Annotated in this window: 52 protein-coding genes and 9 pseudogenes (1 of these 61 cut by a window edge); 35 read left to right on the forward strand and 26 right to left on the reverse strand. The window is 49.0% G+C overall.

What is annotated here, in order from left to right; genetic code table 11:
- The 7 genes from BM191_RS16830 to phoU all read left to right on the forward strand — a co-directional run.
- On the forward strand, positions 1–264 hold a 264-nt coding region (locus BM191_RS16830), incomplete at its 5' end, for a hypothetical protein (RefSeq protein ID WP_177203340.1).
- Positions 264–1,004, forward strand: a complete 741-nt coding sequence (locus BM191_RS13135; RefSeq protein ID WP_092878913.1) for an FCD domain-containing protein — start codon at positions 264–266, stop codon at positions 1,002–1,004. The genes BM191_RS16830 and BM191_RS13135, both read left to right, overlap by 1 nt.
- A gap of 614 nt (positions 1,005–1,618) precedes the next feature.
- Entirely contained in the window at positions 1,619–2,641 is a 1,023-nt protein-coding gene (gene pstS, locus BM191_RS13140) for a phosphate ABC transporter substrate-binding protein PstS (protein WP_092878915.1), read from the forward strand.
- Positions 2,642–2,769: 128 nt separating this feature from the next.
- The gene (pstC, locus tag BM191_RS13145) at positions 2,770–3,732 is read left to right on the forward strand and encodes a phosphate ABC transporter permease PstC (RefSeq protein WP_092878917.1); all 963 of its coding nucleotides are present in this window, start codon (positions 2,770–2,772) and stop codon (positions 3,730–3,732) included.
- Positions 3,729–4,616 (forward strand): phosphate ABC transporter permease PstA, encoded by an 888-nt coding sequence (gene pstA / locus BM191_RS13150; RefSeq protein ID WP_092878919.1) that lies wholly within the window; start codon positions 3,729–3,731, stop codon positions 4,614–4,616. The genes pstC and pstA overlap by 4 nt, the downstream gene beginning before the upstream one ends.
- 44 nt (positions 4,617–4,660) lie before the next feature.
- The gene (gene pstB, locus BM191_RS13155; protein WP_092878921.1) at positions 4,661–5,428 is read left to right on the forward strand and encodes a phosphate ABC transporter ATP-binding protein PstB; all 768 of its coding nucleotides are present in this window, start codon (positions 4,661–4,663) and stop codon (positions 5,426–5,428) included.
- An 83-nt stretch (positions 5,429–5,511) separates the two neighbouring features.
- Positions 5,512–6,243, forward strand: a complete 732-nt coding sequence (gene phoU / locus BM191_RS13160) for a phosphate signaling complex protein PhoU (RefSeq protein ID WP_092879050.1) — start codon at positions 5,512–5,514, stop codon at positions 6,241–6,243.
- A 208-nt stretch (positions 6,244–6,451) separates the two neighbouring features.
- On the opposite strand, the gene BM191_RS17415 is transcribed toward phoU, so the two are convergent.
- Both BM191_RS17415 and BM191_RS13165 read right to left on the reverse strand, forming a co-directional pair.
- The gene (locus tag BM191_RS17415; protein ID WP_269017641.1) at positions 6,452–6,574 is read right to left on the reverse strand and encodes a hypothetical protein; all 123 of its coding nucleotides are present in this window, start codon (positions 6,572–6,574) and stop codon (positions 6,452–6,454) included.
- 31 nt (positions 6,575–6,605) lie between these two features.
- On the reverse strand, positions 6,606–7,199 hold the full coding sequence (locus BM191_RS13165) for a M91 family zinc metallopeptidase (RefSeq protein WP_329957250.1): 594 nt from the start codon (positions 7,197–7,199) through the stop codon (positions 6,606–6,608).
- A gap of 788 nt (positions 7,200–7,987) precedes the next feature.
- On the opposite strand from BM191_RS13165, the gene BM191_RS13170 reads away from it, so the two are divergent.
- From BM191_RS13170 to BM191_RS13200, 7 genes are all read left to right on the forward strand, one after another.
- Positions 7,988–8,557: a fimbrial protein gene (locus BM191_RS13170; protein WP_092878925.1), complete on the forward strand. Its 570-nt coding sequence runs from the start codon at positions 7,988–7,990 to the stop codon at positions 8,555–8,557.
- A gap of 215 nt (positions 8,558–8,772) precedes the next feature.
- Positions 8,773–11,256, forward strand: a complete 2,484-nt coding sequence (locus BM191_RS13175; RefSeq protein ID WP_407927882.1) for a fimbria/pilus outer membrane usher protein — start codon at positions 8,773–8,775, stop codon at positions 11,254–11,256.
- Between the two features lie 26 nt (positions 11,257–11,282).
- Entirely contained in the window at positions 11,283–12,023 is a 741-nt protein-coding gene (locus BM191_RS13180) for a fimbria/pilus periplasmic chaperone (protein ID WP_092878927.1), read from the forward strand.
- 77 nt (positions 12,024–12,100) lie between these two features.
- Positions 12,101–12,619: a fimbrial protein gene (locus tag BM191_RS13185; RefSeq protein ID WP_092878929.1), complete on the forward strand. Its 519-nt coding sequence runs from the start codon at positions 12,101–12,103 to the stop codon at positions 12,617–12,619.
- 8 nt (positions 12,620–12,627) lie between these two features.
- On the forward strand, positions 12,628–13,167 hold the full coding sequence (locus BM191_RS13190; protein WP_092878931.1) for a fimbrial protein: 540 nt from the start codon (positions 12,628–12,630) through the stop codon (positions 13,165–13,167).
- Positions 13,168–13,174: 7 nt separating this feature from the next.
- Positions 13,175–13,708, forward strand: coding sequence for a fimbrial protein (locus tag BM191_RS13195; protein WP_092878933.1), 534 nt, complete (start codon positions 13,175–13,177; stop codon positions 13,706–13,708).
- Between the two features lie 50 nt (positions 13,709–13,758).
- A complete protein-coding gene (locus BM191_RS13200) occupies positions 13,759–14,649 on the forward strand; it encodes an MrpH family fimbial adhesin (RefSeq protein ID WP_092878935.1) in 891 nt (296 codons plus the stop codon).
- A gap of 135 nt (positions 14,650–14,784) precedes the next feature.
- Here the strand turns inward: BM191_RS13200 and yieH are convergent, their stop codons facing one another.
- Positions 14,785–15,450: a 6-phosphogluconate phosphatase gene (gene yieH / locus BM191_RS13205; RefSeq protein ID WP_092878937.1), complete on the reverse strand. Its 666-nt coding sequence runs from the start codon at positions 15,448–15,450 to the stop codon at positions 14,785–14,787.
- A 153-nt stretch (positions 15,451–15,603) separates the two neighbouring features.
- Between yieH and BM191_RS13210 the strand changes: the two genes are divergently transcribed.
- Positions 15,604–16,911, forward strand: coding sequence for an NCS2 family permease (locus BM191_RS13210; RefSeq protein WP_092878939.1), 1,308 nt, complete (start codon positions 15,604–15,606; stop codon positions 16,909–16,911).
- A gap of 9 nt (positions 16,912–16,920) precedes the next feature.
- On the opposite strand, the gene BM191_RS13215 is transcribed toward BM191_RS13210, so the two are convergent.
- From BM191_RS13215 to rpmH, 6 genes are all read right to left on the reverse strand, one after another.
- Complete coding sequence (locus tag BM191_RS13215; protein ID WP_092878941.1) at positions 16,921–17,661, reverse strand: 4'-phosphopantetheinyl transferase family protein; 741 nt, start codon at positions 17,659–17,661, stop codon at positions 16,921–16,923.
- A 213-nt stretch (positions 17,662–17,874) separates the two neighbouring features.
- Positions 17,875–19,239, reverse strand: a complete 1,365-nt coding sequence (gene mnmE / locus BM191_RS13220; protein WP_092878943.1) for a tRNA uridine-5-carboxymethylaminomethyl(34) synthesis GTPase MnmE — start codon at positions 19,237–19,239, stop codon at positions 17,875–17,877.
- A 76-nt stretch (positions 19,240–19,315) separates the two neighbouring features.
- Entirely contained in the window at positions 19,316–20,962 is a 1,647-nt protein-coding gene (gene yidC / locus BM191_RS13225) for a membrane protein insertase YidC (protein WP_092878945.1), read from the reverse strand.
- Positions 20,963–20,964: 2 nt separating this feature from the next.
- A complete protein-coding gene (yidD, locus tag BM191_RS13230) occupies positions 20,965–21,222 on the reverse strand; it encodes a membrane protein insertion efficiency factor YidD (RefSeq protein WP_092878947.1) in 258 nt (85 codons plus the stop codon).
- Positions 21,186–21,545 (reverse strand): ribonuclease P protein component, encoded by a 360-nt coding sequence (gene rnpA / locus BM191_RS13235; protein WP_078002558.1) that lies wholly within the window; start codon positions 21,543–21,545, stop codon positions 21,186–21,188. The genes yidD and rnpA overlap by 37 nt, the downstream gene beginning before the upstream one ends.
- A gap of 17 nt (positions 21,546–21,562) precedes the next feature.
- A complete protein-coding gene (rpmH, locus tag BM191_RS13240; protein WP_000831330.1) occupies positions 21,563–21,703 on the reverse strand; it encodes a 50S ribosomal protein L34 in 141 nt (46 codons plus the stop codon).
- A gap of 534 nt (positions 21,704–22,237) precedes the next feature.
- Here rpmH and dnaA point away from each other — a divergent pair.
- The 5 genes and pseudogenes from dnaA to BM191_RS16600 all read left to right on the forward strand — a co-directional run.
- On the forward strand, positions 22,238–23,623 hold the full coding sequence (gene dnaA / locus BM191_RS13245) for a chromosomal replication initiator protein DnaA (protein WP_177203342.1): 1,386 nt from the start codon (positions 22,238–22,240) through the stop codon (positions 23,621–23,623).
- 4 nt (positions 23,624–23,627) lie between these two features.
- The gene (gene dnaN, locus BM191_RS13250) at positions 23,628–24,728 is read left to right on the forward strand and encodes a DNA polymerase III subunit beta (protein ID WP_092878951.1); all 1,101 of its coding nucleotides are present in this window, start codon (positions 23,628–23,630) and stop codon (positions 24,726–24,728) included.
- 120 nt (positions 24,729–24,848) lie between these two features.
- Entirely contained in the window at positions 24,849–25,934 is a 1,086-nt protein-coding gene (gene recF, locus BM191_RS13255; RefSeq protein ID WP_092878953.1) for a DNA replication/repair protein RecF, read from the forward strand.
- Positions 25,935–25,951: 17 nt separating this feature from the next.
- The gene (gene gyrB, locus BM191_RS13260) at positions 25,952–28,360 is read left to right on the forward strand and encodes a DNA topoisomerase (ATP-hydrolyzing) subunit B (RefSeq protein WP_092878955.1); all 2,409 of its coding nucleotides are present in this window, start codon (positions 25,952–25,954) and stop codon (positions 28,358–28,360) included.
- A 271-nt stretch (positions 28,361–28,631) separates the two neighbouring features.
- Positions 28,632–28,738, forward strand: a pseudogene (locus tag BM191_RS16600) (IS6 family transposase); the annotation flags it as partial.
- A 115-nt stretch (positions 28,739–28,853) separates the two neighbouring features.
- Here BM191_RS16600 and BM191_RS13265 read toward each other — a convergent pair.
- Positions 28,854–29,384, reverse strand: a complete 531-nt coding sequence (locus tag BM191_RS13265) for a hypothetical protein (protein ID WP_177203343.1) — start codon at positions 29,382–29,384, stop codon at positions 28,854–28,856.
- 835 nt (positions 29,385–30,219) lie between these two features.
- A pseudogene (locus BM191_RS13270) lies at positions 30,220–30,507 on the reverse strand (IS6 family transposase); the annotation flags it as partial.
- A gap of 418 nt (positions 30,508–30,925) precedes the next feature.
- Here BM191_RS13270 and BM191_RS13275 point away from each other — a divergent pair.
- Together BM191_RS13275 and BM191_RS17230 are read left to right on the forward strand one after the other, a co-directional pair.
- Positions 30,926–33,673: a leucine-rich repeat domain-containing protein gene (locus BM191_RS13275; RefSeq protein WP_092878959.1), complete on the forward strand. Its 2,748-nt coding sequence runs from the start codon at positions 30,926–30,928 to the stop codon at positions 33,671–33,673.
- A 104-nt stretch (positions 33,674–33,777) separates the two neighbouring features.
- A pseudogene (locus tag BM191_RS17230) lies at positions 33,778–33,885 on the forward strand (transposase); the annotation flags it as partial.
- A 319-nt stretch (positions 33,886–34,204) separates the two neighbouring features.
- Here the strand turns inward: BM191_RS17230 and BM191_RS17580 are convergent.
- Positions 34,205–34,396: pseudogene (locus BM191_RS17580) on the reverse strand (transposase); the annotation flags it as partial.
- 66 nt (positions 34,397–34,462) lie between these two features.
- On the opposite strand from BM191_RS17580, the gene BM191_RS13285 reads away from it, so the two are divergent.
- A protein-coding gene (locus BM191_RS13285; RefSeq protein WP_092878963.1) for an IS1 family transposase occupies positions 34,463–35,169 on the forward strand; the annotation gives its coding sequence in 2 pieces (ribosomal slippage) (positions 34,463–34,721 and positions 34,721–35,169; 708 coding nt in all).
- A 244-nt stretch (positions 35,170–35,413) separates the two neighbouring features.
- Here the strand turns inward: BM191_RS13285 and BM191_RS13295 are convergent.
- From BM191_RS13295 to BM191_RS13305, 3 genes and pseudogenes are all read right to left on the reverse strand, one after another.
- A pseudogene (locus tag BM191_RS13295) lies at positions 35,414–35,967 on the reverse strand (hypothetical protein); the annotation flags it as partial.
- Positions 35,954–36,154: pseudogene (locus tag BM191_RS13300) on the reverse strand (recombinase family protein); the annotation flags it as partial. The pseudogenes BM191_RS13295 and BM191_RS13300, both read right to left, overlap by 14 nt.
- A 366-nt stretch (positions 36,155–36,520) precedes the next feature.
- Entirely contained in the window at positions 36,521–37,687 is a 1,167-nt protein-coding gene (locus tag BM191_RS13305; protein ID WP_092878965.1) for a cytotoxic necrotizing factor Rho-activating domain-containing protein, read from the reverse strand.
- 66 nt (positions 37,688–37,753) lie between these two features.
- Between BM191_RS13305 and BM191_RS17660 the strand changes: the two genes are divergently transcribed.
- The gene (locus BM191_RS17660; protein WP_456236154.1) at positions 37,754–37,894 is read left to right on the forward strand and encodes a DUF7706 family protein; all 141 of its coding nucleotides are present in this window, start codon (positions 37,754–37,756) and stop codon (positions 37,892–37,894) included.
- A pseudogene (locus BM191_RS13310) lies at positions 37,876–38,325 on the forward strand (Rpn family recombination-promoting nuclease/putative transposase); the annotation flags it as partial. The gene BM191_RS17660 and the pseudogene BM191_RS13310, both read left to right, overlap by 19 nt.
- Before the next feature lie 179 nt (positions 38,326–38,504).
- On the opposite strand, the pseudogene BM191_RS13315 reads toward BM191_RS13310, so the two are convergent.
- The 3 genes and pseudogenes from BM191_RS13315 to BM191_RS13320 all read right to left on the reverse strand — a co-directional run bounded on the left by BM191_RS13315 (position 38,505) and on the right by BM191_RS13320 (position 40,833).
- Positions 38,505–39,449: pseudogene (locus tag BM191_RS13315) on the reverse strand (T3SS effector OspC family protein).
- Positions 39,358–40,056: a hypothetical protein gene (locus BM191_RS17235; RefSeq protein ID WP_230479593.1), complete on the reverse strand. Its 699-nt coding sequence runs from the start codon at positions 40,054–40,056 to the stop codon at positions 39,358–39,360. The pseudogene BM191_RS13315 and the gene BM191_RS17235 overlap by 92 nt, the downstream one beginning before the upstream one ends.
- 72 nt (positions 40,057–40,128) lie before the next feature.
- On the reverse strand, positions 40,129–40,833 hold the full coding sequence (locus tag BM191_RS13320) for an IS6 family transposase (RefSeq protein ID WP_092878967.1): 705 nt from the start codon (positions 40,831–40,833) through the stop codon (positions 40,129–40,131).
- Positions 40,834–40,996: 163 nt separating this feature from the next.
- Here BM191_RS13320 and yidA point away from each other — a divergent pair, with 163 nt between their 5' ends.
- On the forward strand, positions 40,997–41,806 hold the full coding sequence (gene yidA / locus BM191_RS13325; RefSeq protein ID WP_092878969.1) for a sugar-phosphatase: 810 nt from the start codon (positions 40,997–40,999) through the stop codon (positions 41,804–41,806).
- Positions 41,807–41,985: 179 nt separating this feature from the next.
- On the opposite strand, the gene BM191_RS13330 is transcribed toward yidA, so the two are convergent.
- From BM191_RS13330 to dtnK, 3 genes are read right to left on the reverse strand one after another with little or no spacing between them, the layout of a single operon-like run.
- Entirely contained in the window at positions 41,986–42,762 is a 777-nt protein-coding gene (locus BM191_RS13330; protein WP_092878971.1) for a DeoR/GlpR family DNA-binding transcription regulator, read from the reverse strand.
- Between the two features lies 1 nt (position 42,763).
- The gene (locus BM191_RS13335) at positions 42,764–43,750 is read right to left on the reverse strand and encodes a D-threonate 4-phosphate dehydrogenase (RefSeq protein ID WP_092878973.1); all 987 of its coding nucleotides are present in this window, start codon (positions 43,748–43,750) and stop codon (positions 42,764–42,766) included.
- On the reverse strand, positions 43,743–44,960 hold the full coding sequence (dtnK, locus tag BM191_RS13340) for a D-threonate kinase (protein ID WP_092878975.1): 1,218 nt from the start codon (positions 44,958–44,960) through the stop codon (positions 43,743–43,745). Before dtnK ends, BM191_RS13335 begins: the two co-directional genes overlap by 8 nt.
- 171 nt (positions 44,961–45,131) lie before the next feature.
- On the opposite strand from dtnK, the gene BM191_RS13345 reads away from it, so the two are divergent.
- The 8 genes and pseudogenes from BM191_RS13345 (at position 45,132) to BM191_RS13380 (ending at position 52,927) form a co-directional block, all read left to right on the forward strand.
- The gene (locus BM191_RS13345) at positions 45,132–46,301 is read left to right on the forward strand and encodes an iron-containing alcohol dehydrogenase (RefSeq protein WP_092878977.1); all 1,170 of its coding nucleotides are present in this window, start codon (positions 45,132–45,134) and stop codon (positions 46,299–46,301) included.
- Positions 46,294–47,178 (forward strand): dihydrodipicolinate synthase family protein, encoded by an 885-nt coding sequence (locus BM191_RS13350; RefSeq protein WP_092878979.1) that lies wholly within the window; start codon positions 46,294–46,296, stop codon positions 47,176–47,178. The genes BM191_RS13345 and BM191_RS13350 overlap by 8 nt, the downstream gene beginning before the upstream one ends.
- Before the next feature lie 79 nt (positions 47,179–47,257).
- Positions 47,258–48,670, forward strand: a complete 1,413-nt coding sequence (locus BM191_RS13355) for a sodium:solute symporter family protein (RefSeq protein ID WP_092878981.1) — start codon at positions 47,258–47,260, stop codon at positions 48,668–48,670.
- A gap of 1 nt (position 48,671) precedes the next feature.
- Positions 48,672–49,838, forward strand: a complete 1,167-nt coding sequence (locus BM191_RS13360; RefSeq protein ID WP_092878983.1) for a sialidase family protein — start codon at positions 48,672–48,674, stop codon at positions 49,836–49,838.
- On the forward strand, positions 49,835–50,305 hold the full coding sequence (locus BM191_RS13365) for a YhcH/YjgK/YiaL family protein (protein WP_092878985.1): 471 nt from the start codon (positions 49,835–49,837) through the stop codon (positions 50,303–50,305). Before BM191_RS13360 ends, BM191_RS13365 begins: the two co-directional genes overlap by 4 nt.
- Before the next feature lies 1 nt (position 50,306).
- Complete coding sequence (locus tag BM191_RS13370; RefSeq protein WP_092878987.1) at positions 50,307–50,984, forward strand: SDR family NAD(P)-dependent oxidoreductase; 678 nt, start codon at positions 50,307–50,309, stop codon at positions 50,982–50,984.
- A 116-nt stretch (positions 50,985–51,100) separates the two neighbouring features.
- Positions 51,101–51,502 (forward strand): annotated as a pseudogene (locus BM191_RS13375) (DDE-type integrase/transposase/recombinase); the annotation flags it as partial.
- A 162-nt stretch (positions 51,503–51,664) separates the two neighbouring features.
- Positions 51,665–52,927 (forward strand): DUF3748 domain-containing protein, encoded by a 1,263-nt coding sequence (locus tag BM191_RS13380; protein ID WP_092878989.1) that lies wholly within the window; start codon positions 51,665–51,667, stop codon positions 52,925–52,927.
- On the opposite strand, the gene BM191_RS13385 is transcribed toward BM191_RS13380, so the two are convergent.
- Complete coding sequence (locus BM191_RS13385; protein WP_092878991.1) at positions 52,911–53,273, reverse strand: YceK/YidQ family lipoprotein; 363 nt, start codon at positions 53,271–53,273, stop codon at positions 52,911–52,913. The genes BM191_RS13380 and BM191_RS13385 overlap by 17 nt on opposite strands.
- 290 nt (positions 53,274–53,563) lie before the next feature.
- Between BM191_RS13385 and ibpA the strand changes: the two genes are divergently transcribed.
- On the forward strand, positions 53,564–53,980 hold the full coding sequence (gene ibpA / locus BM191_RS13390; protein ID WP_092879054.1) for a small heat shock chaperone IbpA: 417 nt from the start codon (positions 53,564–53,566) through the stop codon (positions 53,978–53,980).
- A 319-nt stretch (positions 53,981–54,299) separates the two neighbouring features.
- Here ibpA and ghrB read toward each other — a convergent pair whose 3' ends face one another.
- The 4 genes from ghrB to BM191_RS13410 form a co-directional block, all read right to left on the reverse strand.
- Positions 54,300–55,277 carry a glyoxylate/hydroxypyruvate reductase GhrB gene (gene ghrB / locus BM191_RS13395; protein ID WP_092878993.1) on the reverse strand — a complete coding sequence of 326 codons (978 nt, stop codon included), beginning with the start codon at positions 55,275–55,277 and terminating at the stop codon, positions 54,300–54,302.
- A 250-nt stretch (positions 55,278–55,527) separates the two neighbouring features.
- Complete coding sequence (locus BM191_RS13400) at positions 55,528–56,091, reverse strand: DNA-3-methyladenine glycosylase I (RefSeq protein WP_092878995.1); 564 nt, start codon at positions 56,089–56,091, stop codon at positions 55,528–55,530.
- A 377-nt stretch (positions 56,092–56,468) separates the two neighbouring features.
- Positions 56,469–57,125 carry a helix-turn-helix domain-containing protein gene (locus BM191_RS17585; protein ID WP_092878997.1) on the reverse strand — a complete coding sequence of 219 codons (657 nt, stop codon included), beginning with the start codon at positions 57,123–57,125 and terminating at the stop codon, positions 56,469–56,471.
- A 145-nt stretch (positions 57,126–57,270) separates the two neighbouring features.
- Positions 57,271–57,671 carry the 3' portion of a DcrB-related protein gene (locus BM191_RS13410; protein ID WP_092878999.1) on the reverse strand. 70 nt of this gene lie beyond the right edge of the window, so 401 of the gene's 471 nt are visible here — the last part of the coding sequence; its start codon lies beyond the right edge, outside the window — the gene reads right to left on this strand; its stop codon occupies positions 57,271–57,273.

A 57,671-nucleotide genomic window follows, 5' to 3' on the forward strand; every position in this document is an offset into this window, starting at 1 on the left:
CCAGCCGTCATCGATGTTGAAGAGGAGTTTGGCGGAATGGGGGATATGCATGGTGCAGAGTATAAAGCGGAGCTCAGGTCATGCAAACACCCGAATCTGCGCAGCAGCGCCGCTCACGCGACAGGCGTGCTACGTCTTGCGTCGTCTGATCGCTTGCAGCGTGCGCGCGCAGGGTTTGTGAAGCTGATGACAGCTTTGGTTGACCCTCTATATGCCTTTCCCTATCATCAAAAAGATAAATTTAACTGGCGGTGCGGTGGGTGATGGGCTTCAAAATTAAGCGACAATATCGTGACGTTGGCGAGCTTATTAAACAGGAGCTGGTGGCGGGAAAATATTTGCCGGGTTCGCGCCTGCCGCCAGAACGTTCCATTGCTGAACGCTTTGGCGTGGGTAGGGCGATCGTACGCGAAGCGATGATTATGCTGGAGGTTGAAGGCTATGTGGCAGTGCGAAAAGGCTCCGGCATTTACGCGCTGACAGTGCCCGCTGGTGTGCAGCAAAGCAAAAATTTAATAATAGGCCCCTTCGAGTTGCTGCAAGCGCGTCAGCTGCTGGAAAGTAATATTGCTGAATTCGCTGCGTTACGGGTTACTCCGGGGGATATTAAAAAGATGCGTGCAGCGTTGGATGCTGAGAAACAGGATATTGAAAGCGGCAGCGGCGGAGAGGGAGGTGACAAGCTGTTCCATCAGACGATTGCTGAAGCAACCCATAATACTATGTTGTTAACGCTCTGGAAGCAGTGCTGGGAAAACCGTGATGAAAATCCGATGTGGCGACAGCTCCATGAGCGCATAACCAGCCATACTTATCGTCGCGAATGGCTTAATGATCATCAGATGATCCTGGCTGCGCTGCAAAAACGCGATGCGGCGGCGGCAAAGCTGGCAATGTGGGGTCACCTTGAGAATGTAAAACAGCGATTGATGACACTTTCCGACGTCGATGCTCCCGAGTTCGACGGCTATCTTTTTGAGTCCTGGCCGGTAAAAATAAAATAGTCTGATCGCCTCTTCAAATATGTTTCTATCTTAGGTGAATAATTAAATTTTAAGTTATTAATACGATGAAGATATTGCCACACTCAGCGCTTCTAATTATTACGCTTAACTGAGATTCAGCCCGCACGTACTTACCACAAAGGTTGATAACAGGCGTACTTGAAGGATTATAACGATGACCTTCTCTGACCGCCTTTCGCTGTAATAACCGCAAAAACGCGGTTTGGTATTTACCGTCTGATGAATAATAGCGTGGTTAATCGCGTTGATTTTAAAGGGGTGCTCCGAGTGCTTAAGAATGGAACCGCCGCCCCTCAGGCATGATTCATGTTCCGCGCTCCAACTGCCTGCCCCATAGCAATAATTATATGCTGACTGGTTTCAGTCGCGACCAGCATCCTGCTAGGGGACGCCATCCCACTCGGCTTTCACGACTACTGCACGATCTTATGGAACCGCTTTACTCATGATTTCGTGTTCTTCTGTCTGTCATAAATCTGTCATATAAGCTACATTTTGCTGTCATTAAACTGTCCTATTTTCCTTTCAGCAGCAACGCCTGATTATTATGAGCCGATCCTAAAAATATCAACTATCACTCCCGTGGAGGGAATATGACACTGATGCAAAAAAAACTGGTGCAGATCTTTGCAGTCTCTCTTTCCATGACTGCGGCTTCAGCCTTCGCTGCGACCAATCTTACCGGGGCGGGTGGTACTTTCCCGGCGCCGGTTTATAACCAGTGGGCGGCAACTTACAACAAGGATACCGGTATCCAGGTTAACTATCAGGGGATCGGTTCTTCTGGTGGTGTTAAGCAGATTATTGCCAAAACCGTTGATTTTGGGGCCTCCGATGCGCCTATGACCGATGAAAGTTTACAAAAAAACGGTCTGTTCCAGTTTCCCACCGTTATTGGTGGCGTAGTGCTGGCGATCAACGTTCCGGGGATCAAGCCGGGTGAGCTGACGCTGGACGGTAAAACTCTTGGCGATATCTATCTTGGCACCATTAAAAAGTGGAACGATCCGGCAATCGTTAAACTGAATCCGGGTGTTAAACTGCCAGACAGCAGTATTAACGTGGTGCGTCGTGCTGATGGTTCCGGCACCTCTTTCGTGTTCACCAGCTATCTGTCTAAAGTTAACAGCCAATGGGCGAGCAAAGTAGGAAAAGGTAACACCGTAAACTGGCCGATCGGTCTTGGTGGTAAAGGTAATGATGGTGTGGCCGCGTTCGTACAGCGCCTGCCGGGCTCCATTGGCTACGTTGAATACGCCTATGCTAAGCAGAATAATTTGACCTATACCAAACTTATTGATGCTGATGGCAAAGCCATTGCTCCGAGCAAGCAGAGCTTTAGCGATGCTGCGAAAAGCGCTGACTGGAGTAAATCTTTTGCTCAGGATTTGACCAATCAGAAAGGCGACAACGCCTGGCCTATCTCTTCAACCACGTTCATTCTGGTTTATAAACATCCGCAGGATAAAGCGAAGACGGCCGAAGTGCTCAAATTCTTCGACTGGGCATATAAACACGGTGCTGATGCCACAAACAGGCTGGATTATGCTTCTTTACCGGAGTCGGTCGTTAAAGAGATCCGCGCCGCGTGGAAAGCTAACGTTAAAACCCAGTAAGACACTTAAGCAGACTGAATCCTCCACTGGGCTATCAGCGGAGGAGGGGTCGGAGGTAGGAGACTTCCGTTATATTTCGCCCCTCAGCGGCTCACGGTCTGATATTTTTCATCAAAATCGGAAATTTTATGGCTGCATCTAAGCCCACAATGAAAGCCCCTGGCAAGCATGGCGACATTTTGTTCGGCGCGGTGGTGAGACTGGCCGCGCTGATTGTGCTTTTGATGTTGGGTGGCATTATTGTTTCCCTGATCTTTTCGTCCTTGCCGAGTATGGAAAAATTCGGCTTTTCGTTTTTGTGGAGCAAAGTCTGGGATGCGCCTGCCGACCAGTTTGGCGCACTAGTGCCGATCTATGGCACCGTGGTGACGTCATTTATTGCTCTGGTTATTGCCGTACCGGTGAGCTTCGGTATCGCCTTGTTTTTAACTGAGCTGGCACCAGGCTGGCTGCGACGCCCGTTGGGCACGGCCATTGAGCTGTTGGCCGCGGTTCCCAGCATCGTATACGGCATGTGGGGCCTGTTTGTTTTTGCTCCGCTATTTGCCACTTATTTTCAGACGCCCGTTGGCCATTTGATGTCCAATATACCTATCATCGGCGTGCTGTTTTCCGGCCCGGCATTTGGCATCGGTATTCTGGCCGCTGGAATTATTCTCGCCATCATGATCATCCCCTATATTGCTTCGGTAATGCGTGATGTGTTCGAGCAGACACCGGTGATGATGAAAGAATCTGCATACGGTATCGGCTGCACGACCTGGGAAGTGATGTGGCGCATCGTCCTGCCGTTTACTAAAAACGGCGTAATTGGGGGCATTATGCTTGGCCTCGGACGGGCGCTGGGTGAAACAATGGCGGTGACCTTTATTATTGGTAATACCTACCAGCTTGATAGTGCTTCGCTGTTTATGCCGGGCAACAGTATTACATCGGCGCTGGCCAACGAGTTTGCCGAGGCACAATCCGATACGCACGTTGCTGCGTTAATGGAGCTTGGCCTGATCCTGTTTGTTATTACTTTTATTGTGCTGGCCATTTCCAAGCTATTAATTCTGCGTCTGGCGAAGAGAGAGGGAGCGCGCTCATGACAATGCAGGGACGTGAGCATCGTGAACAGCTGGAAACCTCACGACGTAAAATGCAGGCTCGGCGGCGGCTGAAAAATCGCATTGCGCTTACCCTTTCGCTATTGACGATGGCGTTTGGTCTGTTCTGGCTAATCTTGATTCTGTTCACCACTGTAAGTAAAGGTGTGGGGGGGCTTTCCCTGGATTTATTCACTCAGAGCACCCCTCCGCCCAACGTTGATGGCGGTGGGCTGGCTAACGCCTTTATGGGAAGTGGATTGCTGATTTTCTGGTCAACGCTGGTGGGGACACCGCTGGGTATTATGGCGGGGATCTATCTGGCCGAGTACGGCAGAAAATCATTACTGGCGACATTTATTCGCTTTATAAACGATATTTTGCTCTCCGCGCCGTCGATCGTGGTCGGGCTGTTCGTTTACACCATTGTGGTAGCGCAGATGCATCGCTTCTCTGGGCTGGCCGGTGTGGTGGCACTGGCGCTACTGCAAATCCCTATTGTCATCCGCACCACGGAAAACATGTTAAAACTGGTGCCAGAAAACCTGCGTGAAGCCGCTTACGCTCTCGGAACGCCCAAGTGGAAGATGATTGCCTCCATCACCGTTAAAGCCTCGGTATCGGGTATTATCACGGGCGTACTACTGGCGATTGCGCGTATTGCCGGCGAAACCGCGCCGCTGTTGTTTACCGCACTCTCGAATCAGTTCTGGAGCACCGATATGATGCAGCCTATCGCTAACCTTCCTGTCACCATCTATAAGTTCGCCATGAGCCCATTTCCGCAGTGGCAGTCGCTGGCCTGGGCGGGCGTGCTGATTATTACCCTCTGCGTGCTGCTGCTAAATATTCTGGCGCGTATTATTTTTTCCAGAAGCAAATACTAATTAAGAAGCGCGGCTGCAGCGGCGCTAAGACGAGAGACGAGACAATGGCTGATAGTAATTCCGTAAAACTTCAGGTACGCAATCTGAACTTTTACTATGGAAAGTTTCATGCCCTGAAAAATATCAATCTGGATATTGCCAGAAATCAGGTAACGGCTTTTATCGGGCCGTCAGGTTGCGGAAAGTCGACTTTGCTGCGCACGTTCAACAAGATGTTTTCACTTTATCCGGAACAGCGAGCGGAAGGGGAAATCCTGCTGGATGGGGAAAATGTTCTTACTTCACATCAGGATATCGCTATTCTGCGCGCTAAAGTTGGCATGGTGTTTCAGAAACCAACGCCGTTTCCCATGTCAATTTATGACAATATCGCCTTCGGCGTGCGTCTGTTTGAAAAGCTTTCCCGCAGTGAGATGGATGAGCGTGTGCACTGGGCGTTAACCAAAGCGGCGCTTTGGTCAGAAACCAAAGATAAGCTGCAGCAGAGTGGCTATAGCCTTTCTGGTGGCCAGCAGCAGCGTTTGTGTATTGCCCGAGGTATTGCTATTCGTCCGGAGGTGCTGCTGCTGGATGAGCCATGTTCCGCGCTTGATCCTATCTCCACCGGGCGCATTGAAGAGCTTATCACTGAACTGAAGCAGGATTACACCGTCGTTATCGTTACGCACAATATGCAGCAAGCGGCGCGCTGTTCAGATCATACCGCCTTTATGTACCTCGGCGAGCTGATCGAATTCAACGATACCGATACTCTGTTCACGAAACCAGCGCGCAAGCAAACCGAAGACTACATCACTGGTCGCTACGGCTGAGGTGGTAGCGCGGTTGCTGATAGTTGACATCTGCCGTAAACGGCACTGAATACGCCTGTGAGTGCGGCAGGCTTGGAGAGATGATGGAAAGCTTAAATCTGAATAAACATATTTCCGGGCAATTCAATGCAGAGCTGGAAAATATTCGCACCCAGGTAATGACGATGGGCGGCATGGTTGAACAGCAGCTGTCGGATGCCATTCTTGCTATGCATAATATGGATGCGGTGCTGGCTCAGCAGGTTATTGATGGCGATCATAAGGTCAACATGATGGAAGTGGCGATTGATGAGGCTTGTGTACGTATCATCGCAAAACGGCAGCCAACGGCAGTTGACCTGCGGCTGGTCATGGCGATTATTAAAACTATCTCAGAGCTAGAGCGTATTGGTGACGTGGCGGAGAAAATCAGCCGCACCGCGCTGGAAAAATTTACTGTTCAACACCAGCCGTTGCTGGTGAATCTGGAGTCGCTCGGGCGGCATACTATTGAAATGCTGCACGACGTGCTGGATGCGTTTGCCCGTATGGATATTAATGCGGCGATCGATATCTATCGCGAAGATAAGAAAGTTGATCAGGAGTATGAAGGCATCGTTCGCCAACTGATGACTTATATGATGGAGGATCCACGCACTATCCCCAGCGTGCTGACGGCACTGTTCTGCGCGCGTGCTATTGAGCGTATCGGCGATCGCTGCCAGAACATCTGTGAAATTATTTTTTATTTCGTTAAGGGGCAGGATTTCCGCCATCTCGGTGGTGACCAGCTGGATAAGCTGCTAGCCGTTGACAGCAGTGTTAAGCCAGAGTAGTTCTCTTGTGGCCGGCTACTAGTGCCTTACGCCATAATTCACGCTAACCTGCGGGGTAATGTCTCTGCATTGATAGCGTTTTGCCGCTGATCAGATCGTTGGATTTTCTTACCCAGACGGGTTCATCTCATCTTCGGAAAAGTGAGCTTGGCTAAAATCGGGCAAAGCCATGCTGGCGGCCCTCTGTGGCTTGCTATGGACGGTATGCTCACGGGTTTCGGGTGATCATGCCGCCAGGATCGGTTCTGAACCCTGGCTGATCCATGTTCAGCACATTGATGTGCAGGCATTCAGCAAGCTGAGCCCCCATATTATTGATTTTTTTATCCATACGCAGATCAGTCCTCCTGTAAGCAACGTAGCTAAAGTAACGGATGCAGTTTTTTCCGTTGGAATCCCTGAGTCACTGTATTGTCATCATGAATGAGCGCTAAATCGTGCGAATAGAATGTTCTGCGGGGTATCCCAATCTCTACACGAAACTTATTTTCTGAAAGAACTTCTTCAGAAAAAGCACCCAACCCAACAGTCCTGGCTTCTTCAAGCAAAAGTGAGCAGTCTGTTTGTGATTCTGGCTGAGAACTCTCAACGGTCAGCCGCTCTCCATTTAAATTGTGGAAAACGTGAAGAAGTTCATGGAAAACAGTGCACGCATGAAAGTCTACCAGGCTAATTCCTTGCCCACAGGGATATTCAACTGCATTCAGATTACAGTGAAAGTTGGAGCCAGTTCCTCGGGAGTTTTCAGCATCCGCATCGCAGTGTGCTACCACCATTAACTCAGTACAATTGAGATATATTGCCAGTTTTTTTGATTTGAGTCGGGATGTTAATTCAATACAGTTCAAAAGAGTACGTCCGGTGTCCGTGGATTCGATCTTATCGAGAGCAGCTTCAAGATGCTGATAGATTTTATGGTTAGTCCCGTGGAAGCAAAGTTGTTGGTTGTTTTTCACCCAGTGCACACGCGACATTTTTACAAGAGATTGAATGTCTGTGGTTGAAGTTGAATTCGAATTCGAATTCGAATTCGAAAATGAGGGTAGAGATGACGAAGGTGATGTCAGATTAAGGAACGTAGGGCGCATTAAGACCTCATGAGGATAAGTGTAAGTCAAGAGGGTTATACTTGATTGGCAGTGTACGCCACCACAACAGGGGAAGAACCTGGGACGTGGTGTTAATTAACTGTCGGTTTTTTGTTTTTAATATGTTTGTTATCTAAACGCAGGATCAATATTTGATGCGTTATTTTTTTGATTTAACTTATCTTTTTACAGTTATTTCCTAAATGAAATGTAAAAACATCTTCACACTTTTTCTTGATTTAACAATCTTAACTATATAAAACAATGAGTTGATTTTAAGTTATTAATTTAATTAATTGCTCCGACAGATCGATATAAGTAAAACAATAGTTTTAGTCTATATAAAATCAAATATTGATCGTTGTTGACGATTAAATTTAAATGTGAATAATGCCTTGAATTAGGGTTAAATGATAAATGGTCAGCAATAATGCAATATTAAAAAAACAACGAAAAATAAGATAAGTATCTATAATGTATTCAATGAAAATAATCATCTGATTGTTTTTTTTATCGTTATTTATTGGCGAAATTATTAGTGTTAATAAGAATCACGATCTAATTTCGTTTTTTATTCTAGATAAACCTCACAGTTTCATCATTAACAAACAATGTGTTGGTGATGGATGTTTTACGTTCAGAAAGGAAGATATGGAATGAAACTAAATAACTTCGTCATCGCGACCTCGCTTGTATTGGGAATGGTCTCTTTTGCTAATGCTGCTGGTGTAAACACCACTACTCCTACTCCTACTCCCACACCGCCTACCGATCAGGGGCATGGCACGGTGTCTTTCACCGGTGATATCGTGGCATCGCCCTGTTCTATTGATCCCACAACGCTGGATCAAACGGTAAGCCTGGGGCAGATCTCTGCAACGCAATTGGCCGATGGTGGTGCCTCCCGCCCAGCTAATTTTCAGATAAAACTGGAGAACTGTAATGTTAAATCACTGACAGATGGCGATGTGACAGAAACCTTCACCGGTGCTGCTGGAGTTGATGGTCGTTTGGGAATTAGTGGTACGGCCAGCGGCGCAAGTATTGCTCTGACGGATGGTGCAGGGAATTTGATTAAACTGGGTACAGCCACCGCGCCGCAAAAAATTCAGAATGGTAACAACTCACTGGAATTTGCAGCATATCTCAAGGGTGATGATGCCACTGGCGGCATTGTTCCAGGTGAGTTTAACAGCATCGCCGATTTTACATTGTCCTATCAGTAATAGATTCTTCTCTGCCTGTCTGTCTATCTTTACGGGCAGGGAAGCCAGTTAATTGGAATATCAATTAGTGAAAGCCAGTTTACTTTATTCCTCAAAAGATATTTTATTTATTCTAAGAGCCAATTTATAACTCAGTGAAATTTGTAGAATATCTTATTCGGAATTTTTTGCTCTTAAGCAAACCCAGAAGGCTGCTGGTAAGCGTTCTGATTGCAATGCTGTTCTTTTCTAATGAAGGATATGCCAGTGACGCTAAAATTAATATGAATGATGTTCAGTTCAATACTAGTTTGCTGAGTATAAAGGATAAAAATCGCATTGACTTAAGCGATTTCTCCCAGGCAGGTTATATTATGCCGGGCTCTTATACCTTTGCTATTCGTATTAATGATCAGCAAGGTTCCTTGTCGGACGAGAGTATTAACTGGGTAGTGCCGGATAATGCGCCAAAAGAGAGTGTTCCCTGCCTGACATCGGCGTTGGTAGGTAAACTGGGACTCAAATCAGGTATAGCTTCGCACCTCAGGTGGTGGCATCACAACCAATGCTTGCGGCTGTCGAGTCTGCCAGGTATGACGGCTCGCGGCGATCTGGCAAAAGAAACGCTCTTCCTGGAGATCCCTCTGGAAGATATGGCCTACCAGGAGCCGGGTTGGGATCCCCCCTCTCGTTGGGATAACGGTATCACTGGCGCTCTGTTTGATTATTATGTGGCCGGACAGAGTACTACTAGCCTGTCTTCCTCCGGGGGAACAAATAACACGCTCTCTGGCAATGGAACCGTTGGTGCCAATTGGGGGCCATGGCGATTCAGGGCGGACTGGCAGGCTGACTACGATACTGCTCAGGGAGAGAAGCCGGTTCATCATTGGGTTTGGAGTCGTTACTATGCCTATCGTGCGTTGCCCCAAATCGATGCTTCGCTGACGCTGGGCCAAAACTCGCTGTATTCAGATATTTTTGACAGTTTCAATTTTACTGGTTTTAGCCTGGTCTCTGATGACGATATGTTGCCTCCCAATCTTCGGGGGTATGCCCCGGAAGTCACGGGCGTGGCTAAAACAAACGCCAGAGTCATTATCAGCCAGCAGGGTCGAATTCTGGAACAAACGCAGGTCGGTGCCGGGCCATTTCGCATTGATAATCTGAGTAATATGATCAGCGGTACGCTGGATGTCAGGGTAGAGGAGCAGGATGGTAGCGTAAAAACGTTTACCGTGAACACCGACAGTGTCCCCTATCTGACCCGACCGGGTCAGATGCGTTATAAAATAGCTGCAGGTCGGCCATCGGATGACCAGTATCATGACGATGGTCCGGCTTTTGCTTCCGGTGAGTTATCCTGGGGGGTCGATAATGGCTGGTCGCTGTACGGGGGAGCGATTGGTAGTGAAGATTATAATGCTTTGTCACTCGGTATGGGGCGTGATCTTGAGGATTTCGGGGCGATATCGCTGGATGCGACGCAGTCTTATGCCCGGTTGCCTGGTGGGAGTGGCATCCGAACCGGTGGATCATACCGGCTGAGTTACTCAAAAGATTTCAATGCAACCGACAGTGAAATCACGTTTGCCGGTTACCGTTTTTCCGAACGTCACTTCATGGATATGCAGGATTTCCTTGACGCCCGTGCGGGGCTCCTCTCGGGTAGACGCAGCAAAAATATGTACACCCTGTCATTAAATCAGCAAATTCCGGCGTTAAAACTGAGTCTGTATCTGGACTACAGTCACCAGACTTACTGGGACAGTCCGGAGAACGATCGCTACACCTTCACGCTGGCGCACGATTTCAACCTCGGCTTGCTGCAAAACCTGAGCCTCTCTTTTACGGCTTACAAAAACAATTCTTTAGGGATGGTGGATAACGGCATGTATCTGTCCCTGTCTATGCCCTGGGGAGGTAATGGATCAATGAGTTACAGCGGCACAACCGCTTATGGTGAAAATACACAGCAAATAAGTTATTACAATCAAATGGATAACAACAACAGCTATCAGATGAGCGTGGGCGAAACTAACGGTGTTGCAACGGGCAGCGCTGACTGGGAGCAGGATACAGATTTTACCCATATTGACTCGAATGTCAGCTATCAATCTGGCAGTTACCGTACTCTTGGTCTCTCAGCCAGTGGTGGCCTCACCCTGACCTCTAAGGGAGCGGCTTTCAGCAGGATCGATCGACCTGGCGGAACCCGCCTTCTTATCGGCACTGACGGAGTGGCGGGCATACCGCTTCAGGGGAACGGTGCAGACACCTTGACCAACCGTTTTGGCGACGCGGTAATTACGGATATCGATAGCTACACCCCTAACTGGGTGCGAGTTGATCTCAACAAGCTACCGGCTAATGCCGAAGTTGCCAATACGGAAGTGGAGGCAACGCTGACAGCAGGGGCAATTGGCTACCGTAAGTTCAATGTTGTATCAGGGCAGAAAGGGATGGTCACTATCCGTCTGGCAGACGGTTCTTATCCTCCTTTTGGTGCCACGGTAGAAGATAGCCACCATCAGGACGCGGGGATCATCAGTAATGAGGGAAACGTCTACCTGAGTGGTATGCATAAAGGTGAACGGATGTCGGTGATGAGTGAGGGTGGCGTCTACTGTACCGTGCAGCTGCCTTCTCTTCTGCCTGCGGAAACCTTTCAACAGGGACTACTGTTGCCTTGCTACGTAGCTAAAAAGTTTACGCATTAATAATCGACAAGTTTAAGGTGTAGATCATGATAAAGCCTTGTTTTACCGCTCGTCTTTATGCGGTACTCATTCTCAGCAGTCTGATAGCAACGCCGGCTTGTGCGGCCCTCGAGTTAGATCGTACTCGGGTGATATTTAATGGGGGGGATAGTTCAATGAGCCTCAGTGTAACGAATGAGAACAAAGCGTTACCTTATCTGGCTCAGGCCTGGGTGGAAGATCCACAGGGACACACGCAAAATCTGCCGCTTACCGCGCTGCCGCCCATTCAGCGTATTGAACCGGGGGCTCAAAGTCAGGTTATTTTGCAGGCGCTACCGTCTGTCAAAAACCTGCCCCAGGATCGTGAGAGTCTGTTCTATTTTAATCTGCGGGAAATTCCACCACGCAGCAATAAACCGGACACGCTGCAACTGGCGCTGCAGACTCGCATTAAATTGTTTTATCGCCCGGCAACGTTAAGAGCAAACAATGGCGAAGCGCCCTGGCAGAATCAGCTGACACTGACGGCGGTGGGCAACCACTACCGGGTCAATAATCCAACCGGATATTACATTACCCTGGTGGAAGCACAGCAGCATATCAACGGACCCGCAGAGAAAACGTTTTCCCCGCTGATGGTCTCGCCGGATGACAGCATGGCACTAACCGGGGTGACCGGAAGCGCTCCTGTTCTGACCTATATCAATGATTACGGCGGCGATGTGAAGCTGGCTTTTCACTGCACAGGAAAAACGTGCGCCGCTTCTTCGGTTCAGGGCGGCTGAGAATTTTTACATGTTTACGACTGAAAACCTGCCGGGAGATATCTCACCGCAGGAAAGCAAGCAGGAAAAAGAGAGTGATGAATGAGCTACGACGCCAGTTTGCTGACCGGGTATTGCGGTATGCCCCGATGCTGTTAGGGCTGTTAACTGGCTGTGTTCATGCGGCCACTGAAACAGACTCTTTAAATGTGGCGGTAAAAGCCACGATCGATATCCCACCTTGTATTATTAATGGGGGCGCGGCCTCGGATGTGGATTTTGGCAAGGAGCTGGTCACTACCAGGGTGAATGGCAGCAATTATACTACGCCTATTGATTATGTCTTGTACTGCGTTGGTGATACCGGGTCGGCGCTGAGAATACAGATCAGTGGTACCGGTGCCAGCTTCGATCCGACCGTTTTACAGATCCCCGGCCAGCCAAACATGGCTATTGAGATCCTCAATGGGACGACCAAGCTTCCACTCAATAGCTGGCTCAACTTCACAAACGGATCGCCGCCAGTCCTACAGGCAGTACCCGTTAAGAAAGCAGGCAGTCAATTGACTACTGGGCCATTTGAAGCCAGTGCGACATTGTCAGTAGCGTATCAGTAGCGTATCAGATGAGTAATCAGACAACAGGATTCTGCCTTCTGGCGACGCTAATGTTATACAGCCTGGCGGGCCGTGCCGAGGATATCTCTTTCTACCAGGCTATGAGTGGGCCATCGCCGAACAAGAGTGTTCCGGTTACTTTTCACGGTACCCTGAATGCGCCTCCGGTATGTTACATCAATGGAGATGGCGATGTGGTTGATGTGAATTTCGGTAATTCTGTGGCTATAAGTAACATTAACGGCGAGAATTATATGCAACCTCTCAATTACCAGATCATTTGCCGGGGCACCACACCTGTGGGCATGGTTTTACTGACCTTTTCGGCGAGTGCAACCCCTTTTGACACTTCAGCTGTGCAAACCACGATCCCCGGACTGGGTATTCGGATACTGGAAAGTGGTACGCCCGTCGTGTTTGGAAAAGGTATTCTGGTCAATCCAAAATCACCGCCGGTATTACAAGCGGTACCAGTTAAGCAGACGGGCATCTCGCTGCAAGATGGCAATTTTGAGGCGGCAGCAACCCTGCGTGCTGACTATCAGTGAGTAAGCAATGAAAGCGCTGATATGCCTGCTGGTGGGGTCAGGGCTAACGAGCGTGATTTTTGCTGCTCAGCCACAGGGTAACAACAACGTGCAGTTTCATGGCACGTTGGTTACTGCGCCGTGCGTCATTCCTCCTGGGGAACAGAATATCACGCTGGCTTTTGGAACGATTCCGGATAAGCAGCTGTACGCTGATATTCGTACTCCCGACTCGCCCTTTTCAATACATTTGACGCACTGTAATACAAAAGCGATGAAAACGGTCATGGTGAGCCTTGTCGGGGCAGAAAGCCGGGCCATTCCAGGGCTGCTGGCGCTGGATGCGGGGAGCACAGCAAAGGGCATTGCCATCGGACTGGAAACCGCTGGAGGGCAACCGCTGAAGCTGAACCAGGAGACCCCGGCACAGAAACTATCAGATGGAGATAACACCATCCAGCTGGAGGCATATGTCATGGGTGAGCCTGCAGCACTGGCAGATATGTCCCTGAAAGACGGTAATTTTCAGGCCACAGCCACCTTCATGTTGACCTATGAATAGCGATCTTAGCTTCTTTAGTTATTGGTTTTTACTTCGGGGGAGGAAAATAAATGAGCAAAATACTTTTCGTCATGATGATGATGGTCACATTATTCTGCTCCGGCTGGCCCACATCTTGTTGCGCCGCGCTGATTGATATTACTGGAATAACACCTGATGGGCCATGTACACCGCAGCAAGTAGAAGCACAGGGATACTGTAACTACAATGTGCACTGGAGGATTGGACACCCATCTGGAACTTGGCCACCCGTTGGCCAGTATATCGCTTTAGCTCAGAACTCAGATATAAACAGCCCCTTAAACAGCGCATTGTCAGAACCACAAACGGTGTGGGGCCAGTGGTATAAGGTTGAGCTTGGTAGTTGGTTCACTTCCTACCGTATCGCTGATTATTCATCCTGGAGTGACCTTCAAAGCGCCATCGAAAAAGATTATGGAACTCAGGGTATCAGCGCGGATGTGCAGAGTTTACCCGGATCACGGTATGCTTGCGCACAAATAGTGTCTTATAACTCGACAGATACTAACTATGATCTTTACGGTGTTTCTGGCCTGCCAGGTAGCGCATGTGTGCCTATCCCTGCAATACAAAATGCCTGCTTTTTTCAGACAAGCACCATAGAACTTAATCATGGGGTATTACTTCCTTCGCAAATGATGGGGCATCAGGCCAGGACCAGCGTCACTGCAGTTTGTAGCCAATCGGCACACGCGGTGATTTATGGCCCGGGTGCCGTTCCTCTGGAGAGCGAAAATTACCAGTACTCAATACCCAGCCAAATCAGTATCGATGGACAGACGCTGAACAACAAAGGAGTGAAATTAAAGCTTAAGGCAGGGGAGAACACGATTGATGTGGGAGATACCCTGGAGGGAACGACCGAGGAAGGCGGAGGCGTTTATACGGGATCGACAGTACTCATAATCAGTATTCTCTAAATCCGGTATCACTCTTCAAAAATGATCCCAGATGAGCCAGAGTTCAGGCATACGATTCTCTGCTTCAGATGGCACCCTCCGCAAAAAAAAACGGCTGCAACGATGGCCAGTTACGTCTGTTAATTCCTGCAGCGGTCAGAAATGGGTAAGCTGCCAGCCACGCTCACGCCACAGCGCTGGCAGGGTGTCCAGGCTATAGAACGGCGTTATCCGCGGGTGGTCGAGCGGCGGGTTGTGGGCGTCGGCACAGTAGTAAAACACTGGAATGTTAGCGGCGATCCCTGCTTTCGCCCCAGCTTCTGAATCGTCGACCAGAATACAGGCTGAGAGTGGCACTCGCATACTCTGAGCGGCATGTTGCATGAGTTTAGGATCGGGTTTCCAGGCGTTAATGTCATAGCCACTAAACAACTTGTCACCGAAGTACGGCAGCATGCCGGTTAGCCCAAGGGAGTGCTGCATCTTCTGGACGGTTCCGTTAGACACCACGCATTTTCCTACTTTGATTTGAGCGATCAGATCCTTAGCGCCGGCAATCGGTTGCAGATGCAGATCGAACAGGCGTGCTACTTCCGCCCGGTAAAGTGGCTCAAAGTTTTCCAGCCGCACTGCTTTTTCGTAGCGCGCACAGACATCATTAACAATGTCGTAGAGTTGCACTCCTTTATATTTTTCGAACATCGTCTGCACAGAGAGCGTGATGTCATAACGCTCAAAGGTATTCACATAGGCTTGCGTACAGATCGCTTCGCTATCTACTAAGGTTCCATCGCAATCGAAAAATATGCATGAAATCGCCATCGGACTTATCCTCTTTACAGAGCGTTATGGATTAACACTTTAACGTGATGATTAAGGATTGCGACCGATAACGTGCTTTTGCGTAAAAATCCTCAATTCACGTATTTTGGTATAGGATAGCCAGCGCAAAATCTACCAGTGCGGAATCAAACTATGAATAATCAAGGGCTGCTACAGCGTCTGTTTAAATTGCAGGAACATGGCACCACTGCTCGAACCGAAGTTGTCGCGGGGATGACGACTTTTCTGACGATGGTTTATATCGTCTTTGTTAACCCCCAAATTCTTGGCGTTGCCGGGATGAATACCCAGGCCGTATTCGTTACTACCTGTCTGATCGCCGCTTTTGGCAGCATTCTGATGGGGCTGGTTGCCAATTTGCCAGTCGCGCTGGCTCCGGCGATGGGCCTTAATGCCTTTTTTGCCTTTGTGGTGGTTGGCGCGATGGGTATCTCCTGGCAGGTCGGCATGGGCGCTATTTTTTGGGGCGCTTTCGGCCTGCTGCTTTTAACGCTTTTCCGCATTCGCTACTGGGTGATTGCTAATATTCCGCTTAGCCTGCGCGTTGGTATCAGCAGCGGCATCGGTTTGTTGATTGCGATGATCGGCCTTAAGAACGCTGGGATCGTGGTGGCAAATAAAGACACGCTGGTAGCAGTAGGCGATCTGACGTCACACAGCGTTATTCTGGGTGCGGTTGGCTTTTTCATCATTGCTATCCTTGCTTCGCGCAACGTACACGTCGCGGTACTCATTTCGATTGTCATCACCACCTTTATTGGTTGGTTGCTGGGTGACGTGAAATACAGCGGGGTGTTTTCTCTGCCGACTAACATCGGCGAGGTGATTGGGCAGGCTAATCTCAAGGATTCGTTTCACCTCAACATGGCGGGTATCATCTTTTCGTTCATGCTGGTTAACCTGTTCGACTCCTCAGGTACACTTATCGGCGTGACTGATAAAGCCGGTCTGACCGATGAGAAGGGTACCTTCCCGCGTATGAAGCAGGCGCTATACGTAGACAGTATTAGCTCGGTAGCAGGAGCTTACGCCGGCACTTCTTCCGTCACCGCTTTTATTGAAAGCTCTTCCGGCGTTTCGGTTGGTGGGCGTACCGGCATGATGGCAGTGGTAACCGGTATTTTATTCTTGCTGGTGATGTTCCTGTCGCCGCTGGCCGCCATGGTTCCGGCCTATGCTGCAGCCGGTGCGCTTATCTATGTTGGCGTGCTGATGACATCGTCACTTTCGCGCGTGCAGTGGGATGATTTAACCGAAGCGGTACCCGCTTTTGTCACCGCGGCGATGATGCCGTTCAGCTTTTCGATAACTGAAGGCATCGCGCTGGGCTTTATTAGCTACTGCGTAATGAAGCTGGGAACCGGCCGCTGGCGTGAAATTAGCCCTTGCGTGATAGCCGTAGCAATTTTGTTTATCTGTAAAATAGCGCTTATCGGTTAACGTCGTATCCTACAACTGCAGCGTACGCTGGGATGGCAAACTGGTCAGCCTGAGCGTACGCGGCCCCATATTACGCTGATGTATACAGATATCCCGCAGCGCATTCCAGCCGGAATGCTGGCTGAATTCCCACAGGTGTAACCGATCGCAATCGGGTGAAAGCGCACACGACCAGACCATCAGAGGCTCGACGTCGCAGATGGCCTGAATATTTGGTAGTGTGACAGAGCGTAGTCGTCCCGATGCAGGGTGCAGGCTTAGCGAACTTATGCCATTGGCGCCTTCACCGGTAAGTTTTAGTACGCTTTGGCGTAACGTCCATATCTGTGTCGCTGCTTCAATTTTATCATGCTGGGCATTAATCCATGCCTGCTCAGCGGAAGAGAGCACTTGTTCGAGGTGCTCTTTAGCCTGCCGACTGTGAGCGCGAATTATCTCCATATCCAGTCCGGCGCGACACTGCTCGTCTGCCAGTAAAACGCCGGCAATATTACCGGCACAGGCCAGACTAAAGTCAGGCAGACGTGGATCGGCAAAGCAGGGACGCCCGGAGCTGGTAGTGATGAGGTCAGGCAAGGTAGAAAAGCCATAAATGTGCTGCATAAGCTCAGCAAGCAGTGCCCTGACAGCCAGAAAGCGTTCGCGTCGACGTACGGAGAACCGATCTGTATGGGCGATCAGCCCTGCCGAAAGGCGATGAGTAGGGGTTTTTCCAGGTGAAAAGGTACATCGTGCAAAATGACTGGCCATCTGTCGCTCCGTGAAAATGGACTGATAATCATTGCCGGTAATGCAGGAATTATCTTAGCTTAATTCATCTTCTGCTTATCGCTAAAATTCTTTTAGAGTTTAGCAACGACGGAGAGCTGAAAGAAATAATTTTAACCTCAAAGCTCATGCGGGTTATATCAGACTAACCCGCGTTATGGATGGCTTGTTGGGATGCTCAATATAAGTGATTACTTACTTCCCAATGCAAAAGCTGGAAAAAATGCGCCCGAGTAAATCATCGGCGGTAAATTCCCCGGTTATTTCGCTCAGGGCTTGTTGAGCCAGCCGCAGCTCTTCGGCCAGCAGCTCGCCAGCCTGTGCACCCAATAGCTGATCTTTTCCCTGCTGGAGATGCGTAGCGGCTAATTCCAACGCAGTTAAATGGCGGCGTCGCGCCAGGAATCCGCCTTCCGTGTTGCCAGCAAAGCCCATGCTTTGTTTAAGATGGTTGCGCAGGCCGTCGATGCCCTCGCCTGTATGCGCAGAAAGGCGAATAAGTGAGTGACCATTTACTTCCGTCAGACCAGTTATTTCGCCTGTTAAGTCTGCTTTGTTACGCACCACGGTGATTGGTAAAGTAGCCGGTAAGCGTGCAACAAAGTCTGGCCAGATCTCCGCCGGCTCGGTGGCATCGGTGGTGGTGCTGTCCAGCATGAACAACACCCGATCAGCTTGCTCTATTTCCTGCCATGCACGGGCAATACCGATACGTTCTACCTCATCACTGGCATCACGCAGCCCGGCGGTATCGATGATATGCAGCGGCATACCATCGATGTGGACATGTTCGCGCAGCACGTCGCGAGTGGTACCTGCAATTTCAGTAACGATAGCCGCTTCGCGTCCGGCTAACGCGTTTAGCAGGCTGGATTTCCCGGCGTTAGGGCGGCCGGCGATCACCACTTTCATCCCTTCCCGCAGAAGGGTTCCCTGTTGTGCCTGGGCTCTTACACTTTCCAGATCGCGAATTGCGGTTTGCAGCTGCATTTCAATTTTGCCATCTGAAAGAAAATCAATTTCTTCATCGGGAAAGTCAATTGCAGCCTCTACGTAGATTCGCAGGTTAGTAAGTGCTTCCACTAAAGTGTTAACTCGCTGTGAGAAGGCCCCCTGTAATGAGTTCAACGCAGAACGCGCCGCCTGTTCTGAGCTGGCGTCGATTAAATCGGCTATCGCCTCGGCCTGCGCCAAATCCAGTTTGTCATTGAGAAAAGCGCGCTCTGAAAATTCCCCAGGACGGGCAATACGAAGCCCCGGCAGCGTGATGATACGCTTAAGCAGCATATCCAGAATCATCGGGCCGCCGTGGCCCTGAAGTTCCAGTACGTCTTCGCCGGTAAAGGAGTGCGGCCCTGGAAACCAGAGAGCAATGCCTTCGTCCAGCGCTGCACCATTGGCGTCGTTAAACGGCAGGTATTCAGCGTAGCGCGGGCGCAGTTGCTTACCCAGTACCGCCCTGGCTACGGCCGCCGCCTGGTTTCCGGATATGCGAAGAATACCAACACCGCCGCGCCCCGGCGGTGTTGCCTGGGCAACAATGGTATCGCTATAGCTCATGCTCGCCTCTTAAAAAATAAGGCGGTCTGCTGACCGCCTTTAGGGTAAATACAATGCCTGCGCTTAAAGTCTGTCGTTATGCTTTTTTCTTATCCCGGCTGTGCAGACCGCGTTTTTCAAGTCCACGATAAATCAGCTGCTGCTGAAGAATGGTTACCAGGTTACTCACGATATAGTACAAAACCAGACCTGACGGGAACCACAGGAAGAATATGGTGAAGATGACCGGCATAAAGGTCATGATCTTTTGCTGCATAGGATCGGTGACGGTGGTTGGCGACATCTTCTGTATAAAGAACATCGTCATGCCCATCAGAATCGGCAAGATGTAGTACGGGTCCTGAGCAGAAAGGTCATGGATCCACAACGCCCACGGTGCGTGGCGTAGCTCAACAGAGCCGGACAGCATGTAGTAGAGCGCCAGGAAGATTGGCATCTGGATAACCAGCGGAAAGCAGCCGCCTAGCGGGTTAACTTTTTCCGATTTATACAGCGCCATCATTTCCTGACTCATGCGCTGCTTGTCATCGCCAATGCGTTCACGCATTGCCTGAATTTTCGGTTGCAGCATACGCATCCTGGCCATAGAGGTGTATTGCGCTCTGGTCAACGGATACATAATGCCACGCACAATGAAGGTAATCGCGATGATTGACCATCCCCAGTTACCGATAAAACTGTGCAGGAACTTCAGCAGCTTAAACAGCGGCTGAGAAATAAACCACAGCCAGCCATAATCGACCGTCAGATCAAGATGCGGGGCAATCGCGGCCATCTCGTTCTGAAGTTCTGGGCCGACCCACAGCGTAGCGGCAAGCTCCTTTTGGCTACCGGGTGCGATGGTTACCGGTGAAGATTTGTAGCCGACTGCCACCTGGCCGTTGCCGAGGTTAGAGGTGTAGAGTGTATTATCGCCACTGGTGCGTGGAACCCAGGCCGAGGCGAAGTATTGTTGCAGCATGGCAACCCAGCCCAAAGGCGTTTGGGTGTTCAGCAGTTCGTTGTCGGCAACCGTGTCAAATTTCACTTTCTCGTAGTTCGTTTTATTGCTGGAATAAGCAATACCACGGAAAGTGTGCAGCGCGAAGTTGCTGCTGCCTGTATCGCGATGCTTAGGCAGATTAATAGTTTGCTTCAACTGACCAAACATTGACACCTCCAGCGGCTGCTGGGTGGTGTTATCGACCTGGTAATCGACGTTGATAGCGAACTGCCCGCGTTTCAACACGAAAGTTTTCGTGTAGGTTGCACCGTTTTTTGCTGTGTAGGTTAGCGGAATGCGCAGCTCACTGTCATTCGGACCCAGTTGGTAGCTATCCTGGGCTGTAGTATATAGCGGCCGGGCGCCGTTATTGGGATTATCCGGGCCGTTACGACCGGTTAAACCACTCTGTGCCTGATAAACAAAGTTAGGTGTCGTTTCCAGCAGTTCAAACGGCGTCTTAGAGTTAAGCTTGTCCGGATAGGTAAGCAGCTGCGCCTGGTCGATATCACCACCGCGGGTGTTAATCTTTAAAGACAGCACATCGGTCTTAACGGTAATGATTTTACCCTGTCCGCTGGCGGGCACGCCCTGGTCGGCTGCATCACCGGCTGCGCTGGTCGTGTTCTGCGTCATCTGAGTTTGCTGAGGCTGCGGAGCGTGGTCCGTCTGCCAGGCTTGCCAGATCAGAAAAGACACGAACAGAAAAGCGATGAGAAAAAGATTACGTTGCGAATCCATCGTTAATGTTCTCTGTTATCGTCGGTTTTATGTGGCACCGGATCGTTACCACCCGGATGTAAAGGGTGGCATTTTAATACGCGTTTCATCGTCAACCAACTGCCTTTTACTATGCCAAAGCGCCGTATCGCTTCAATGCCATAATGTGAGCAGCTGGGATAAAAACGGCAATGCGGCCCCAGTAGCGGGCTGATGACACGTTGATAAACGTGTATCAGCGCAATCAGGAGCCGCGCGCCAGGCGACAATGACGACGCCATAACTTCTCCAACGCTTCAGCCAGCGCCCGGTTATCAAGCTCGGCAACCCCTTTTTTCGCGACCACCACAAAATCCATGGCGGGAAGTTCGTGCTGGCGCAGACGGAAGCTTTCACGGGTCAGACGTTTGATCCGGTTGCGTTCGTGCGCGCGCTTAACGTTTTTTTTCGCGACTGTGAGACCGATGCGGGGATGCCCCAGCGAGTTAAGGCGGCCGAGAATAGTAATTTGCGGCGTGCCAGCCCGTTGTGGCTGCTGGAAGACGTAAGTGAAATGAGTGGGAGTCAACAAACGTAACTCCCTGGGAAATGCGAGCTTAACCACTCAGCGGTTAGCTTTTATTACTTAGAAACGGTCAGACGAGCGCGGCCTTTAGCACGACGACGTGCCAGAACCTGACGACCATTTTTAGTTGCCATACGAGCACGAAAGCCGTGAGAACGGTTGCGCTTCAGTACAGACGGTTGAAAAGTGCGTTTCATGGCGATTTCTACCTAAACTTTTTTGGGGATTGTTGCTGTCGACGCGTTAACACGAAGCCGTAAAACGACCAGCGCCTCAGAGTATCTTTAATTAAAGAGGCGGGATTGTAATAACTGTACAGTCCGGAGTCAATTTACTTCGCGCAAAACGCGGTGTTATATACGCTTTTAATGGCCTGTGACCAGCCTTCACCCGGCAGGGCTACACGCTGGGTGAAGAATTATACGTTCTCTGCTGCAAAGCGCAAGGATCGACCTGGATCATCTTGCGATCCTCATGCGCGATGACGGGAGAAGCGTAAACGGATGCTGCATTTTCTGCCTGTGGATAAATTGAATAGAATCTGTGTAGAAATTGGAGATCTCTGCCGCCGTTTGCGCTATGATCTTCTCTTCCCCTGAGGATCTCATTGCAGTGATCCCAGCAGATATCATCGCGGATAGCGATGCGCATACAGTGAAAATGTATGCGTCAACAATGATGAAAGATCTTTAGCGCCTTTTCTTATCGGTTTTGTTCGAGTGGAGTCCGCCGTGTCACTTTCGCTATGGCAACAGTGCCTTGCCCGATTGCAGGATGATCTACCTGCCACTGAATTCAGCATGTGGATACGTCCACTTCAGGCCGAGCTTTACGACAATACGCTCGCGCTGTACGCGCCTAACAGATTTGTACTCGACTGGGTAAGAGATAAGTATTTAAATAATATCAACGGCTTATTAAACGATTTTTGCGGCTTTGATGCGCCGTTGTTGCGTTTTGAGGTCGGTAGCAAGCCCGTTACACAAGCGATTAGCCAGCCGGTTGCAGTCAGCGCTGTACCCGCCGGCGGTGCGCGCCCCGCAGCGACCGTCCGGCCGAGTTGGGATAATATTCCGGCGCCTGCTGAGCACTCCTATCGTTCTAACGTTAATACGAAACACAATTTTGATAATTTCGTCGAGGGTAAATCAAACCAGCTGGCACGTGCGGCGGCGCGTCAGGTGGCAGACAATCCTGGCGGGGCATATAATCCGCTGTTCCTTTATGGCGGTACCGGTCTTGGTAAAACTCACCTGCTCCATGCTGTCGGCAATGGCATTGTTGCGCGTAAGGCGAATGCCAGGGTGGTTTATATGCATTCTGAACGTTTCGTTCAGGACATGGTAAAAGCGTTACAAAACAATGCGATAGAAGAGTTTAAGCGCTACTATCGTTCAGTAGACGCGCTACTTATCGATGACATTCAGTTTTTTGCTAATAAAGAGCGTTCGCAGGAAGAGTTTTTTCATACCTTCAACGCCCTGCTTGAAGGCAACCAACAGATTATTTTAACCTCCGATCGCTATCCCAAAGAGATAAACGGCGTTGAAGACCGCCTGAAATCGCGTTTTGGCTGGGGGCTGACCATTGCCATTGAACCACCTGAGCTGGAAACACGCGTGGCTATCCTGATGAAAAAAGCTGACGAGAATGATATTCGTCTTCCGGCTGAAGTGGCTTTTTTTATCGCTAAACGCTTGCGCTCCAACGTGCGTGAGTTGGAAGGGGCCCTAAACCGGGTCATCGCAAACGCCAATTTTACCGGCAGGGCGATTACCATCGATTTTGTGCGTGAAGCGCTGCGCGATTTGCTGGCACTGCAGGAGAAGCTGGTTACCATCGACAATATTCAGAAAACAGCGGCAGAATATTACAAAATTAAAGTTGCCGATTTACTGTCGAAACGCCGTTCACGTTCGGTGGCGCGACCACGTCAGATGGCGATGGCGCTCGCGAAGGAGTTGACTAACCATAGCCTGCCAGAAATTGGCGATGCTTTCGGGGGTCGTGACCATACTACGGTGCTGCACGCCTGCCGTAAAATCGAGCAGCTTCGTGAAGAAAGTCATGATATTAAAGAAGATTTCTCAAATTTAATCAGAACATTATCTTCCTGACGCTATGAAATTTATTGTAGAACGTGAGCAATTACTAAAGCCACTCCAGCAGGTGAGTGGCCCGCTGGGCGGACGCCCAACGCTGCCCATTTTGGGCAATTTACTGCTGCAGGTGAATGAAGGTTCGCTGCTGCTGACTGGCACGGATCTTGAAATGGAAATGGTTGCGCGCGTGTCGCTGAGCCAGGATCATGATCCTGGTTCCACCACTGTTCCGGCGCGTAAGTTTCTCGATATCTGCCGTGGTCTGCCCGATGGCGCGGAAATCAGTGTGGTGCTCGAAGGTGAGCGGATGCTGGTGCGTTCAGGCCGCAGCCGCTTTTCGCTGTCCACGCTGCCAGCCAGTGATTTCCCCAATCTGGATGACTGGCAAAGCGAAGTGGAATTTACGCTGCCTCAGGCAACGATGAAGCGTCTGATTGACGCCACACAGTTTTCTATGGCGCATCAGGACGTACGTTACTACCTCAATGGCATGCTATTTGAAACCGAAGGGGAAGAGCTGCGCACCGTTGCCACCGATGGCCACCGCCTGGCCGTCTGCGCTTTATCGATCGGCCAGCCGTTGCCGAATCATTCGGTGATCGTACCGCGAAAAGGCGTGATTGAGCTCCTGCGTCTGCTGGACGGCGGCGATGCGCCTTTGCAGATACAAATCGGCAGTAACAATATTCGTGCACACGTTGGTGATTTTATCTTCACATCCAAACTGGTTGATGGCCGTTTCCCTGACTATCGCCGCGTATTGCCGAAAAATCCCGATAAAACGCTGGAAGCAGGCTGCGATATTCTTAAGCAGGCATTTGCCCGCGCCGCAATTTTATCAAATGAGAAATTTCGCGGCGTTCGTTTATATATCACCGAAAACCAGCTGAAGATCACCGCCAATAACCCGGAGCAGGAAGAGGCGGAAGAGCAGCTGGATGTGACCTACGGCGGTAGCGATCTGGAAATTGGTTTCAACGTCAGCTACGTGCTGGACGTGTTGAACACTCTGAAGTGCGACAATGTCCGTCTGCTGTTGACTGACTCGGTGTCCAGCGTGCAAATTGAGGATGCGGCCAGCCAGGCGGCATCTTACGTCGTAATGCCAATGCGTTTGTAACGTTGTTTTTAACGGCGGGCTAACGTAGTTGCCAGTTTGCGCTACGACAAAACGCCCGCCATCCTCACGTACTGAATGAAAATCACTACACAGCGCAACTTCCAGTGAGCAATTCGATATATGGCTTTAACCCGCCTGCTGATTCAAGACTTCCGCAATATTGAAAGTGTCGATCTGGCGCTCGCCCCTGGATTTAATTTCCTGGTGGGTGCTAACGGCAGCGGAAAAACCAGCGTGCTGGAAGCGATCTATACCCTCGGACATGGACGAGCGTTTCGCAGTTTGCAAGCCGGTCGCATTATTCGTCACGACCAGTCGCACTTTGTTTTACACGGACGCGTGAGCACCGCGGAGCGCGAGATAGCCGTGGGCTTAATGAGAAATCGCGGCGGTGAAAGTAAAGTCCGTATCGACGGCAGCGACGGGCATAAGGTGGCTAAACTGGCGCAAATGCTGCCGATGCAGCTGATAACCCCCGAGGGTTTTACGCTGCTCAACGGCGGGCCCAAATATCGCCGGGCGTATATCGACTGGGGTTGTTTTCATAATGAACGCGGCTTTTTTAATGCCTGGAGTAACCTGCGGCGTTTGCTCAAACAGCGCAACGCCGCGCTGCGCCAGGTCACACGTTATGCGCAGGTTCGCGCATGGGATCAGGAGCTGGCACCGCTGGCGGAGCAGATTAGCCTATGGCGGGCGCAGTATAGCCAAGCGATTGCCGATGATATTGCCAGCACCTGCCGCCAGTTTTTACCTGAGTTCGACCTTTCTTTTTCCTTTCAAAGGGGCTGGGACAAAGAGAGTGACTATGCTGAGTTGCTTGAGCGTCAGTTCGAGCGCGATCGCGCACTGACCTATACCGCCAGCGGCCCGCATAAAGCTGATTTTCGCATTCGCGCTGACAATACCCCGGTGGAAGATCTGCTGTCACGCGGTCAGCTTAAGCTATTGATGTGCGCGCTACGGTTGGCGCAAGGCGAGTTTTTTACGCGTCAGAGCGGCCAGCACTGTCTCTATCTGATTGATGATTTTGCCTCGGAGCTGGATGACGTCCGTCGCCAGTTATTAGCCACCCGGTTGAAAGCCACCCAGGCGCAAGTTTTTGTCAGCGCAATTAGCGCGGAACACGTTATCGACATGAGCGATGAAAAGGGCAAGATGTTCCGCGTAGAACAGGGTAAAATAACGCTTCAACCTGAAGATTAAATGAGCGAGAAACGTTGATGTCGAATTCTTATGACTCCTCAAGTATCAAAGTCCTTAAAGGGCTGGATGCGGTACGTAAACGCCCCGGTATGTATATCGGCGATACTGATGACGGTACCGGTCTGCATCATATGGTATTCGAGGTTGTGGACAACGCCATTGACGAAGCCCTCGCTGGTCATTGTAAAGATATTGTCGTAACCATTCACGCGGATAACTCGGTATCGGTACAGGATGACGGGCGCGGTATTCCCACCGGTATCCACCCTGAAGAGGGCGTCTCTGCGGCTGAGGTTATCATGACTGTGCTGCACGCTGGCGGTAAGTTCGATGATAATTCTTATAAAGTTTCCGGTGGTTTGCACGGCGTCGGGGTATCGGTGGTTAATGCCCTGTCTGAAAAGCTGGAGCTGACTATCCGCCGTGATGGCAAAGTCCATCAGCAAGTCTACGTACATGGCGTGCCGCAGGCACCGCTCAGCGTCACCGGTGAAACTGAGTCCACCGGTACGCGCGTTCGCTTCTGGCCCAGTCTGCAAACCTTCACGAATGTCACCCAGTTTGAGTTTGATATTCTGGCAAAGCGCCTGCGTGAACTCTCTTTTCTGAACTCCGGCGTGTCTATTCGTCTTGAAGATAAGCGTGATGAGAAAAGCGATCATTACCACTATGAGGGCGGCATTAAAGCCTTTGTGGAATATCTTAATAAGAACAAAACCCCCATCCATTCAACAGTGTTCTATTTCAGCACCGAAAAAGATGACATTGGCGTTGAGGTAGCGCTGCAGTGGAATGATGGCTTTCAGGAAAATATTTACTGCTTTACCAATAACATCCCTCAGCGCGACGGTGGTACGCATCTGGCGGGCTTCCGCGCGGCTATGACCCGTACGCTCAATGCTTACATGGACAAAGAGGGATTTAGCAAAAAGGCTAAGATCAGCGCCACTGGTGACGATGCGCGTGAGGGGCTGGTGGCGGTGGTTTCAGTTAAAGTTCCTGACCCTAAATTTTCCTCACAGACCAAAGATAAGCTGGTCTCCTCCGAGGTGAAATCAGCCGTTGAATCACAGATGAACGAATTGCTGGCTGAATACCTGCTGGAAAATCCTAACGACGCTAAAATCGTTGTCGGCAAAATTATTGATGCCGCGCGCGCGCGCGAAGCGGCACGGCGCGCGCGTGAAATGACCCGTCGTAAAGGCGCGCTGGACCTCGCTGGTCTGCCCGGTAAGCTGGCGGACTGCCAGGAGCGCGACCCGGCGCATTCAGAACTGTACCTCGTGGAAGGGGACTCTGCGGGCGGCTCTGCTAAGCAGGGGCGTAACCGTAAGAACCAGGCAATCCTACCCCTGAAGGGAAAAATCCTTAACGTCGAAAAGGCGCGTTTTGACAAAATGCTCTCTTCACAGGAGGTCGCCACCCTGATCACCGCGCTGGGTTGCGGTATCGGACGTGACGAATATAATCCGGATAAGCTACGCTATCACAGCATCATCATCATGACCGATGCGGATGTCGATGGTTCCCATATCCGTACTCTGCTACTGACCTTCTTTTATCGACAGATGCCGGAAATTGTTGAGCGTGGCCACGTTTATATTGCCCAGCCGCCGCTGTACAAAGTGAAAAAAGGGAAGCAGGAGCAGTACATTAAAGATGATGATGCGATGGATCACTATCAGATTGCCATCGCGCTTGACGGCGCAACGCTGCACACCAATGCTGGTGCGCCGGCGTTGGCTGGTGAGCAGCTTGAATCGCTGGTCAGTGAATTCAACAGTACCCAGAAAATGATTAAACGCATGGAGCGTCGCTTTCCGATAGCGCTGCTACGAGCGTTGATTTACCATCCGACGCTGAGTGCGGCTGGCGATGAAAGCCTGGTAAGCAGCTGGCTGGGCTCGCTGGTGGAAGATCTTAATGAACGCGAGCAGCACGGTAGTCAGTACCGCGCTGAAGTGCAGGAAAATCGCGAGCTGCATCTGTTTGAACCGGTAGTGCGGGTGCGTACACACGGTGTGGATACCGATTATCGGCTGGATAACGAATTCATTACCGGTCCGGAGTACCGTAAAATCTGTACGCTGGGCGAAAAGCTGCGTGGCCTGATTGAGGAAGATGCTTACATCGAACGCGGTGAACGTCGTCAGCCGGTAACCAGCTTCGAGCAGGCGCTGGAATGGCTGGTTAAAGAGTCACGTCGTGGCCTCTCAGTGCAGCGTTATAAAGGTCTGGGAGAGATGAACCCGGATCAGCTTTGGGAAACAACGATGGATCCCGAAAGCCGCCGTATGATGCGCGTTACCGTCAAAGATGCTATCGCCGCTGATCAGCTATTCACGACGTTGATGGGCGATGCGGTCGAACCGCGCCGTGCCTTTATCGAAGAGAATGCATTGAAAGCGGCGAATATTGATATCTGATATTGCTGCAGCATAGAAAAAAGGGCAGCCCTGGGCTGCTCTTTTTTTGCCCTGAAATGCCCACCAGGCGCCTTCGAAATGGTATTTCATATCGATGTTATGGATCATTTTGGTGATGACCTGCATGGTAAGCTGGTAGGTTAGCGTCAGGGCATCAGTCATGGTTTTATCTTCAAACGTTTGAATTAACTGCGCCGCTTTTTTGGGCTCGGTTTTGTATATACTGAGACAAGCCTGTTCCATGCTGTGCTGGCGAACTGTCGTTTGCCGCAAGGGGATTGAAGTCATGCGGGCATTGCGTAAAGGACAGGCGGAAAACGTTTATTTCGGCCACCCCTGGGCGAGATGCGTCTGGTGAGCAGAATTTTTGAGGTTTAAGACCTTTCTGTAATACAGAAGGCTACCTTATCAAGAAATTTGCAACAGTGCCTGCAAACTGCCCCCTTTTATGCATGAACGGGCGGCGCAGGTTGACAGGCGATCGTTCGGATAATCAACCCTCAATACTAATTGTGTTGATGTGTTTGATACTCAAAGGGGAAATTGGACCTTCAACTTGCACCTCATCTACAGCGAGATAGTTGGAATGTATCGCATCTTTAGCTAACGCCAGAGCTTCATCCTGTGGAATACCCAATTCTCGAATAGCTAGATTAGCAATGCCATTAATCAACGATGTTGGATTTTTATCCATATTTTCTCGAAATGAGAAAACTTGTTGTTTGTTGGTTTCTATTTGATAGAGATGATATTTTTTGCTCTGGCCTTGATGCTCTATCATATGGATAAAGTCTTTAACCTTTTCTTTTGAGGTTGACGCAAATACGGTATTTTTACCAAATACACGAACCTCACAAGGCTCATTACTGTTGGTGCCAGAAAAACCAAATTTCCTAATCGTTGCTGGGGAGCGTGTATCTGCACGATAGACAGTTGTGTTTCTCACTGAGCTAACTGATTTTGCGAAGGTAACATTTCCTGCTTTGGGGGCCGGAGGGGAAGGTGTTTTATAGAAGCTAGACACGAATGATGTGATTTTTCCTGAAAGCATATTAAACCTTGTCCTTTAATAGAGCTACAAAATTTATATATCTTTCACCGGCCAAAGATATAAAAAATCGCCTCTTTATATGTTGATTTTTTGGGAACGATTGGTTTTCATCTCTGCAAGAAAGAGCCGCAGTTCCCCGCATGCAAGAGAGGGTATTGCCAGCTGGTGACAGTAAGAGTGTTGAATGGCCACCAGTAGGCGCGCATTTTGCCAGCATATGATCAGCAGGCAACATTTAAGAAACGAATGCTCGCAGTTTTGGTGGCGGCTGTAATCGCGTAGGCTGCTTCTTTGAAATAAAGAAAGGAGGCAAGCTCCCTCTTACTGCCTTAATGGATACATAATCGGGGTAATACGCTCAGTGGAACGAAAACTCACGTTAAAGAGTATTTTCTTTACAAACCAGCGCCAAACCATATACAGTCCGGCGTTACCGGGCATCAGTAGGTCTTTTCAGAGAAGTAATGAGCTTGCTGCTCAAGCCTTAATCCTCTGTAACTAATGCAAAAATAATTTTATTGAGATAACAACGTTTTTTGATATTAAAGACATTATTATGAATCAATAATATTGGACTAAATTTTTACCAGGGTTACTGGATATCGGTGCATTATGCATCTAATACTCACATCGCAGCTCATGTATTTCATGATTTAAACGCCGCATCTAAATTGGCCAATAAAAATCCATCCCAAAAAAATCTCAAGCTTCTACAAAGACTATCTGGTGTGAAAAACACAAGTGAGAATATAACAAAGAAGTGCGATAATATATCTTATCAGGCTCAAAAATATTTTTTGATTGGTAAGTCAACAGCACGGTACAGATAAGCCCACCGGCCGTTAACTCTGATACAGGTTTCATCGAGATACCAGGAGCAGAATGCTGAAGGATTACGCCAGTACCCGCGCAGCCGTTTTTCCATTTCAGGCGCATAACGCTGAACCCAGCGGTAAATCGTGGAGTGATCAACGTTGACACTGCGTTCGGCCAGCATCTCCTGCAGTTCATAATAGCTGATACCGTATTTACAGTACCAGCGCACCGCCCACAGGATGATGTCGCGCTGAAAATGCCGGCCTTTGAATGGGTTCATGTGCTGCTCCATCAGCAAAAGGTGACGGTGAGTTTATCACCTCCCGATTTTTGCAACAGTGGCTCTCAAAAACCCATAGGATAACAGGAAATTCTATTGATTGAAGACATCACCTAAAAAACTATCTTATCCTTCTTGAGCCTCCGCGAGTCAGCTCAATATCTTTACCACTTTAAAACCAGAAGGCGTCTGTGATCTGGGTTTGCGCATACTGCCTTGTAGTGTCTTGATTAAGCCTGTTGTGGTCAGAGAACGCTGTAGGTTCAGCAAACTTTCCGGATAGTATGCCGTCAGGGTGAGTTGCTCAGCACCAGGCGCTGGCCAGGCAGATAATCGAAATGTGATATTAATTTCTTTACGATCTAATAATATTTCTTTCGTCGTTTTATCTCAATTCACATATATCCAGGAGAAACCCATGCTATCCCCCATCAATCGCGCTATCCCGGGCCCCTCTTCATTATCATCCCCAGCCACGGTAAATTATCAGAGATCACTAACAGCCTGGAATAACTGGGCAAAAAACGCACCACCAGGAAGTAATGAAGAGCGGGATAAATCAGTAGAGATTCTTAAAAGTTGTACAATAATGCAGCGATCAACCCTTGATTTATCTGATTTGAATCTCAGTTCTTTGCCCCCCTTTCTGCCAGGCCATATAACAGAACTCGATTTATCACGCAATAATTTGACCACGCTGCCTGATGATATGTACAGGCTGGAAAATCTGGAGAGATTATTTCTGAGTGATAATTCTCTGACCTCGATTTCAGCTAACCTTCCCGCCAGACTTCATGCTCTATACATTAGCAATAATCAACTGAACATATTATCACCGGATTTTTTTCAGGATTCTCAGATTCCCAATGATAGAATAATTGACATCAACGACAACCCACTCACTACGCTTACTATTCTCCAACTGGAAGATTTTACAAGGAATTATCCCACCGGGCCGAGGTTTTATTTTTCCCCGCCAAAACGATGGGCTTATCCATCTTCTTCATTTACTAATACAGCCCTCCACCCCAGATATCTTGAAGATCATATAACATCGCTGTTTTCAACTGCAGCCAATATAACTCAGGATGAACTGAACCAACTGAATGACTGGTATCACTGGCATACATGGGCAAAGGCGGTACCCCCGGACAGTGATGAAAAGCGAGATATCGCACTACAAAATATCATAAAGTGTGCAACATATAAGTTAAAGACTCTTGATTTATCTCATTTGAATCTGAGTTCTTTGCCCCCCTTTCTGCCAGAGCAGCTAGAAAAACTCTACTTATCATCCAATAAATTAAGCGTACTACCTGATAATATAATCAGGCTGAAAAAAATGAATTTATTATATATCGATGATAACCTTCTGACTGAGTTTCCTCGCGAGATACTCAATATGAGAAATCTGGAGACGTTAAATCTGCACAAAAATAAACTGACTGAACTCCCTCGTGATATAGCTGGCCTGGAAAAGCTTCAGATATTAGAGCTGAACGAAAATGAAATAATTAAACTCCCTCACGAGATAGCCCGTCTGAGAAATACTGAGATATTAGAGCTAAGTAAAAATAAACTGGATAAATTTCCCGAACAGATAACCAACCTGAAAAAACTGTGGCAATTAGATCTGAGCTATAATCAGCTAACTAAAATACCTGAGGAAATAAACAAAATAGAAAATTTACAATTTCTAAAGCTAGACCATAATAAGTTAACCACGGTGCATGAAAATATAACCAACCTGACACAGCTGGAAGAATTAGATCTAAGTGATAATCAACTGAAAGAACTACCTTTGTCTTCTGCTCTGTCTGCCTGCCTCAACATTGATATCACAAATAACCCACTTACAGAAGATGCAATTTATCATATACGCTTGCTTGCAGAGCATCGTGGTCTTAGAATTAATTTTTCCGCCCCCTCTGTACCAGCTATCCCCGATCAGAGCCTGATACTGCAGACAGATCAATCCCCCTTAACTGCCCTGAAAACTGTTGTGAATCTGGCAGAAAAAGCCGCTCAACATCCATCTGAAGTAGCAAAAACCATCGCAGACGGAAAAATCAGCCACAGCCTGGCCAGCCTGGCTGAAAAAGGGGGCATGAGCTATGTTGTTGATGCCTATATTTCTCTTATTGAACTGATATATAAAGACAAGCGCCTTGACGGGCAGGCGGTGATAAATAACTTACTTCCTGCTACAGAACATGATAAGAATAAATCTCTGTTTTATGCCATGATCGGTGCAAAATGGCCTGCAGATGCGGTAACAAGAATCTGTGCTCTGCTGGCAGATATAGCAGAAAATGAGACTTATCGTGCACAAATCATCCATCACTTATCTCTGACACAATCAGGCTATAGTTTCCCGTTTCGCGCTGCACTTTCTGCCCCAGCTGATACTTACAAACTGGCTAAACGTGCCGATAAAATTAATGAAAACAATAGCGCAAAGCACTGGCTGAAAGAAAGCCAGCTTATTCCTAAAAAACGAGGATTATATAAGCTACCAGCGGGCGTTATCAGCAACAAAGATATAATCCATGAGACAAGCTATGAATCATTGCTGAACACCATTACAAACATAACTGTCCCTGAAACCATTTGTGCCTGGGAAAAGAGCCTAGAAGAAAAAGCCTCACTTGCACGGGCTGTAGAATCAGCAAAGCAAGCCTTTGATGATATTAATACCAGGAACGAAAAAGTTAAAAAAAGGATAGCAGATGATATGTCAACCGCTGCTGAAAAGCATAATGCCCAACAGGAAGCACTGTTTGATGCCAGCAAAAGACAAAAAGTTGTACTGGATAAAGCAAGACAGGCCTCAAAAGCAGAGAGAAATGCAACCAGAACCCGTTCAGATAAATACTCTGTCCCCGGAACGTCTGCAGAATATATTACCAGCAATAAAGCGTCTAGATATAATACAGGAATTAAGCCCAGTACAGCTGATTATGCTAGCCACCATAGTAATGTGACAGATGAATATTTAGAAAGCAGATTTCAGAACATCAGATCTAATACAGCACAATCTGCTGTTGCCAGCCATAGCAGAATAGAAGATATAGAAAACAGACTTCTGGATTTAAAAATGCCTGATGTCCCTGAAAATGATGAAATAGCATTGCGGCGGTCAGAAAGATTAAAGCTAAAAAAATAGCTATCCCTGCCTGACACCAGAATATGACCTTCCCCCTGAAAACAGTTCAAAGCTAAACTGGCGTATCCTGTCTTTTTTTCACTTCACCGGGAGGTATATCCGCCATGAAAAAGACCCGCTATACCGGAGAACAGATTGCATTTGCGCTGAAACAGGCCGAAACCGGTACCCGCGTTGGGGAATTCTGCAGAAAGCTGTTTCTTCAGCCTGCCTGCCCGGTAACGGCTCAGGGGGTCACCTGCTGCAGTCATCATCGCGGACAGACTGCGGGACCCCGCTGAGCCACCACTCAGAGCATGAAGCCGTTTCAGCTCACTGTGCAGCGACAGCTGTTTTACATCAACCGGACGGTGTGCCTGACGCTGATAAGTTGCGGTGCAGATTCAGGGCGGTGCAGAGCCGCCTTACCGGATAATGCGCTTTCAGTGCCGTTATCAGCGTCTGTTTCTCAGGCTGTCTGACATTAAGCGCGCGGACGCTTTTTTTACTATGTCATTTTCTTCCTGTAGCCACCTGGGCTGCTTTTCCAGCTCACGAATACGCTGTGCCTCTGTGGTCAGTGGCTGCCGGCTCAGGATAACCCCCTGCTGCTCCTGCCTGAAACGCCTGACCCAAGTTGCTCATGGCGAATTGACTGACACCCGTAGAGCGGGCAGCTTCTGCAATACCATCGCCCTGACTGAGAACCAGGCTGGCGGCTTCCCGTTTAAATTCTGAGCGGTATGAGCGGTTGCCTTGACTTTAGGTGATGCCTTCAATCAATAGAATTTCCTGTTATCCTATGGGTTTTTGAGGTTTCCTGTTGCTACTGTTATCGTCCATTGTCCCCGATGCCATTCAGATGAAATTTATCGCCATGGTCGTAGTACCTCACGACATGAGCGCTTTCGGTGCCGGTTATGTAAACGTGTTTTCCAGCTGACCTATACTTATGAAGCGCGGAAGCCCGGAGTCAAAGAGCAAATCGTTGATATGGCCCATAGCGGCTCCGGTGTGCGCGATACCGCCAGAACGCTGAAGATCGGGATCAACACAGTCATACGTACTTTAAAAAACTCTCACCCCGCAGGATAACCTCTTCTCCGGTCGCTCACGCTGATGTGGCGCTTATCTGTGAACTTGATGAACAATGGAGCTTCGTGGGCAGTAAGGCAGTCCAACACTGGCTCTGGTACGCGTACAACACCAAAACTGGCGGTGTACTGGCCTCCACCTTCGGGCTACGGAATGATGAGACCTGCAGAGAGCTACTGGCGCTGCTGACGCCCTTCAACACTGGCATGATAACGAGTGACGACTGGGGCAGTTATGGCAGAGAAGTGCCGAAGGAGAAGCACCTGACAGGTCAAATTTTCACACAGCGCATTGAGCGTAACAATCTGACGCTCCGAACCCGTATCAAACGGCTGGCTCGCAAAACGATTTGTTTCTCACGCTCCATCGAGGTCCACGAAAAAGTCATCCGCTCCTTTATCGAAAAGTATATGTTCTACTAATTGTAGTCATTACCCTATTTCCTTATAAATAAAGTTACGATGATGCTAACGTTTGAACTTTACAATCTCACATATTGATAAAATAACCATCACAAATACAAAAAATACGGGGATAAGCCAGATTGGACTGTCAGAAAAAAAACCTGAACTAAAGCAAAAATTATTGTCAGCGCTACCGGGCCATAATAAGAAATCAATGATCTGAATACCCGTCTGAAAAACCTTTTAATAAAATTCATCATAATTATCGAATCATTCTAGTGATGATATCTGCAATACCATCATCCGATTCCCATTGTGCTTTAAACGCCTCAGCCCGCTCAAACAATGGCTCTATCAAGAAGTACATCATTTCTAGTTGTTGCATGTAGAGTGCAAAGTAATAGGCTGGTATTGGACGTGTAGGCGATGGGCACTATCTGCCGCTTTCTGTACCACGCCGTATATGCCAATAACCCCTACAACCTCGCCTGCTCTTCGACCTACCAGTGCACTGAGTTCAAGACTTAGATTCATGCCTGCTGCAACAAATGATGCTGTCGCCAGAGCAAACCCAGCGTTTGTGAGTGAACTGGCAGCAATATGGATATTAACAGCCATAAGCATTTGTTTGATGCGCTCCAGTTGATCGGAGGTTTTATGTTCAAATACTTCTTTGAAATATATTTTGAGCATGTCATACGCAACATTGCCATGTTGAAAAAGATAAATAACGCCGTTTCTGAATCGAATGTCTTCGGTCTTTTGTTTCTGGCAGACATCCTGATATTCATCCGTAAAACAGGATGTGTAATACATAACTAGGGCGACTGTCATTGAGCAAACGAAAAAGTTCGGGGCGCTCCAAGCGTGCGCCTGATTCATTCTCAGCATAATAGTTACAGATGATGACATTATGCTCACGAGCAAAGCAATCAAGCATATCGCGGGCACGTTGTGCATCCTGCTCACTGGTGGAAGCCCGCAGGTAGGCGCGTACAAACATAGACATGGTACTGTTAGAGTTCTTTGGTGACACCGGTCTGGTTAGGATTAGTACTATCACTATAAACAGTACCGGATTCTGCCAGTCCGGTATAGAGATACCCATACAGTATCCGCTTCTATGTAGTTCAGAGAAAACTACGCTATAATGAATCTCTCCATAGCTTTGGTCACCCCATGATTGCACTGGAGTTAATCAGGCATAGATCCCGGAGAAGTCCTTTTTATTCGTTATGCGGCTGATTCTCAATTAGCACCTGCGTTTTAAGACACTTTGAAGAAAACCGTCTTTAAAATGCAGAGATTATCATTTAAAGAAAAGGCTGTCTCATCGCTAACTTTGCAACAGTGCCTTATTCAGGATATCTTAGTTTTGTATGATCGGCTTCTCTATCGGGCCGCTCAGAACATATGTCATAGAGTCAGTCTCTAATGTTTTTTTATCAATTGTCATATCATCGCTAAGCATATTAATTTCTATCACACCTCCTTTATTAACCAGCATAGCCATTGTGTTAGCTACTCTTGATTTATTTTCACCAACAAGAATTGAAGGCTTATTATAATCAAAGGAGAGTACTTTTTTTTTACTGCCAATGGTTTCTCCATGCCCGCAAAAAGCCATCATACAGATATCGAAATTATCATGAAGATAACTGGAAAGCGTCTCAATATCAATTTCTTTGTCGGTATCGGAAGTTGATCCAGTCATTTTATTATGACTCTCAATTATAGATTTTGAACCATCTTTTTTTGTTTCCCATATGGATTTGTCATTACCAGGTTGCCCACTATGAAATGCATAAAAATAATTATCTTTCAAACCATAAACCATGGTGCAACCGGAAAGCTCACCACCATGAATAAGTAATGGTCTATCTGGTGTAAGTTGATTTATATCAAGTCTGAAACCTACCGTTCCACAGTTGCCACTGTCTAATTGAATTATTTTTAAATCATGATTAAATGTTTGTTTGTTATAATAGTTCCCTATTGGGGTGCCTGGTATTATTTCTGCTGATTTGATTTTATCTCCGTTGTAACATTCAATTCCAAAATTTACACTGGATATATTTTCTCTCAGGATCCCATGGTTTTTATCGCTTATTATATAGTCATATGTGACAGGTAAATTATCATTCTTAGCTTCCATAGATATAATTCCTTTGCCTATAAACGGCCTGATGTTTCCATTCATAACACTAGCGCTTTCTTTTAATAGTTCTTTTTTCTCGCCAGTTGTTAGTTTTGTTACTACCCTATTAAATCTTGATGTTTCAATAAAATTACTTCTTGCAGTACATCCTGAATCAGGCAAAACATAAGACTTACTTATAAGCTCTCTCATGTTAGGTTTTTTTTCTCCTCCACTATGAGAAAAATGGTGATTAAAGAATCTCCTTATCATTGTAATAGGCGTGTTTTTCGCACTTTTAACGCTATTAGTAAATTGTGAATTATTGTCTTTGCTATTTATTTTAGGAGCAGTGATATTATTGACAGTATAAGAACGACTATTATTGAATACCTTCATAGTATATTAAACCCTTTTTTAAAAACCGTATATTTAAAATATTATTAAAACGATTACTATAAAAAAATGATAAAATTAAAGCATTGTAATACGCATCAGGATTGCGCGGAACGTTCTACCTCAGAAGATGAAGCATATCTGATGATGGATGGCGTAAAAACTGTTATGCGCGAGCTGGCTGAGTCCGGGAGTTGCATCTACCGGTAGAGCTGCAGGCAGTCTGCGATTTCAGTACCCTCAGACTGGAGTCAGGAAGTTTAGTCGAGGATAACCTGCGCCCCTATTTCAGCGACGTGCTTTACAGTCTGAGAACCACTATCGGTGATGATGGATATATCCACGTACTCATCGAGCACCAGTCCACTCCTGACAAACACATGGCGTTCCGGCTCCTTCGTTACGCGGTTGCCGCCATGCAACGCCACCTTGACGCCGGATATAAAAAGTTGCCGCTGGTAATACCCGTATTGTTCTATACGGGAAGGCGTAGTCCCTATCCATATTCGATCCGCTAGCTGGATGAGTTCACCGATCCTGGGGTGGCCGGAGAACTTTATAACGGTAATTTTCCTCTTGTCGATGTTACGGTGATTCCTGACGAAGAGATCATGGGGCACCGCAGTATGGGCGGCCTGAAGCCCAACCGTACGAAAATGTACGCTAAGTGCTGTTTCTAATCAGCCATAACTGATCAATATTAATAAACATGCATGTTTTCATATTGTTATGATTACTAAGTTGCGAGTACACTTAGACTGGTAATTTTCACTTGGTAAAAAAATACCAACCTTTGTAGATGTTTTCACTTACAATTTACTTACCTGTGGTTATTAATTTCTTTTCCACGAACAGCACCATATTCAAGTAATATACCAATCATTTCCTTTTTATTGTATTTAATTGCATTGTCTAACATTGTATCACCAGAATTAACGCTCCTGAATGCATGGTTCGGTTCCACTAACCCACGTTCCAAAAAATCTTTAAGAATTTTTTCATCCGCAGAGTGATCGCTTAGTGAGTACTCAATATCCTCATATGAAGTTGACATTTTTATTACATCCTTCCCAGTAAAACTGAATTTTGAGAATAACAAATCAACAACATCTTTTTTAGCGTGTTTTATAGCAAGCCCCATAACTTTACATGCATCATCCTTGTTTCTCATATGTACCGAAAGAGCTTAAAAATTAGATGCTTTAACCGCATCCCTCGCACTTATTTCTCGTAACTTTACTTCTTTAAAAATATACGTGCTAACCATTCTCGGGACATGGAACTCTGGTTGAAATACAAAATTTAGAATTTTGTCTAAATTTTTATCGTCTAGTTCTTTATTCATAGCAAATCTTTTAAACTCTGTATCATTGCTGTTTCTAAGGAAATCTATGAGGTGTAATCCCAGTGCAAGTTTCATGTCTTTAGAATTAAAGATAGGAGTATCTTTTGTACCTTTATCTCCATGAACTCTACGGTAAATTTCATTTCTTACCTCAGAGAATTGAGCTATGAATTCCTTATGTTCGTGCATAAATGCAGGTGGTATTCTGTTATCAAAATGATCAGTCAATGTCAGATACCCATGGGGAAACTGCTCATCAACTATATAAGCATTGGCTCCGAAATCTACAGTTGAATGGCGGGTATTGAGAGGGAGTTGAGCCTTATCATCAGAAAATGCAACGCCAAAAAAAACAGAATCCTGATTGCTTAAACATCTTATATCTTCTGAGTACGTATTTTTTTGCAGTGCTAATCTCATTAGATTGCAACTTATTCAACGACATGATGTTAAGTATTCCAGAGGCATCTACCGAATTTGAATTACTTTGATGTCTGAAATGGATTTTTGCATCTACCACTTTACTTAGCAAAACCCTTTCCTGCGAGGTTAAATCTTGGGTTTTTTCTTTTATTTTTGTTAAATAGTTTTTAGATACATCATTAAGATGCTGTAGTGATTGTAATGAAGATTTCCGTACTGATGAATCTGTTAGAGCGATGCCTAATTCTTTGAAATGATCACCCTTAAAAAACATTTTATTATAGCTCTGAGCTGCTATTGTTTTCTTAAAAAATGCTTTTATTACATCCGCACTTCTGTTCTTAAAATCACTACTCTTAAGTATTGTATCCGGAGAGTTTTGTACAGAAATGACATTTTTCATGGTGTTACTTCGTTCCCTTCCAGTTTCTCTATCTGGCTGAAGACAAGCGAAATTATTTTGCTGACCATTTACTAATGAATGCGTTACCTTCATAACTTTTCTTTCCTTATATACACATTTATCTATACTAAACTTATCGGGAAGGGAACGAACCATCCCGGCACAGTCCCCTAAAGGAATGGCAATTCCGTTCAGCGCCAATGTTAGCTTTTTCCGGGCTGGGCACTGTTGCAAATTTCTTGATGAGGTAGCCTTCTGTATTACAGAAAGGTCTTAAATTTCAAAAACTCTGCTCACCAGACGCATCTCGCCCAGGGGATGGCCGATGTAAACGTTTTCCGCCTGTCCTTTACGCAATGCCCGCATGACTCCAATCCCCTTGATGATGGCATATGCCGTCTTCCTGGATTTAAATCCCAGCGTGGCGTCGATTATCCGTTTCAGTTTGCCGTGATCGCATCCAATGACGTTATTCCGGTACTTAATCTGCCGGTGTTCAACATCAGGCGGACACCGACCTTCCCGCTTCAGTAACGCCAGCGCGCAACCCTCGGTGGGAGCTTTATCGGTGTTGATGAGGTGGAGGATCTGCCAGCCTTTCACGTTGTTCAGAATCTTTCCCAGAAACCGATATGCCGATTTGCTGTTACGGCGCGGGGAAAGGTAAAAATCGATGGTGCGGCCTGAGCTGTCAACAGCACGGTACAGATAAGCCCACCGGCTGTTAACTCTGATACAGGTTCCATCGAGATGCCAGGAGCAGAATGCTGAAGGATTACGCCAGTACCCGCGCAGCCGTTTTTCCATTCCAGGCCCATAACGCTGAACCCAGCGGTAAATCGTTGAGTGATCAACGTTGACACCGCGTTCGGCCAGCATCTCCTGCAGTCCATAATAGCTGATGCCGTATTTACAGTACCAGCGCACCGCCCACAGGATGATGTCGCGCTGAAAATGCCGATCTTTGAATGGGTTCATGTGCTGCTCCATCAGCAAAAGGTGACGATGAGTTTATCACCTCCCGATTTTTGCAACAGTGGCCTTTTTTGTAACTTACCAGAAAAGTATTTGCTGTAAATGCTCGTCAAGGTACATAGGTTCACGCTAGGATGAGAGTAAAACCTACAGCAATGAGGACGTTATGGCAATTAAGCTAATTGCGATTGATATGGATGGCACTTTGCTTAACCCCCAGCATGAGATCTCTGAGGGCGTTAAGGCGGCGATTACGGCGGCTAAATCACAAGGTATTATCGTTGTACTGGCGACGGGTCGCCCTTACGTTGGCATTGAGCGCTATCTGACAGAGCTTGATTTAAAACGTGAGGGTCAATATGCCATCTCTTATAACGGTGCCCTGGTGCATCGGACTCTGGATGGTGAATTGGTTTCCGAAGTGAGCCTGGGTTTTGATGATTACCTCTATTTTGAAAAGCTAGCACGCGATCTAGGCGTTCATTTTCAGGCGCTGGATAAAACGGCGCTCTACACGCCAAATAAAGATATCAGTGAATTCACTATCCACGAGTCTTACCTGACCGGTATTCCAGTGCGCTACCGCAGCGTGGAGGAGATGGATAAGCAATTAACTTTTCCCAAAGTCATGATGATTGACCCCCCCGAACTGTTAGATGCGGCAATCGCCCGCCTGCCGCAGGCAGCTCGCGATAACTACACCTTAATGAAAAGCGCGCCCTACTACCTGGAGATACTCAATAAGCAGGTGAATAAAGGCTATGGCGTCAGAATGCTGGCCGGCCTGCTGGGGATCAGTTCGGAAGACGTGATGGCGATAGGCGATCAGGAAAATGATATCGCGATGATCGAATACGCCGGGGTTGGCGTGGCGATGGGTAATGCCATAGACTCGGTGAAATCCGCTGCCCGCTTTGTAACCCGTACGAATAGGGAAGATGGCGTGGCTTATGCGATTGAGCGATTTGCCCTCTGAGGATGAGGGTGCAGTAAATTCAAATCTCAGTCGGGCGCTATTCTATTCAGCCTGCTTAGCAGAATAAATAAATGAAAACAGGCGCTGGCAGGCAGCGCTTCTGACGTTAAGTCCGCTGCGGGTGGCGAAAGAATCGGGTGTTCCGGCGTAGTCCCCCTACCTGAAGTATATGAGTCGCCTCAGACTGGAAGATGACTGGAAACGACGGCCAGCTTGATGTCCAGCTGGCCCAGTTGCCGCTGGATCTCTTCGCGTAAGCTGCTATCTGTCACGATATCCGTCAGGGTATGCAGATGGGCGACGTTGAACAGCGACCAGGCGCCATACTTTGAACTGTCCGCCAGCAGGACGCGGCGTTTGGCATTAGCAATTAAATCACGTTTTAGCGCCGCTTTCTCTTCCGTGGGTGAGGTAATACCGCGGATAATATCCCACCCGTTACAGCTGACAAAAGCCACGTCCGGCCACACATTTTGCAGCAGCCGTCGACCGTGTTCACCGATGCAGGACTGACTCGAATCATCGATACGTCCGCCGATAATCGTGACTTCAATCTGTTTAAACTCCGAGAGAAACAGCGCAATATGAAGGTCGCTGGTGATCACGCGTAGCGGCAGATGCGTCAGCTGACGGGCGAGTTCAATCATCGTGGTTCCTGCGTCCAGCACAACTGCATCGCCCGCTTTTACAAAACTCGCTGCTGCGCTGGCAATGGCCCGCTTTTCCACCAGGCTGCGTTGCATTTTTTCATGCGTCGTGGGCTGGGATGGGATAAACCGGTTAAGAGTGACACCACCGTGAGTGCGGTTTATCACGCCTTCCTGATCGAGCTTAATCAGATCGCGGCGGATCGTCGCCGGAGAGGCGTCGGTGATTGCCACCAGTTGATCCACCGTCACCAGGTTGTGCCCTTTCAGATAATCCATTATCTGCTCTAGCCGGTTATATCCCTTCATATCATTCCCGTGTAATTTGCATGGCCAACTGAATCGATACCGTCATGCTCTCAGACTTCGCTTTACCGGTCCACGCAATGTCAAAGGCGGTCCCGTGGTCGGCAGAGGTGCGAATAAACGGCAATCCGGCAGTGATATTCACCCCGTCATAAAACCCGAGTAATTTTAACGGAATATGCCCCTGATCGTGATACATCGCAACGACCATGTCATACATTCCTTCGTGACACTGCATAAATACGGTATCTGGCGGACAAGGTCCGGTGACATTTATCCCCTGCGCTTTCATCGCCTCGACGGCAGGCCCGACGAGGGTGATCTCTTCATCGCCAAACAGACCGTTTTCTCCCGCATGAGGGTTAACGCCTGCTACGGCAATGCGGGGAGCACTGAAACCCACGCGTTTCAGGAACGTATCCGCAATACCGATGACGGTTTTTATCCGATCCTGATTGAGCGTATCAAGGAATTTACGCAGCGCAATATGGGTGGTGATATGAATCACTTTCAGCTTATCGGTATACAACACCATCGCGTAGTCTTTACTGCCGGTTAAATGCGCCAACAGCTCGGTATGGCCCGGGTAGTGATGCCCGGCAAGGTGCAGCGCTTCTTTGTTCAGTGGCGCCGTCGCGATCGCTTTCACCTCGCCCGCCATCGCAAGTAGGGTGGCGCGTTTCACGCAGCGATAGGCCAGATCCCCGGCCTGAGCCTGAACAATGCCAGGCTTGAGGGCATCAGGATCTGCCAGCGGTTCGTCCAGAACGTTAATTACTTTCGGCGAAAATTGTGCATCACTGACCTTATCGATCACACGAATATTAGCCTGTTCCACGATACCTTGCTTCAGTACCCTCTGCAGCGTACGGGCACACCCCACTACAACAACAGGCGATCCCGACAGCGCCCCTTCGGTAAGAGATTTGATAATGATTTCCGGTCCAATGCCCGCCGGGTCACCCATTGTTACCGCAATGATATTAGTCACTCAGTCTCTCCTCGATAAAATGCAAAACCTCAAGCAGTGTCTCAGCGGTTCCGAAGCCCCCTGCTTTGGTCATGACCGGCCGGAGCCAGGCACAACCCAAAAATTTGCCGTAAGGCACGCACCGTGCAATACGTCCTGTAATTTCAAAACCTTGAGCCTCTAGCGATTTTGCTACGGCCATCGCTACATCGCCGCCAGAGACATACAATGCATCCGGTGTCTCCGCATCCAGCACATGCCGGGTAAGCTCTCCCAAAAAGGCGCAGATCGTCTCCCCAAGTGCGGCTCGGGTTAACTGGTAGCGCTGGCAAAGTCGTTCAATCTGATAGCGTGCATTGTGGTCCGGGCAGGTGTGAACGATGCAGTGATGGCCAGCCTCCAGCGCCTGAGCGATCTGCGTGAGGTATCCCGTCGTCTTACCCTGCAGAATATCCTCAACGTCAATGACGACCGACGAAACGCCCGATGCTTTCTGGATCAGCGCAATCTGGTGTTGAGCGACTTCGCTCATTGAGCCGACTACCGCCAGCAGTTGTTTATGGCGAGCGGGGGCAAGATGGCGTGCCAGCGCATCGCATAACCCGGCTGATCCCACCAGCAATGGCATCTGCGTACAGGTCAGCGCGGCGGCGATAATGGCGTCCAGATCATCATCGGTTGCTGCATCCACAATGAGCAACTCCGTTCCCTGGGCCAGTTCGGCTTCCAGCGTGTGCAGGGTTATGGCTTTGCCAGTGAGATCGGTAAAAAGGTCTGCAAGATTTGCAGAGGGTACGGGGGTTTTGGGATCACTGGCAAATTCAGTTTCATTCACCGGTTTGCCATTCACCAGACATTTACCCTGCTGCGTGATCCGCCCGGCAGCGGGGTACGCAGGGGCGAAGATGATCTGTCGCTTATTGCTTAACACCTGAAGGGCTTTGGTTTCAGCGCCCACATTTCCGCGCAGCGTTGAATCAATCTTTTTAACCAGCCATCGCGCATTGACGATATCTGGCCCAAGCTGAGCAATGTTCTTAGCGGCGTCTGACGCCAGTAACGCCCGGGAGTCGGTATTAATGATCAGCGCATCGGTTGCTTCGCGAAAAGGGAGTTGAAACGCCACGCTCACCTTTTTGCCGCTCAGCGCCAGGCTGACACCTGCATCGTTAGCACCGGTAAAGTCATCCGCGACCACGACCACTTCCCGGTACAGTTTGTTCTCTTTCATCCCCGCTCCAGGTTCACCGCTTCGCCATTGATTATATTTAATCACAATTGATTAAGTGTGAGCAACTTCAAGTTATTAAGTTTGCGAATAATTTATAAATTTAGCCTTACGATGACTATGGTTGTCATTTTTTGAGCGAAATCAATCATGGACATAGAGAAGGAGAAAAATGTGGTAACCATCAACAGCACCATTATTAGCGGCGCAGGCGCCATTCCTGCCATCAGACCGCTGCTCGCGGGCAAAGAGCATCTTCTACTGGTTACTGACGGCAATATCTCGCGGCTGGAAGCGGTAAAACAGATCCGCACGCTCCTTGAAGGCGACAACCGCCGCGTCACTCTTATCGAAAATGTTCCCCCTGAACCCTCCCACCATGATGTCAACCGGATAATGGGAAGCATAAATAACGATGCGTTCGATTTGGTGGTGGGGATTGGCGGCGGCAGTGTACTGGACGTGGCAAAGTTGCTCTCTGTGCTGTACCACCCACAGTCTCCTGGCCTTGAAAGTTTGCTGGCGGGGACAAAACCCGTTGCACGTATCGCGTCTTTGTTGATCCCCGCCACTGCCGGGACAGGCTCGGAAGCGACGCCAAATGCTATCCTGGCGATTCCAGAGCAAAACACCAAAGTGGGGATAATCTCTCCCGTTCTGCTCCCGGATTACGTCGCCTTGCTACCGGAACTGACCATCAGCATGCCGGCGCACATTGCCTCATCGACGGGTATCGATGCGCTCTGTCATCTGATCGAGTGTTTCACCTCGACAGTCGCCAATCCGGTGAGCGATAACGCCGCCCTGATCGGGATTTATAAGTTACTGAATAATATCGAAGTTGCCTGTGCCGAGCCGGAAAATAGGGTGGCGAAGCTTGAGATGCTGTGGGCTTCATACTACGGCGGCGTCGCCATTGCCCATGCAGGAACACATCTGGTTCATGCACTTTCTTATCCACTAGGCGGTAAATATCACCTGCCGCACGGCGTCGCCAACGCCATTCTACTTGCGCCCTGTATGCGCGTCATTCGTCCATATTCAGTTGAAAAATTCGCCCAGGTTTGGGATCGGGTACCGGGTGCAGATACCTCGCTATCAGATGAGGATAAATCTCACGCGCTGGTGGCGTACTTTGCGGCACTGGTCCGCAGGCTCAACCTACCAGATAACCTCGAAGCACTTGGCGTTCCGCGCGAGGAGATCGCCGCGTTGAGCGAGGCCGCGCTTAACGTTAAGCGTCTGATCAATAACGCGCCTTGTCAGGTGAATCACGACGATGTGCAAGCCATTTACCGGACGCTGTTTCCTAAAATTGAAATCGAAGGAGTGAGTAATGCGTAACAACATCAGGGGCGTTCTGACGGCGATTGTCACACCCTTTGACGCAGATGGCGCCCTTAATCTGATGGGTCTGAAGCGGCAGATTGAACGTCAACTTGGCGCAGGTAACGGCATTTTTTGCGGGGGTACAAACGGCGAGTTCTTTGTGTTGAGGGAACAGGAGAAAATCGCCTTGACCCGCACCTGTGTGGAGACCGTGGCCGGGCGCGCGCCCGTTGTGGCACATATCGGTGAGATCTCGACCCGCGAAACCATTCGTCTCGGTAAACAGATTGCGTCGCTGGGCGTGGATGCCGTCTCGGCCATTACCCCCTGGTTCGTTCCGTTAAAACAGGCTGAACTGATCGCGCACTATACGGCCATCGCCGATGCGCTAAACGTACCGGTTTTCCTCTACAACATTCCGGCGCGGACTGGCAACACCATTGAGCCAGAAACCGCCAGGACCCTGGCCGGACACCCGAACATTATCGGTATTAAAGACAGTGCCGGGAGTTACGAGAGCCTGAACGGCTTCCTCAATGCGGTCAGCGATATTACGGATTTTGATGTGCTGAATGGCCCGGACTCCCTCATCCATCAAGGATTTGTTGATGGGTGTTCTGCCTGTATTTCCGGGCTGGCAAACGTGGCACCGGCTGCGATTAACGCCATCTGGGCGCGTTTCAATGCTGGCGACATCGATGGCTCCTGCCAGGCACAGAAGAGCGTCACCCAATTGCGTACTGACTTATACAACGTGGCCTTCTCTCCTGCCGCAGTTAAAAAAGCGCTGCAGCTGATGGGTGAGGATGTCGGAGAGAGCCGTTATGCCGTCATATTTAGCGAGCAGCAGTTGTTGCAGATACGCCGGATAGTCGAAACGCCCCTTAAGTAAACGGCGCCAGCTTAGTCAATAAGAATTCAGGGTACAGGTCAGTGTGCCCCACATTCACTCGCCCAGAAGAGAGGCAAAGATGAATCATTTTACCGCTGAAAATACCCTTATTATTGTCGGTATTGTCGTTGTCTACATCCTGTTTACAACCTGGCTGACCTTTCGTATCCGCAGTAAAAACTCCGGCGATTTTATGGAAGGCTCCCGCGTGATGCCGGCGTTTATCGTTGGGATCCTGCTGATGTCTGAGTATATCGGTGCCAACTCTACCATCGGTACGGCGCAGGCCGCATTTGAAAGCGGCTTTGCCGCAAGCTGGTCTGTCATCGGCGCGGCGATTGGTTTCCCGCTGTTCGGCCTGCTGCTGGTAAAGCGTATCTATAACACTGGAAAAATCACTATCTCCGGGGCGATAGCCGAGAAGTACGGCAACAGCACCAAAAATATTATCTCCATTATCATGATCTACGCCCTGCTTCTGGTTAACGTAGGCAACTACGTGAGCGGCGCAGCGGCCATTTCAACGGTTTTGAAGGTGAATCTGCCGGAGGCCGCCTTTATAACGGCTGTCGTCAGCACCTTCTATTTTGCCTTCGGCGGCATGAAAGGTGTGGCTTGGGTCACTGTATTACACAGTGCACTGAAATACTTCGGTATTCTGGCCATCATGGGCTTTGCGCTGTTTAAAACCGGCGGCTTCACGCCGATGATTAAACACATGCCGAGCTTTTACTGGACCTGGGACGGCAAACTCGGCGCCTCGACCATCTTCGCGTGGCTTATCGGTACTATCGGCTCTATCTTCTGTACCCAGTTTGTGATTCAGGCGGTCTCATCCACTAAAGACGTTAAAGCCGCCAAGCGTGCGACCTGGGTTGCGTTCTTCTTCTGCCTGCCAATTGCGCTGGCTATTGCGGTGATTGGCGTGGCGGCAAAATATCTGCATCCGGGGATCAATAGCCTGTATGCACTGCCAGTCTTCCTTCAGTATATGAACCCCTGGCTGGCGGGTATCGTGACCACCTCGCTGGTAGCGTCGATCTTCGTCAGCGTCAGTACTGTTGCCCTGGCAATCGCTTCGCTGATAGTGAAAGACTTTTACGTCCCGATGCGCAAACCGACGCCTGAGCAGGAGTTTAAGGCCACCCGCTGGATCTCTCTGCTGATCGGTTTTTTACCGCTGATATTTGTTCTGCTGGTGCCTGAAATCTTGAAACTGTCGTTCTTTACCCGCGCCATACGCCTGTCGATTTCCGTTGTTGCCGTTATCGCGTTCTATGCCCCTTTCTTTCGCAGCACTCGCGGTGCTAACGCCGGCCTGATTGGTGCCTGCGTAGTGACCTCGATCTGGTATCTGCTGGGCAACCCGTTTGGCATCAACAATATGTATATAGCTCTGGTGACGCCGGCTCTGATCATGGTGATTGACCGCTTTATTCCGGGGAAAGTCGTGGGTAAAGCGCCCCTCCCCGCAGAAAATAATGGAGTCTGATATGTCTGTAACTGTAATCCGGGATGGAATTGTCCGCCCACAACCGCAGGATGTTCATAGGGAGAGCGCTATGCTGCCTTCTTCCTGCCCACAGAACCATGCGGCCAATCTCCTGCCGCTGCCGGATGGCTCGCTGATGTGCGTCTGGTTTGGCGGTACTCAGGAAGGCATTGCTGATATCTCCATATGGGGCTCGCGCCTGGCCCGTGGCAGCCAGCAGTGGAGCGATGCGGTAAAGCTATCGCACGACGCGACGCGCTCTGAGCAGAACCCGGTGCTGTTCCAGGCTCCTGACAACGTACTCTGGTTATTGTGGACCGCGCAAGTCTCCGGCAATCAGGACACAGCCATTGTGCGCTATCGTCAGTCTCACGATCTGGGCAACAGCTGGGGAGAGATTAAGACCCTACTCGACAAGCCTGGTACTTTTATCCGTCAGCCGATCGTGGTACTGGATAATGGTAACTGGTTGCTCCCGGTGTTTTACTGCCGTACGCAGCCGGGCGAGAAGTGGGTCGGCAACGACGATATCAGCGCGGTAAAAATTTCTCAGGATCGGGGAAAAACCTGGCGCGATGTCGAGGTCCCGGAAAGTGTGGGCTGCGTACATATGAACATCACGCCGCTTCACAACGGTAGCCTGGTAGCCTTATTCCGTAGCCGCTGGGCAGATAATATTTATTACAGCCGTTCGATTGACAACGGCGAAAGCTGGTCAGTACCGGAACCGACAGAACTGCCCAATAACAATTCGTCAATTCAGGTTACGACGCTGACAAGCGGTGAACTGGCGCTGGTGTTTAACCCCATGAACGCAGCCGGTGCGCTGGAACGTCGCGCTTCGTTGTACGATGAAATTGACGATGGTGATGGCCGCAAAGAGCCGGTCGTCACCAGCGGCCGGGCGGCTTTCTGGGGCGCGCCTCGTGCGCCGATGACGGTTGCTATTTCACCAGACGGCGGGAACAGCTGGCCATGGCAACGTCATCTGGATGAAGGCGATGGCTATTGTATGACCAACAACTCGATGGAAAAGCTGAACCGTGAATTCTCTTACCCAAGCATTAAGCAAGGCTCTGACGGCAGTTTGCATATCGCGTATACCTATTTCCGCCAGGCTATCAAGTATGTACATGTGACGCCGGAATGGATTAAGGGAGAAGAATGATTATTGGGCATCTCAACGCGCTGCCGCTGGCAGGGTTGCCTCCAGCGCTGTTCGCGCTGCTTTCTCATTCGGATTGTACTCTGCAGACGCTGAGCGCCCGTGATGATGGCCGCTGGCAGAGGAAAAATGCGGCATGGTTCTGCCATATCGGCCCGGCGCAAACGCAGCCGCGCGCGCAGCGGCACACGGAGTATCATCACCAGTTTGCTGATATTCAGATTGTGTTAACGGGTGACGAGCTGATTTATGCCGGAGCGCTGCCCGTTGGTCAGCCGGATGACGAAGAGCGCAAACCGGATCTGTTTATCGCATCAGGCTGTGAGCCTGATGTCGCTATCCGTCTCGGCGCAGGTAATTTTGCGGTCTTTTACCCAGGGGAGCCACACCAGGCGCTGTGCGCCGTGAGGGCGCCCATGACGGTGCGCAAAGCGGTATTTAAAATCCCCCGATCGATGCTGGAGATCTGAAATGCGCCACGCCGTGGTTACCGGAGCCAGCTCCGGCATTGGTGAAGCGATCGTGAAACATTTACTGGCCGATGGTTGGCAGGTCACCGGGCTTAGCCGACGTATTGTCTCGCTGGACACGCCTCATTTCACCAGTCTTAATGTTGATATCACCGATCCTGAGGCGTTCAGTCTGGTATTGTCGCACCTCTCACCGCCTGAAGCGGTGATACATGCCGCAGGGATGATGGCCGCTGCACCGCTGGGGCAACTGACTAACGAGACCAGTACGTCTCTCTGGCGACTGCACGTGCAGGCCTGTGAGATCCTGTTTAACTATTTTGCTCCCCGCATGTCAGCAGGAGGGCGCTTTGTCGCAATAGGCAGCAGAACATCCAGTGGTGCGGCAGGACGTTCGCAGTATGTTGCTACCAAAGCGGCGATGGTGGGGATGGTCAGAAGCTGGGCTGCGGAACTTGCCCCAAGAGGGATCACCGCAAATGTGGTCGCTCCGGGGGCGACACAAACGCCGATGTTACTCGCGCCGGGGCGGGAAACGTCTCCGCCAAAATGCCCGCCGATTGGTCGGTTCATCGCTCCGGAGGAAGTTGCCAGCCTGGTCGGTTTTTTACTGAGTGAGGCATCCGCTGCTATTACCGGACAGGAGATTGTGATATGTGGTGGCGCCTCGCTGGCATGAGCGCCAGCTAAAAAAATAGCCAGCTCACCGTTTATTTTCGCCTCCCATCAGAGGTCTCAGGCAGCGGACCGGGTGCTTTGCGTGGTGCAAGATACCCTTTGTCTTCATCGCGAAGTGCCCCATCCAGCTCAGGGCAGACCATTGACTTTCTACTGACAGCCAGGCGGGAGGCAACAGCGGGGCTGCGTTTCTTTTGCATGGTCATTCGCCATCACGGTGAACCAGCAGTGGTGACCCGCGATAACCGTGGTGCCAGCACCGCAGCCCTGAGCACGCTGAACGCCGGCAGGCCGGAAGAAGAAACCATCACCATCAGGCAGAGCAAATACCTGAACAACCTGGTGGTGCAGGACCACCGCAATATCAGAAGACAAATTAAGCTGATGACCGGATTCAAATCATTCCGGCGGGCACAGACACTTCTGGCTGGCATTGGACTGATACATCTGTCGCGTAAAGGGCAGTACCGAACTCCGCACGGGGATAGCTCATCCCAGGCAGAACAGTTTTATCGGCTGGCTATGAAAAAAATCAGTCGAAGTTACGGCAACCAGCCAACCTTGATGTGGCAGAGCCTCTATTGTGCTGGTCGGATAAGTGAAGCCGGTTGGTTAAAGGGCTGCACCGGGCGGTAAATTCGCGTAGCTTGTCGACAGTAAACTCATTCAGGACGTTTCAGTATGGAAAAACAGCTTACTATCGCGGCGCGAAATCACCAACTCACCAACATTAATGTCTGGACGGCCGACAGCCAGTGGCTGGTTTATGACGTGCGACCGTCGCAATCCTCCTTTACCGGCCTGACGCTGGAGCGCGTTAACCTGAGTGGCGAAAGCGAGGTACTTTATACTGCGTGCCACGGAGCGCACGTGGGGGTGGTGACTGCCAGTCCCACGCACCCTCAACGTTATCTGGCGATCCACGGTCCGGAATATCCCGAACAACGCGGGCATTATGATTTTCATCATCGCCGTGGTGTGGTCGTCCAGGGCGGCGTAGCGCATACGCTGGATGCCTGTGATATCACCCCGCCTTTTACCCCGGGCGCTTTGCGTGGCGGTACCCATGTTCACGTTTACAGCCCGGATGGCAGGCGCATAAGCTTTACTTACAACGATCAGGTTATGCGCGAGCGTGATCTCCGAGAAGATGTGCGTAATGTTGGTGTGGCGGTGCCGCTTGGCGCTGTTCGAACGCCCAGACGGCATCCGCGTGAATATGACGGTAGTCACTTTTGCGTGCTGGTCAGCCAGACGACATCGGCTCCGCGTCCGGGTAGTGATGATATAAGCCGGGCTTACGAGGAAGGATGGGTGGGCCAGCGTGGTTATTTACGTGCGGATGGTCGCCGTCAGTATTCGGCCTTAGCGTTCATAGGCGATACGCGCAACGAAAATGGCGACACGGTAGCGGAAGTGTTTATCGTCGATCTGCCGCTCGCGGATGCTGAATTTGCCATTGCCGGCGCTTATCCGCTACAGGGTACGCCTGCCCGCCTGCCCGCACCGCCGGCAGGGATTACTCAGCGCCGCCTGACGTTCAGCCATCGTCGCCGCTGGCCAGGTATCGTCAACCAGCCGCGCCACTGGTTGCGTAGTGCGCCTGATGGCAGTGAAATCGCTTTTTTGATGAAAGATGAGCAGGGGGTGGTGCAGCTTTGGGGGGTATCACCCTGTGGAGGTGCTCCGCGCCAGATAACCCGTAGCAAATGGTCAATGCAGTCAGCGTTCAGCTGGCATCCACAGGGCGGGCGGCTGGCAATTATCTGTGATAACAGTGTAATGGCGGTTGAGGCGCACAGCGGTGAAATGCAGCGCTTGACAATACGTAGCGATCAGCCTCCCGGCAGCGAAGCGGTAGTCTGGTCACCAGACGGGCGCTATATCGCTTTTCTGCGTCAGGTTGATGGCTGGCAACAAATCGTTATCACTGATGCTCATTAACCGTCAGCGGCGCTGACTGAGACAGGCTTTCATTGGTGCCTGACCGCTTTTCACTGCGCAGAACCCGCTCCCGTAGTGAATCCTGACTTTTGTCCTTGCCGCTGCGAAAATAGTCCATTGGCAGCAGCAGCGTGTCCATCAGTGCAGAGAAGGGGAGATCGATAGCGGCCAGCGAACGTAACGGCCAGCTGTTATTGCTGTCGGCAATCATATCGCCGCAGGCTCGGGTACCAGGATAATAGCCTTGATCGGGGCCGGTATGGGTCATAATACTGGAGCAACCGCTACCGACCAGCGAAAGACAGATCACTATTCCCGCCTTACGCGTTATTTTTAGCGCTATCATTTTATATCCCTACAGTCCTGCTCACCAGGCTGAGTTAAGTTACCGCTTTACGGAAGACCATTTCGGCCACGGTGTTGGCTCTGGCTCTACGGGTTACAGTTCCTTGAGTGTATGCTATCCATAAATTTTGACTAAAAAAAAACGCTTCTTTATCTTGAAAACTGCGTATCAGGCGCCATTTTATTGACATGGTTCAGAAGTGCTGTGCCGACAGGGCAGTCATTCCGAACCGCTTACCTGTCCATTCCGGAGGGTAAATGTTAAATCTTGCTGATTATCAGGAGTTAAATATGCGTAACTTTGACCTCGCCCCGTTATACCGTTCTTCCATTGGTTTTGATCGTCTGATCAACCTGCTTGAATCTAACCAGAATCAAAGTAACGGTGGTTATCCTCCGTACAATGTTGAGCTTGTCTCAGAGAATAAATACCGGATTACTATTGCTGTGTCGGGTTTTGCCCAGCATGAGCTGGATATCACTGCCCATGACAACCTGCTGACCGTGCGCGGTTCCCATCCTGAAGAGCAGCCCGAAAAAACCTATCTCTATCAGGGAATTGCCGAGCGCAATTTTGAGCGCAAATTCCAGCTGGCCGATCACGTTCAGGTACGTGATGCCCGCCTGGAGCTGGGCCTTCTGTACATCGATCTGGAGCGCATTGTGCCCGAAGCGATGAAGCCGCGTCGTATTGAAATCCTGAAATAATCGTCAAAACACCGGGCGGGGGGGAATCCCGCCCTTTCTCTTCTCAGCGTCCGTGCTTACGTTGCGTCAACGTGAGGGTTTTTATTTCTCAGATAGCGACTGTATGCCTGACTGAGCTGTATCATAGAAACTGCAACCCATGATTGTTAACGCGCCGTAGCGAATCATTGCAGCTTCACGGAATATGACTTGTTGAATAGCAACGTATCAATCAGTATGTTAACCCCTTCATTTTAATTCGCAGGGCTCCCAGGTTGTCATATCAGCAATCGCTTTATAGCAAATCATTCTCTGATTGTGCTGCTAATCGGCCGGCAGCTTACGACTTCAGCACCTGTGGATTCACACAGTTTTTTTCCACCTTACCACTCAGCGCCGCAATCAAATTATCAACGGCGTCACGCGCCATGCCGTAGCGAGTCTCGTGGGTAGCGGAACCTACGTGGGGCAGTGCGACAACGTTCGGCAGCGAAAGCAGTGCGGAATTCATCGGCAACGGTTCCTCTTCAAACACGTCCAGCCCGGCAGCATAAATAGCACCCTGTTTCAGCGCCTCAATCAGCGCCGACTCATCCACCACCGGACCGCGCCCGGCGTTAATCAGAATGGCACTTTTTTTCATCATAGCCAGCTGGTCGCGTCCAATCAGATGATAGGTTTGCTCAGTAAGCGGCAGGCTGATGCAGACGAAGTCAGATTCGCGTAGCAGCGTTTCAAGGTCGGTATAACGGGCTTTATAGCGGCTATCGACTTCAGAATGTGGCTTACGTGCGTGATAAAGAATATCCATACTAAAACCAAAATGGGCTCGCTGTGCCAGCGCCATACCGATGCGGCCCATACCAAGAATGCCCATTTTCTTGTGATGCACATCGATGGCGAACAGTTCAGGACTGATACTGCCGTCCCAGCCGTTTGCTCTCACAAATTCGGCCAGCTCAACTACCCGGCGAGCGGATGCCAGCACCAGCGCCATCATGATATCGGCAACGGTTTCAGTTAGCACCGTGGGCGTATGCATGAGTACAATCTCGCGTTGAGTTAGCGCTTCAACGTCGACATTGTCATAGCCTGCTGAAATGGTAGAGACTGCACGTAGTCTCGGTGCGGCCGCCAGTAATGTTGCGTCCACCTGACCACCGCTTTTCAGCAGTCCTTCAGCCTGCTGAAAAGCGTGGGCATATTTATCGAGGTTTTCCGGCGTCAGGCCGTCAATGTCGGTAACGTTGAAATGCGCATCCAGCCGCTGGCGTAAGTCATCAGGTAACGTTTTAGACAGAATGATGGCAGGCTTCATGATTTCTCCCGGTAAATTAGGTTGCAACGTGCAGGCGGCTCATTATCAGGCGTGCCAGGCATCGCCTGCCTATACCTTACGCTTGCTGCCGCTGATGGCGATAATCGTTAGCACCACGACAATCAGAAGCGCTGATAAAACGATAAGGAGATAGCGCCAGTGATCTGAGAGAGAAAGTAACTTACTCTACAGGGTGGCACAGCATTGAGTTTGACATAATAACAGACATGGAAATCATGTCGGAGGGCGATTATTTTAGGTTATGCGGATGACAGAAGCAGCCGGTAACGTGGTCGTTAATCAGCCCACAGGCCTGCATAAACGAGTAGCAGATCGTTGAGCCAACAAATTTGAATCCGTGTTTTTTAAGCGATTGGGATAGCGCTTCTGAAACGTCGCTGGTTGTGGGAGCCTCGCGGTAGTCCGCATAGTGATGAAGCTGTGGCTGGTTATCGACAAATGACCAGACAAATTCTGCGAATGCTTCCCCTCTACTTTCCATTGCCAGTAACGCTCTGGCATTGGAGATGATTGCCGTAATTTTGCCACGATGGCGGATGATGCCGGCATTTTGCATCAGGCGTTCAACATCTTCCTCATCCATTAATGCCACCGCATGTGGATCAAAGTGATAGAAAGCATCACGATAATTCTGGCGTTTTTTTAGTACGGTAATCCATGAGAGACCGGCTTGTTGTCCCTCAAGACAAATCATTTCAAATAGCGCCTGCCGGTCGGTTTGCGGGATACCCCATTCGTTATCGTGATACTGCAGATAAATGGGGTCGTTTGTCACCCAGCCACAGCGTTGCATAAATCACTCTCCTTATCGTTACCGGTATGTTTTATGCTTCAATTGCCGTTAAAGATAGCCCGCTATTTGGTTTGGATCGAAATTATTTAATGCTAGACAAAATGTAATGCCAGATGAGGCTCATTTTCGGGCGCGCATTTTGGCTGGTTGAAATCAGTTATAAACTCCCTTTCAATGCTGATAGCCGTCAGCCTGCTATGTTGACCCTCCGGGAAAGTGGCCGCTGATCGGATGCGACTCCCAGTGCACATTTACCTGCCTGTGGTCTTGCTACATTTATGAAGTAGGTGATGCAGTGCAGGTAAATATATTAGCGTTTAGCAAATGATGCAGCCCATTTGAAAAATATCGCTGTCGGCGATTTGTGATGATAAGCATCAAGCATAGCGATGAGTGCGCTTACTGAAAAAATTAATATTATATATTACCCAGCAGCTATATCGCTGAAGCGAAGGGTTTTGGTTTATGCAGGTTGCTACCCGGTAAAAATGATGTTTACTGCGAAGATGGTGTTTGGTTATCAACTTCTTCTTGTAATTGTAGATGCTTTTCTCTGAGCAACCAAGAGTAATAGCTATCTGTTCGTTTGTTAGCCCTTGTCCTGTCTGAACGAAAGTTATTTTTTCTCTTAATGAAAGTTTATGAAATTTTTTTCTATGTAAATTCTCTTTATTATGAAAATTGCATACATCTTTATGGAAAAACACATCGATTTTCTTAGTTGCGTCGAGCAGTAAGTTTTCAACGATATTTAATTCATTATCCGATTTGTTATTTCTGATGAATATGTTACGTTCGAAGGAGTTCTCGTTGTTAGAGAGTGTTTCTCCTTGCGTACGCGTGGCAATAATAGCGACGTCATCATAAATATAAATTTTCGTGTCATTACAATGTCTTATTTCGTAATTGCAGGGTCCTATGCCTTTAACGAAATCATCTTCATGAAATACCTGGGATATAATCTCACAGAGCCCTATTTTAAGAAAGTTATTATCCGTTTTTAGTATTATTTCTAACATAATGACCAGTGGCATGTAGCGGGAGGAACATGATAATAATCGGTATAGAATCTGATAAAATCATCTCTCCCGTTGAAAATGAGTTTTATATGAGATAAGTCAGCACCGGCGTTATATCCAATCGCCAACTATTTCTTTATAGTGTTAATGATTTCCTCATTTATATGATTGGTGAGAAACTGTTAATTACACGAACATAGTGTTGCCGCTGATAGTCTGTGAATTCATTTTTTGTATTTAAGTTGAAAATTATTATCTCTCTTCCGTTTTCATTGTAAGTGCTATTTTTTGGCAGGCTTATAATTGACTGAACCTGCCTGATAATATCTCCATCGTTTAAGTATCGGTTAGCGATCTGGATAACGGGCAGCTTTAATGGTCCAATTGCATCTTTAAGCAATTTTCCCTCAGGTTGAAATCCAGGAAGCTTATTCCTCAAATTTTCCATTTCAATCTCACACCAGTCTTCAACTGTTTGATCCTCTGCCAGCTCTGTCCGGTTAATAATAATCTGATACTCTTGATCATTTGGATCGCGAAACATCAGAATGTTTATGGTTC

The sequence above is a fragment of the Izhakiella capsodis genome (assembly GCF_900115045.1).
Classification (GTDB): Bacteria; Pseudomonadota; Gammaproteobacteria; order Enterobacterales; family Enterobacteriaceae; genus Izhakiella; species Izhakiella capsodis.

What these genes read in the sequence shown, in the direction of transcription:
- ghrB (WP_092878993.1), bottom strand. Translation starts at nt 55,277, where the DNA reads ATGAAGCCTGCCATCATTCTGTCTAAAACGTTACCTGATGACTTACGC.
- BM191_RS13190 (WP_092878931.1), top strand. Translation starts at nt 12,628, where the DNA reads ATGAGTAATCAGACAACAGGATTCTGCCTTCTGGCGACGCTAATGTTA.
- pstC (WP_092878917.1), top strand. Translation starts at nt 2,770, where the DNA reads ATGGCTGCATCTAAGCCCACAATGAAAGCCCCTGGCAAGCATGGCGAC.
- BM191_RS13195 (WP_092878933.1), top strand. Translation starts at nt 13,175, where the DNA reads ATGAAAGCGCTGATATGCCTGCTGGTGGGGTCAGGGCTAACGAGCGTG.
- BM191_RS13170 (WP_092878925.1), top strand. Translation starts at nt 7,988, where the DNA reads ATGAAACTAAATAACTTCGTCATCGCGACCTCGCTTGTATTGGGAATG.
- BM191_RS17585 (WP_092878997.1), bottom strand. Translation starts at nt 57,125, where the DNA reads ATGCCACTGGTCATTATGTTAGAAATAATACTAAAAACGGATAATAAC.
- BM191_RS13350 (WP_092878979.1), top strand. Translation starts at nt 46,294, where the DNA reads ATGCGTAACAACATCAGGGGCGTTCTGACGGCGATTGTCACACCCTTT.
- BM191_RS13135 (WP_092878913.1), top strand. Translation starts at nt 264, where the DNA reads ATGGGCTTCAAAATTAAGCGACAATATCGTGACGTTGGCGAGCTTATT.
- BM191_RS13200 (WP_092878935.1), top strand. Translation starts at nt 13,759, where the DNA reads ATGAGCAAAATACTTTTCGTCATGATGATGATGGTCACATTATTCTGC.
- BM191_RS13330 (WP_092878971.1), bottom strand. Translation starts at nt 42,762, where the DNA reads ATGAAGGGATATAACCGGCTAGAGCAGATAATGGATTATCTGAAAGGG.
- BM191_RS13365 (WP_092878985.1), top strand. Translation starts at nt 49,835, where the DNA reads ATGATTATTGGGCATCTCAACGCGCTGCCGCTGGCAGGGTTGCCTCCA.
- pstA (WP_092878919.1), top strand. Translation starts at nt 3,729, where the DNA reads ATGACAATGCAGGGACGTGAGCATCGTGAACAGCTGGAAACCTCACGA.
- phoU (WP_092879050.1), top strand. Translation starts at nt 5,512, where the DNA reads ATGGAAAGCTTAAATCTGAATAAACATATTTCCGGGCAATTCAATGCA.
- BM191_RS13175 (WP_407927882.1), top strand. Translation starts at nt 8,773, where the DNA reads ATGCTGTTCTTTTCTAATGAAGGATATGCCAGTGACGCTAAAATTAAT.
- BM191_RS13360 (WP_092878983.1), top strand. Translation starts at nt 48,672, where the DNA reads ATGTCTGTAACTGTAATCCGGGATGGAATTGTCCGCCCACAACCGCAG.
- ibpA (WP_092879054.1), top strand. Translation starts at nt 53,564, where the DNA reads ATGCGTAACTTTGACCTCGCCCCGTTATACCGTTCTTCCATTGGTTTT.
- pstB (WP_092878921.1), top strand. Translation starts at nt 4,661, where the DNA reads ATGGCTGATAGTAATTCCGTAAAACTTCAGGTACGCAATCTGAACTTT.
- BM191_RS13180 (WP_092878927.1), top strand. Translation starts at nt 11,283, where the DNA reads ATGATAAAGCCTTGTTTTACCGCTCGTCTTTATGCGGTACTCATTCTC.
- yidD (WP_092878947.1), bottom strand. Translation starts at nt 21,222, where the DNA reads ATGGCGTCGTCATTGTCGCCTGGCGCGCGGCTCCTGATTGCGCTGATA.
- BM191_RS13320 (WP_092878967.1), bottom strand. Translation starts at nt 40,833, where the DNA reads ATGAACCCATTCAAAGATCGGCATTTTCAGCGCGACATCATCCTGTGG.
- BM191_RS17415 (WP_269017641.1), bottom strand. Translation starts at nt 6,574, where the DNA reads ATGGATAAAAAAATCAATAATATGGGGGCTCAGCTTGCTGAATGCCTG.
- yidC (WP_092878945.1), bottom strand. Translation starts at nt 20,962, where the DNA reads ATGGATTCGCAACGTAATCTTTTTCTCATCGCTTTTCTGTTCGTGTCT.
- recF (WP_092878953.1), top strand. Translation starts at nt 24,849, where the DNA reads ATGGCTTTAACCCGCCTGCTGATTCAAGACTTCCGCAATATTGAAAGT.
- BM191_RS13400 (WP_092878995.1), bottom strand. Translation starts at nt 56,091, where the DNA reads ATGCAACGCTGTGGCTGGGTGACAAACGACCCCATTTATCTGCAGTAT.
- BM191_RS17660 (WP_456236154.1), top strand. Translation starts at nt 37,754, where the DNA reads ATGATAAAATTAAAGCATTGTAATACGCATCAGGATTGCGCGGAACGT.
- BM191_RS13275 (WP_092878959.1), top strand. Translation starts at nt 30,926, where the DNA reads ATGCTATCCCCCATCAATCGCGCTATCCCGGGCCCCTCTTCATTATCA.
- mnmE (WP_092878943.1), bottom strand. Translation starts at nt 19,239, where the DNA reads ATGAGCTATAGCGATACCATTGTTGCCCAGGCAACACCGCCGGGGCGC.
- BM191_RS13380 (WP_092878989.1), top strand. Translation starts at nt 51,665, where the DNA reads ATGGAAAAACAGCTTACTATCGCGGCGCGAAATCACCAACTCACCAAC.
- yieH (WP_092878937.1), bottom strand. Translation starts at nt 15,450, where the DNA reads ATGGCGATTTCATGCATATTTTTCGATTGCGATGGAACCTTAGTAGAT.
- BM191_RS13185 (WP_092878929.1), top strand. Translation starts at nt 12,101, where the DNA reads ATGAATGAGCTACGACGCCAGTTTGCTGACCGGGTATTGCGGTATGCC.
- BM191_RS13370 (WP_092878987.1), top strand. Translation starts at nt 50,307, where the DNA reads ATGCGCCACGCCGTGGTTACCGGAGCCAGCTCCGGCATTGGTGAAGCG.
- BM191_RS13305 (WP_092878965.1), bottom strand. Translation starts at nt 37,687, where the DNA reads ATGAAGGTATTCAATAATAGTCGTTCTTATACTGTCAATAATATCACT.
- yidA (WP_092878969.1), top strand. Translation starts at nt 40,997, where the DNA reads ATGGCAATTAAGCTAATTGCGATTGATATGGATGGCACTTTGCTTAAC.
- BM191_RS13215 (WP_092878941.1), bottom strand. Translation starts at nt 17,661, where the DNA reads ATGGCCAGTCATTTTGCACGATGTACCTTTTCACCTGGAAAAACCCCT.
- gyrB (WP_092878955.1), top strand. Translation starts at nt 25,952, where the DNA reads ATGTCGAATTCTTATGACTCCTCAAGTATCAAAGTCCTTAAAGGGCTG.
- BM191_RS13210 (WP_092878939.1), top strand. Translation starts at nt 15,604, where the DNA reads ATGAATAATCAAGGGCTGCTACAGCGTCTGTTTAAATTGCAGGAACAT.
- dtnK (WP_092878975.1), bottom strand. Translation starts at nt 44,960, where the DNA reads ATGAAAGAGAACAAACTGTACCGGGAAGTGGTCGTGGTCGCGGATGAC.
- BM191_RS13385 (WP_092878991.1), bottom strand. Translation starts at nt 53,273, where the DNA reads ATGATAGCGCTAAAAATAACGCGTAAGGCGGGAATAGTGATCTGTCTT.
- pstS (WP_092878915.1), top strand. Translation starts at nt 1,619, where the DNA reads ATGACACTGATGCAAAAAAAACTGGTGCAGATCTTTGCAGTCTCTCTT.
- rpmH (WP_000831330.1), bottom strand. Translation starts at nt 21,703, where the DNA reads ATGAAACGCACTTTTCAACCGTCTGTACTGAAGCGCAACCGTTCTCAC.
- dnaN (WP_092878951.1), top strand. Translation starts at nt 23,628, where the DNA reads ATGAAATTTATTGTAGAACGTGAGCAATTACTAAAGCCACTCCAGCAG.
- BM191_RS13355 (WP_092878981.1), top strand. Translation starts at nt 47,258, where the DNA reads ATGAATCATTTTACCGCTGAAAATACCCTTATTATTGTCGGTATTGTC.